A 55968-nucleotide genomic window follows, 5' to 3' on the forward strand; every position below is an offset into this window, starting at 1 on the left:
AGCTACCAAGCCGGACTCCACCTCCGTGCCTCCATGATCTGGATCAAGGACCTCGCGAGGTCCACTCATTGATCACGACTCAATACAGGCCCTAGGTCCGGGGTGGGCCGAGTTCAAGGGCTTCGGTCCGGGGAATGGTCATGACTGTGCCGTGGACACGCCGATGACGCCATGACGTCGGAGGTCATGTGCGGTCCGGTCGACACTGGTACGGCACGAGCTGATCCGCATGGCCCCGCGGTCGTCCCGGAGACCGGGCCGGCCACGGGCCGCGACAACGACAGGACGGATGGCATGCCTCTTCAGGGCGAGTACGAGCCCAGCCCCACGCAGTGGGTGCGCGATCAGGTGGAACTGTACGAGAGCTCCGGCGGCGCCGAGGGGACGACCCTGCAGGGCAGGCCGGTGGTGCTGCTGACCACGCGGGGAGCCAGGAGCGGCAAGCTGCGGAAGACCCCGGTGATGCGCATCGAGCACGAGGGGCGCTACGCGGTGGTGGCCTCGCTGGGCGGAGCACCCCGGCACCCGGTCTGGTACCACAATCTCAAGGCCGATCCTCAGGTGGAACTGCGGGACGAGCAGGTCCTGCGGGACATGACGGCCCGTGAGGTGACCGGGGAGGAGAAGGCCGAGTGGTGGGAGCGGGCCGTGGCGGCGTTCCCTCCGTACGCCGATTACCAGGAGAAGACGGACCGGGTGATCCCGGTCTTCGTGCTGGAGCCGCGCGGCTAGGGCCTCTCGTTTGGATCAGGCCGGGGAAGGGTCCGGAGAGATCCGGCCGAATTTTCTTCGGTTCGGGGTGCATGACGCCCCGGCCGGCGGGCACCCACGGCCCAGGCCCCGCCGCGTCCCCCCGTCGCGGTGGGGCTCGCCCCTGCCGCCACACCGTGGGGGGCTGCCCCGGTCGGGCCCGGTCGGGCCGTGCGGAAGGCGAAAAACGGGGAACGTGGGGCACAGGAACTTTTCGAACGCCTGCACCGACCTGGGAGATCCACGTGGCGAAGAAGAAGAGCAGGAAGAAGCTGCCCCTGGCGTACAAGCCCGTCGGGTTCGCGTTGGGCTGGACGAGTGGCACCGTGGCGGGGGTCGCGTTCCAGAAGACGTGGAAGCTGATCCGGCACGAGGACGACGCCCCCGACGCGCTGGACCGGGACCGCCGATGGGGCGAGATCCTGCTGGCCGCGGCGATCCAGGGCGCCATCTTCGCGGTGGTGCGCAGTGCCGTGAACCGCGCGGGCGCCAAGGCCATCGAACGCTCGACGGGCTCCTGGCCCGCCCCTGAGAAGGGGAGCACCTGACCGGCCCCTCCCCGCCGCATGAAGCCCCCGGCGCCTCTGCGCGCCGGGGCGCTGCCCTCGACAGCCCCGGCCGGCCCCGGTGGGCCCAACCGTTCGGCGGGCGTCAGCCCAGCTTCGGCGCCACCGGGATATCGCAGCGCAGGATGAAGGAGTGCCCGGCCGGGTCGGCGTAGCCACGTTCCTCCAGAGGGCCCGCGGCGTCCTTCGTCTCCACCGGGCGGCCGCCGAGACCCACGATCAGACGTTCCACGGCGTCCAGGTCGTCGACCACGAACTCCAGGTGCGCCTGGAGCGAGTTCTCGGGACGCGGCCAGCTCGGCGCGGTGGCGTTGGCGTCCCGGCGCAGCGCCAGCCGGAAGCCGTCGGCGGCCCGGATCTCCACCCGGTTGGCCTGGGCGTCCACCACCTCCGCCGCCAGCAGCTCGCGGTAGAACTCGGCGAGTTTCTCTGGTTCGGCGCAGTCGAGCACCACCACTCCCGCAGGCACGGTCGGCATGTCTCCTCCACAGGGTCCGGGGTCCGTCCACGGGCCGGGGCGGCTTCCCTGCCCGTACTGGGCACCTGTCCCGGTTCTGCGGATTCAATCAGTGGCAAGTCCATTGATTCCTGTGCTATTTGGGAGAACATGCACCTCAAGTGGCTTGTGCAGTAACGGATATCACGACGGGCACCCTGTGTAGATCATCTAGGATCTGGGCAGTCTCGTTCCGCTTACCAGTTCAACTTTCTTGCCGTGAAGCCGAGTTCGAGTGTGCGGGTCGTCTTTGCGACGGTCCGCTCGCAGGGCGGGGGACTCTGCGTTCCGTCTCCCGAAAGGAATCACATGTCTCAGGACGTCCGGTTCGACCTTCCCTTCAACACCCCGGTCAGCGAGCATCTGGAGTACGCGCGGGCGCGTCATCTGCGCTGGGTGTGGGACATGGGACTGGTACGCAGCCGGGCCGGGTTCGACGAGTACCGTTCCTGGGACCTGCCGCAGGCCGCTGCCCGCACCTATCCGTACGCCTCGGCCGAGGACATGGTCGTCCTGATGAACTGGTTCTCGCTGGCGTTCCTGTTCGACGACCAGTTCGATGCCGGGCGGCCGGACCGGGCGGACGTGATATCCGACGTGGCGCGGGAGCTCATCGTCACCCCGCTGCGGCCGGCGGGGAGCACACCCCGGGTGGTCTGCCCGATCACGGTGGCCTGGGCGCAGGTCTGGGAACGCCTCTCGGATGGCATGTCCCTGACCTGGCAGACCCGGTTCGCCGCGTCCTGGGGCCGGTTCCTGGTGGCCCACTGCGAGGAGGTCGACCTGGCGGCCCGCGGGCTGACCGGGACGCTCGGCCTCGACGAGTACGCCGTGTTCCGGCGCCGTACCGTCGGCATCCACCACAGTATCGACGCCGGTGAGCGCAGCCGCGGCTTCGAGGTACCGGCGCGGGCGATGGCCCATCCTCTGATGGAGCGGATGCGTGATCTGGCCGCGGACACCATCGGGTTCATGAACGACATCCACTCCTTCGAGCGGGAGCGGCGCCGCGGAGACGGCCACAACCTGATCGCCGTACTGCACCGGGAGCGCGGCTGCTCGTGGGAGGAGGCCGCGGCCGGGGCGTATCGCATGACGACCGCCTGCCTGGACGAGTACCTGGAGCTCGAGGCGCGGGTGCCCCGCATGTGCGACGAGCTCGCGCTCGACGCGGACGAGCGCGAGCGGGTGGACAAGGGCGTGCAGGCCATCCAGCACTGGATCGAGGGCAACTACGAGTGGGCCCTGACCAGCGGCCGGTACGCGGCGTCGAAGGAGGGCGAGGTGGCCACGGCCGAGCAGGCGGGCCGCGGCTCGGTCGACGATCTGCTGACCGTGTGAGCCGGTCGTGCTGCCCGGCCCCGTGGCGGGGCCGGGCAGCACGACCGGTCACGGTGTCCGGTCACAGCGGCCGTTGCGGTGTCGCCCGGTGTCAGATGCTGAACTCGACCGGCAGACGGTCCAGCCTGGTCTCCCAGGAGGAGGCGGTCGAGGACAGTTCGCCCGGCGGCACCGCCAGGCGCAGATCCCGCAGCCGGTGCAGCAGGACGTCCACGGCGATCTCGATGACGGCTTGGCCGATGTTCTGGCCGGGGCATTCGTGCGGGCCCCCGCTGAACGCCAGATGCGACTGGTTGCCCTGTACGGACACCCCGGCGTCCGGACGGATCTCCGGGTCCCGGTTGCCCGCCGCGAGGCCCAGGACCAGCAGATCGCCCTGGTGGACCCGGTGACCGCCGATCTCCAGGTCGCTGGTGGCGAACCGGCCGGGCAGCACCGCGAGCGGCGGGCTGTTCCACATGACCTCCTCGACGGCCGCGGAGACGTTCAGCCGGCCACTGATCAGCCCGGACAGCAGGGCGGTGTCGGTGAGGACCAGCTGGAGCACCCGGGCGAGCAGGTTACTGGTGGTGGTGTGGCCGGCGATCAGCACCAGACGCAGATGGCTGACCACCTCCTCCTCGTCGAGCCGGGCGGGGTGCGCCAGCAGGGCGGTGGCGAGGTCGCTGCCGGATTCGGACCGCTTGCGGACGACGAGCGCGCCGAGGATCTCCTGGATGCGGCTGTCGTGTGTGACCGCGTCCTCGCCGCCCTTGAGGACCTGGGCACACGACTCGACCAGGTCGCGTCCCTCGGCCTCGGGCATTCCCAGGACGCGGGTGATCACCAGCATCGGCAGATGCTCGGCGTAGTCGCTCACCAGGTCGGCACGGCCGGTGTCCGCGAAGCCGTCGATCTCCTTGTTCGCGAAGTGCGTGGCGTGCCGGCGGATGCCGCGTCCGGCCGCGGCCTGGAGTCCGTCGGTGACGGCTCCGCGCAGCCTTCGGTGCGGCTCGCCGTCCTGGGAGACGCAGTCGGGGCGCCAGCCGAGCATCGGGACCAGCGGCGAGGTGTCCGCGATGCGCCCGTCGCGCTGGTCGCGCCAGATCCGGGCGTCCCGGGTGAACTGGCGGGGGTTGTCGAGCACCCGCCGGATGTCCCGGTAGCCCAGCACCAGCCAGGCCGGTACGTCGCCCTCCAGGAGTACCGGCGCCACCGACCCGTGTTCCTTGCGCAGCCGTTCCTGGACTCCCGCCGGGTCGGTGGCCAGGGCCGGCCCGTACAACCGGGCGGGGTCCGCGCCGGGATGGGCGACGGGGCAGCCGCGGGCGGCGCCGGGGGCGTTCCCGGCCGGGTCGCTCATCGGGACTCCACGGCCGTGGCCGAGCGGTCCCGCAGGTGATGGATGAGGGTGATGAGCACGTCGCGGCTGGCGGACCGGTCGCGGGCGTCGAAGGCGACGACCGGGATGTGCGCGGGGATGTCCAGAGCGTCCCGGATCTCGTCCACCGGGTAGTCCTTGGAGTCGGGGAAGACGTTGAGGGCGATGACGAAGGGCACGTGCTGCCGTTCCATCTCCTCGATCGCCCGGAAACTGGAGGCCAGCCGGCGGGTGTCGACCAGGACGACCGCGCCGAGCGCCCCCTTGAACAGCCCGTTCCACAGGAACCAGAACCGCTCCTGGCCGGGCGTGCCGAACAGGTACAGCACCAGGCTGTCGTTGAGGCCGATCTTGCCGAAGTCCAGGCTGACGGTGGTCTCCGTCTTGTCGGCGACGCCGATGAGCCGGTCCACGTCGGCGCTGGCCTGGGTGAGGGTCTCCTCGGTGGTGAGCGGCTTGATGTCGCTGACCGACCGGACCATCGTGGTCTTTCCGGTACCGAAGCCGCCGGCGATCATCACCTTCACCGAGCGGGTGTCCCCGGCCGTATGCCGGCCGGCCTGGTCAAAGCCTTTCAAGTCCACTGAGTACCTCCTCAAGGAGCGCGAGGTCGGGCCCGCGGCCGGCGTCGTGGGCCGGAATGGGGTCACGGGCTTCGACGCGGCCTGTGTCCAGCAGGTCCGACAGCAGTACGGCGAGAATGTTGAACGGCAGCCCGAGGTGGGCACCGAGTTCGGCCGCGGAGAGCGGTTCACGGCAGCGCCGGATGATCTCCTCGTGCTCGTGCTGCATCCCCGGGACGGGGTCCGAGCGGGAGACGACAAGGGTCGCCACGTCGAGACTCGACGCCGAACCGCCCGGTCCGCTGCGCCCTCCCGTGAGGACGTAGTAGCGCTCGAGACCGGACGGGTCCGACGGCCGGCGGGGAGCACTCATCCAGAGTGCTCCTCCTGGCGCACAGTGGTGCCGAGCAGCTCACCCATCCTGCGGGCGAGGTCCCTCATCTGGTGTCCGAGCAGACCCTGGTCCAGGCCCTCGCGGGCGAGGACACCGAGGTAGGTCTCCACGCCCGCCCGGACCACGAAGAGGTGGCCGCCGTCGACCTCGATCATCGCCAGCCGCAGTTGCCCCGCGTAGGCGGGGAACTGTTCGGCGACCGGCTGGGCCAGTGCCTGCAGGCCGGCGACCACGGCCGCGAAGCGGTCCACGTCGTCGGGGTCCTCCGCCCCGAAGGAGGTGATGGCCTTGCCGTCGCTGGAGGCCACAAGGGCGAAGCGGATCTCCTGGATGCTCTCGACGAGATCGCGGAGCGCCCAGCTCACGTCGTTTCCCTGGTGTGTCATGGGGTGTGGTCGCTCTCCTCGGTGCGGTGCTTCGTGTACTCACGTCCTGCGGGGGTGTCACCGGCGGTCGCCCCGGGCGCCGCGCCGGTGTCGCGTTCTGCGGATTCGCGTCCGCCCGCGTCGCGCCCCGCGATGTCGCGCCCGGCGGTGGCGAAGGCGGCGAGTCCGGTGAAGGACGCGTCCGGTGGTACGGCGGTGACGGAGCTCCGTTCGCCGCGCTCGGGTCGTCCGGTCCGCCGCGGCTCCGCCTCGGCCCGCCTGCTGCTGCGGCGCCGGGGCAGCCCGCCGGGCGTGGTGTCCACCGCCCCGGCGGACTCGGGAAACGTCTCGGAGCCGGGTGCCTCGGCGGAGTCGGCCGGCCAGAGGTCGGCCTCCCCGTCGTCGGTGACCGCGGTCCACGGCAGGACGGGCGTCGCGGCGGGTGCTGCCACGGCCTCGGTGACCGTGGGCAGCGGGCTGAAGTACTTGTGCGGTACGACGACCACCACCGAGGTACCCAGCCAGGGCGAGTCGGCGAAGGTGACGCGGATGCCGTAGCGGCGGGCCAGGACGCCGACGACCCGCAGGCCGATGTTCGCGTCCTCGGTGATGCCGCCGATGCCCGCGCCGGGCGCGGTGCCCGCGAGGGCGTGCTCGGCCTCGCGCTTCTTCTCCTCACTCAGGCCCTTGCCGGAGTCCTGGATCTCGATGCCGACGCCGTTCGGGACCTCCTTGCCGGAGACCACCACGGGCTCGGTGGGCGGTGAGTAGCGCGCCGCGTTGTCCAACAAGTGGGCGAAGATCAGCGTGAGGTGGTCCACCAGGCCGCCGTCGACGCCGAGTTCGGGCAGCCGGCGCAGCTGGACGCGGTGGAAGTCCTTGATCCGGCCGATACCGCCGCGCATCACACTCAGCAGCCGCTGCGGCTCCTGCCACTGCCTGCCCGGCCGGTCCGAGCCGCCGAGGACGCCGATGCTGGCGGCGAGACAGTCGGCGGGGCCGATCTCCTGGTCGAGCTCCATCAGGCCCCGGGCGACGGCCGGGATGCGGCCGTGCTCCCCTTGCATCTCGTGCAGCCGGCCACGGAGTTTGCTGGTCAGCACGTGGATGCGGTTGCCGATACTGATGACGGCCTGTTCGGCGGAGGTGGAGCGGTCGAACTCCTCCTCGAGCGCCATCAGGGAGGTCCGCAGTATCTTGCGCAGTTCGGCCTGGAGTTCGGCGCCGGTCTCGGTGCCCCGGTGGACGCTCGGCAGCAGGTCGTCGATGGCGTCACCGGCGCGCAGGCACTCGATCGCCTCGGGCAGTCGCTCGTCGGCGAGCCGGGCCACCGCGGCGAGCTGATGCGCCAGCCGCTCCTCCATGGCTTCGGCCTGCTCGGCGATCCGGGCTTCGTGTTCCCCGGCCTGCTCGGCGAGTTGTGCGTCGTGGTGCTCGGTCCACTCGGCGATCCGGGCCTCGTGGCGCTCGGTCAGTCCGGCCAGCCGTGCTTCGAAGTCCTGTGTCTGTTCGGCGAACCGCTTCTCCTGGTCGGTGCGCTCGGCGGCGAAGTCCCGTTCCAGGCCCGCCGCCCGCTCCCGCCATTGCAATGACTTCTGCGACTGCTCGGCCTGTGCGGCACGGAGGGTCTCCTCGGCCCGGAGCAGCCGGGTACGGGTGCGGAGCAGCAGTCGTACGCACAACGCGCCGGCCGCGGTGGCGGCGGCGCCGGCGACGGCGGCCGTTATTCGCTCCGAGCTCATGAACGTGGCGGCGATCGTCCCGCCGCCCAGGCCCAGCGGCATCAGCCACCAGCTGTACCAGGCGGCAGGGGGCCGCGCCGCCGGTGGCGAAGTGGCGAGTTCCATCTGCATCCTTCGAAGCAACACGATCAGACATGGGGGGTGTGCAAGGGGACCGCACTCATGGGTGCGTATCGCGAACTGGCGCGGCGCGATCGCTCCAACTCGCAGCGCTGACAAGGAGCTTATCGGTTCCGACCGTAAAAGGATCACGTTCGGGAGGTGGCGGAAGTGAGGGTTCCGTCACGCCCGCGAGGAGGGGTGGCGAGAACAAGTGGCTTGACGTGTCAGGTCAGTTGAGCTTCCAGGCGGGCCCTGGGTCGCCTGCGACCGCGCCGCACGGCACCCGACTGGCCAGATTCGTAAGAACTCGATCGCAATTCGAAGACATATGACGATCAAACATGCCCACATCCATGTGCTCGGGGGTAACTTGCAGTGCGGGGACCGGCGTTGGGGACCGATCCGTGCACGAAGCAGGCTGGAGGCGATGGCGTGGTGCGGCACCAACCTGCACCGCCGACCCGGTTTCTCCGCGTCCGTCAGGAGCGGGGGCACACGGTGCTGGATTTCCGCGGCGAGATCGACATCGTCGCGGAGGTGGAGGTCGTCCCGCACCTGGACGCGGCCACCTCGGACCCGAAGTGCCGCGTCGTGATCGATCTGACCCGGGTCGAGTTCCTGGACGCCTCCGGTCTGCGCCTGCTCTACCGCGCCCGGCAGCGGGTCCTGGAGCAGCACGGCAGTCTGCACCTGGTGTGCACCGACGCGCTGACCCTGCGGGTGCTGCGGATCACCGGCCTGGCCCGGCTGCTGCCTCCGCGGCCGACCCTGGACGCGGTCCTGGACCAGCCCGAGGCCACACCGGGCCCGCTGTGAGGAGCGAGTGCTCTTCGGTCGGTGGCGCGTCGAACAGGGCGCTCACGGACTCACCGTTGTGAATGCGCCGTACCGCCTCGGCGAGCGCCGGGCGATGGAGCAGGACCCGCAGCTTGTCCGTTGGCCGACGGGCACCGAGAAGAAGCCGTGCACCCGCGGTGCGTGCGGGGTCATCGCCAGGACGGGGTTGAGCGGCACACCGAGCGTGCGGACCTCCGCCGCCGGTTCCGGATGGGCGCTGCCGCTGAACACGGCGATGTCCCGCACGGGCCGGCTCCTCGAATGACCATGTCGACCGGAAGGCTCATGCCACCGGCCCCGGACCTTTGGGCCGCCGCCGTCCGGTCACCGCGGGGCGCCATCCGGTGACCCCTTCGGCCATCGCTTCGGCGACTCCTCCAGGACTCCCGGCACGCCGTGCGCCCCCGCATGCTTCCAGCGGTGCCCTTCAGACCTCAACTCCCGTGCCTGTTCCGTGAAGTGAGGGGCATCCGGTCAGTAGGAAGGAGGACTGTCACCATGACGACTCCCATCAGGCGCCTCCCCGGGCGCGTGCCGGGCTGGGCGAAGGTACTCACCGCGGTGGTGGTGGTGCTCGCCGTGCTCTTCGCCGGGATCCGGCTGAGTGTCCTGCCGGGCCTGAAGGACCTGTTCGGTACGGAGACCCATGACCGCTCCGGTCCCGCGCTGCTGGAATCCATCCAGGACATCAGCCGGTACGACGCGGCGACCGGCAACTTCCAGGTCGTGGTGGACCTGGAGAAGGACACCAGGTTCCTGCCCGACGCTATCCGCGGCAGCCGCACCCTGTACGTGGGGGCGGGCACCGTCGACGCCTACGTCGACCTCGGAAAGCTCGGCAAGGACGACGTACAGGTCGACGAGGACCGTACGTCCGCGACCCTGCGCCTGCCGCACGCCCGTCTCGGCACTCCGGCACTCGACCCCGAGCGTTCCTACGCCGTCTCCAAGGAGCGCGGGCTGCTCGACCGGTTCGGGGACCTCTTCTCGGACAACCCCAACAGCGAACAGGCCGTGCAGAAACTCGCGGTGCGGCACATCGGCGCCGCGGCGAAGGAGAGCGAACTGACCACCCGGGCCGAGAGCAACACCACAGGGATGCTCGAAGGTCTGCTGCGCTCCCTGGGGTTCACGAAGGTGGACGTCGCCTACGGCGACTGAGCGGCAGCGGTGTCCGCCCCCGGCCCGGCGTCACGACGGCGCCCCGAGCGGCCGGCCCATCCCATCCATGACAGCAGTTGACGGTCGGAGGAAGGAATGACCCGTACAGCCTCACGCCCGCGCTTCGCGTGGCGCCGGAAGCCGGACAGCGATCCACCCGGACGTGACACCGGGGGCCGCGGGAACGAGCGGCGTCCGCTCCCGCTGCCGGTCCGGCTGCTCGTGATGCTCTGCGCCTTCGCGTTCATGGTCGTTTTCGCGGTGGCGCTGGCCCGGATCACGCTGCAGCCCTCCCCCGCCTCCGAGGCCCTGATCCACACCAATCTGCATCCCGGCCGTTCCCTGCAGGCCTATCTGGACCAGCCCGCGCTGCGCGACGCCGTCCGTCAGGTCGGCGGCAACCTCCTGCTGGGCGTGCCCTTCGGCGTCCTCGCGCCGGTGCTGGCGCCGCGCACCCGCGGATTCGTACAGGTGCTGCTGCTGACCGGAATCGTGATGCTGATGGTGGAGTTCGCTCAGGGCGCCCTGATCACCGGCCGTGCCTTCGACATCGACGACGTCATCCTGAACACCAGCGGGGCGCTGATCGGATACCTCCTGCTGGGGCGCCGGCTCAGCCGGGCCGTGCACGCACGCAGGCCGAGGGCCGGGTCCGCGTCGAAAACCAGGACCAAGGCCAAGCCTGCCGCCAAGGCGAAGAGCGCGCCGAAGGGCACGGCACGGGGGGGCCTGCTGCGGAGCAGGGCGAAGGGCAGGGGCCGGGCCGGGGCGGGAGTCGAGGCGGAGTCCGGGAGGAAGACCAGGGCGGAGACATGACCCGCGGCGGACACCGGGCCTGCCCGGTGTCCGCCGCGGCGCCTACCGGCGCAGGGTCCAGGTGTGCTTGTCCCCGCCGACCCAGCGGACCACGTCCGGGTCGTCGAGATCATGGACGGTGATCCCGAACGCGGCGGCGGCCAGCAGCACGTCGGTGATGGCCTTGGCCTCGCCGATCACTTCTCCGTCGATCTCCACGATCCGGAACGGCGGTGTACCGGGCTGTACGCCGAGCACCATGATCCGTGGATGGGCCGTGTACGGGCCCGCGCTTTCGGTCATGCATACGAGCGTAGAGCGCAAACCGGACGAGCGCGGGTCGCGTGCCGGCGGCAGGAGGAAACTCGAGCGGGCGCCGGGGCCCGTGGGGGCCTTCGGCCGCTGTCCTGGTCCGTCCGTCGCGCGGCCGCCTGTGCCCTGGGGCACCTTGGAGCGCGGGGCACCCTCATGGCGCCCGTCGAGGCGCTGGAACGGATCGCCTTTCCGCCGGCTCGGTCCCTGGCACCGGCGTACCGCGTCCGTGCCTTCCGTACCGCCGCCCGAGGGCTGACCGGGCGGCGGCCGGGCCGGGTGCGGGCGAGGCGCGTTGACAAGCGGCGGCCGGGGCGCTGGAGTCGTGGGAGCCACCTCAGGGCATCGGCCCGAAGACCGCGCAGGTGGCACGGAAGGCGCCGGCCGGTGAGGCGCCCGGCTCCGCGCACCCTCGAGGAGGAGTCCGCCGGCACTACGCCGGCACGGGGCGGGCAGGAGTGACGCACATCACCGCAAAGTCGGAGCATTCGACCGGAACACCTGGAACACACCGGGACCGTCCTCCGTTGAAGAGAACGTGGGTGCGTAAGGAACAGTGCCCCCGGGCCACACCTTCCGCCCACAGGGACGATCGTTCGGCTGAAGCCCTGTGGAGCCCTTGCCGAGAGGCGACCGCCTCCCGTACCCACCACCGAGCCGCCCCGACCGTGATTCCCCCGTCGCGGTCGGGGCTTCCTCTTTCCGTCCGCGGGCGGGGGCGAGCAGGAACTCCCCCGTTGCGCGGGCACGCTCCGTCGTACAGGTCCTTGATGCGCTACGCGGAGGACTCGTCCGGTACCGGCTGCTCCGGGTCGGCGGAGGCCGAGTGCGGCGCGCCCCGCCGACCGGTCCCGGCCTCGTCCGTGTCGGGGACGTCGGGCTGCCGCTCCGCGGCCGCATCCGCGTCGGACTCCTCGGCGGCCACACCCTCGTCGACGCCCTGGGCGACCTCCCAGGGGTCCTCGCCCTCGCCCGCCTGCTGGTCGGGCAGATCACGGGGGATGCCCCGGCCGTTCTCACCCGGTCCTTCGTGGCGGTGGTCGGTCACGGCACGCTCCCTTCTTCCGTAAGCGGTTCCGCTCTTCCGTGCGCGTGCCGCGCGGGTACCGCCGCGGCACGCGGCGAAACGCTCAGTGCGGCGTCCGTTCCCGCAGAGCTCTGCGCCAGGCGGGCGGCGGGGATTCCGGGTCCGGGTCGGGGCGTCGTCCGCCGCGGGCGAAGAAGTCGGCGAGCGGCAGGATCGCGGCGCCGACCGTGACGGCGTCGGGGCCGAGGCTGCCCAGCTCGATCGTCACGTTCTCAGCGGGATGGCGCAGCGCGTACGACAGGGCGTGCCTGCGGACGGCGGGCAGGAAACGGGCGCCGAGCTGGAGGCCGGCCCAGCCGCCCACGAGGATGCGTTCCGGCTGGAAGAGGTTGATCAGGTCGGACAGGCCGGCGCCCAGGTACTCGGCGGTCTCCTCCAGCACGGCGAGCGCGACCGGGTCGGCGGCGACGGTGCCGGAGGGGTAGGCGGCGGCAAGCATCGCGGTCAGCGCCGTCTCCTCGTCGACGCCTCGGGGAACCCGGCCACCCTCCTCCCCCCACCGGGCGAGCAGCGACTCTGCGCCCGCGTAGGCCTCCAGGCAGCCGAGCGCACCGCAACGGCAGCGGCGTCCCCGGACCCTTACGGTCAGGTGCCCCCATTCGACCGCGCGGCCGTGCTCCGCCTCCGGGGTGACTAGGCAGGCACCGACGCCGGAGCCGAAGAGCACGACGAGGGCGTTGCGCGCGCCGCGTCCCGCCCCGAACCACATCTCGGCCTGGCCGAGGGTCCTGGCCCCGTTGTCGATGAAGCAGGGCACGCCGTCGGGCAGCGGTGAGCCGTTGCGCAGCAGGGACTCCAGCTCGATGGCGTCCCACCCGATGGTCTGTCCGTGTACGACGGCACCCCGGTCGGGCGTGTGCTCGACGATGCCGGGGACGCCGATGCCGACACCGAGCAGCCGCTCGGGAGCGAGGCCGGCGGCGGCGAGCACCTCGGTGATTCCGGCGTGTATGTGGTCGACGATGACGTCGACCTCGTAGCGCTGCTGCTCCAGCGGACGCTCGGCTCGGGCGAGCTCGGTGAGCGTCAGGTCGAACAGTTCGACGCGGACCCGGGTCTCGCCGACGTCCACGCCGATCATGTGGCCGCTGTCCGGTGTCACCCGGAGCAGGGTGCGCGGACGGCCTCCGTCGGAGTCGACACTGCCCGCCTCCTCCACCAGGCCGTCACCGATCAGGTCGGCGACGACATTGCTCACCGAGCCGGAACTGAGCCCGGTCACCGGGCCGAGTTCGAAGCGGCTGAGCGGTCCGTCGAAGTAGAGCCGCTGCAGCACGGCCCCGCGGTTGGCCCGCCTGAGGTCGCGTACCGTGCGCCCGCTCCGTCCCACCATATGGCTGCTCCTCCCGAACCCCTGCCCGACCTGCAACATACCGCCGGGAACCGCCTCGGCGCGACTTTTCCGCACCCTTATTTAATGTGGTGAACTAAAGCTGTCCGCTCACACCGTCCGGGCACACCCCGGAAAACCGTTGGATCGGACTCCTTCGGGATCCTTACCGTGGGGCGGAAACCCGGGTCTCCCTGGTTTCGACAGGCCGTAGCAGGAGAACACCGGAGGACCCCATGAGATCACTCACCGACCAGGACATACGCGGTTCCTTCGTCAATTGCTCGAAGGGTGAGGCCAAGCGTCTGTTCGTGCCGCGCGACCTCGGGGAGCGGGTCTGGGAGGATCTGGACTTCCTGGGCTGGCGGGATCCGGGCGCGCCCGACCGCACCTACCTGGTCACCGAGCGGGCGGACCAGGACCGTCCGGTCGGGGTGGCGCTGCGGTTCCAGCCCGCGCGACGAGGCTTTCTGCACCGCAGCATGTGCTCGTTGTGCCTGACGACGCACCCGCGCGGGGGCGTCTCCCTGATGACCGCGCGCCGGGCGGGCGCGGCGGGACGCGAGGGCAATTCGGTGGGTGCCTACATGTGCACCGACCTCGAGTGCTCCCTCTATCTGCGGGGCAGGAAGGTACCGAAGTCGGGGATGCGGATCGAGGAGACCCTCACGCTCGACGAGCAGATCGCCCGCACCCTGAGGAATCTGTACGCCTTCCTCGACAAGGTGTGACGTCCCGAGAGCTCCGGTGGGCCATCGGTCCGCGAGCGTCCCCCGGGGGTCTCCTGAGCATCGCCGTGTCCCCCGCACGACTGTGGAACCTCCCGAAGACGTTCGACGCTTCCGATGAGGGGGAAGCGTCGAAGGATGCGAGTGGTACGTGAGTGGACCGCGCCGGCCAGAGGGTTCGTCAAGCGGCACCGTGATCCGGAGATCGTGCAGATGCTCCGCTCGACGGCCGCGGCGACGGTCTCGTACGTCATCGCGCTGCGGCTCAGCCCGGGGTCCGCCCCGCTCACCGCGCCGCTGACGGCGCTGCTCGTCGTCCAGGTCACCCTGTACTCCACGCTCACCACCGGCGTGCGCCGGGTGAACGCCGTGGTGGCCGGGGTGGTCGTCGCCATCCTCTTCAGCCTTCTGGTGGGCCTGACCTGGTGGAGTCTGGGTCTGCTGATCCTGGCGTCGCTGTTCGTCGGACGCTTCGTACGCGTGCACGAATTCGTGCCCGAGGTGGCGATCAGCGCGATGCTGGTGCTCGGCGTGACCTCGGTCGGGGACGTGGCGTGGGTGCGCATCCTGGAGACGCTGATCGGCGCCGTGGTCGGACTCTCGTTCAATCTGCTCCTGGCCCCGCCGGTGTGGGTGGAGGAGGCCGGTGAGTCGATCGAGGGGCTGGCCCGGCGGGTGCGGCAGCTGACGCTCCGCCTGGGCGAGCAGGCCGCCGGGCATCCGGCCCACCACGAGGCGGCGGCGCGGCTGCACGAGGCGCGACGGCTCGATCACGACATCTCCGAGGTGGACGCGGACCTCCGGCAGGCCGAGGACAGCCTGCGGCTCAACCCGCGCGTGCGCGAGGGCCTGCTGCACCGGGTCGTGCTGCGCACCGGGCTGGACACCCTGGAGATCTGCACCGTCGTCCTTCGGGTGCTGGCGCGCACCTTCACCGACCTCGCGAAGGAACGCGAGCCTGGCCCCCTGTTCTCGCCGGCGGAGGGCGCCCTCGTCGAGCGGCTGCTGTCCGAGATCTCCGACGCGGTGGTCAGCTTCGCGGTACTGGTCACCGCGAGTGTCAGTGAGAGCGCGGAGTCCGCGGAGGACCGGCTCACCGCCGAACTGCGGCAGGCCGCCACCACGCGCGACCGGCTGGGCCGGCTGCTGCTGGAGACGGTGCGCGCGGACGCCCGGCAGTGGCAGCTGTACGGCGCGCTGCTGACCGAGGCCGACCGCATCCTGGACGAGATGGACACCGAGCACCGGTCGCACCGGCTGCTGGAGGAGCTGGACCGGCACACCCGTGAGCAGCGGGAGCGCATGCCCCGGATCACCCGGACGCGGGACCGGCTGCACATTCCCGGCCGGCTGCGCCGGAACCGCCGGGGTATCGCCGGGCGTTCTCGGTGAGGGAAGCCGGCGGCGGGCGGGTACGGCGCCGGCCACGAGCACACCACACGAAGGGGGGCGCGCGGATGGCCGACACCGGCGTGCGGATCGACGGGAACACCCTGCGGCTGCCGGGCGGGGCGGCGGTGCGGTTCATCCGCACGCTACGGCTGCCGGAGACGGGCACGCACGCCCTGCCCCCGGGCCTGGGCGAGTTCCCGGTGCGGCGGGTCGCGGACTACGCGGACTCGGTGTCCGGGGCCTGGCGGGCGCGCGGCGGGGTGATGCTGCCGGTGTATCTGCGGGAGGCCCTGTGGCTGAGCTTCGCGGGTACGAAGGAGCCGGCCGCCTTGCAGGTGGGGGTCGGCAAGGTGTGCGCGGTCTCGGGCCGCCCGTGGAGCGACCGGCTCGCCCGCTCGCCGCAGAACTACGTGGTGCTGCCCCGGCAGCGCTGGCTGGACGGCATCAACTCCGGCAAGGGCACGGTCCGCCAGTTCGTGGCCGTGCCGCTGGGCCTGGGCGCGACGGTGGAGGGCCAGGTCACCGGCGAGGAGGTGTGGGGCGGCGTCCAACTGCAGTCCTTCCCGCTCGGCGAGGACGCGCTGGCCCGGTGGCGCCGGGCGGAGCAGGAGCGGCTGGAGCGGCAGCGGGCGGAACTGGCCGCCCGGCCGCCGGCCCACACCGAGGGGTACGGCGCCGCACGCGCCATGGCCGCGCCGCCCGCGCCGGGCGCGGCCCCCACGGGGCCCCGCGACGCGCCCCGGCCCGCCGCGGCGATGGGTCTCGGTGTCGGCGGTTCCATGCGGCAGGAGGTCTACCAGGACGACCGGCCGCCGACGGACTGGGCCGAACAGCCCTCGGGGCGGGTGTTCGTCCACCTGGTGACGCCTCCCGAGTGGCGGCGCATCACGGGCGAGGCGCCGCCTCCCTCCCCGGTGGACCGGGCCGCCTACACCCGGGCGGGGCTGCCCTGGTTCGACTACTACGACCAGGACGCGCAGGACCTCGGCCCGGCCGGCCCGCTCCCGTCGGTGAAGCCGGTCGGCGACTGGCTCGGGGACGACCACGAGCCCTGGCAGCCGCCGTCGCCACACCAGGTGAAGCGGCTCGGTGACGCGCCGGGCAAGCCGGTGGAGGACGGTGACTGGTAGCTGCCGGGCGTCGAGGGCATGGACAGGGGCCGCTCGTGTGCGCGGTGTCCGGTCAGCCGTCGCCGTCGGCGCGTTGTCGTTGCAGCGGACGGGGGCAGGTGACCGCGCTCGCCTGGGAGAGGAGTACGTGCATACGTTCGGTGAGCTGACCGAGGTCGTCGGCGGGCCGGTGGAAGGGCAGCCGTACGTCACCGCCCGCGCGGACGCGTTCGATGCGCAGGGTGAGTCCGTGCCGGTCGACGGCGAGCGGCTGGACGCGGACCACGCCGTGCAGGCTGTCCGGTTCGACCAGACGGGTCAGCCGCTCGACCGCGTCGCCGTGGCAGTCGGCGAGGTGGGTCAGCAGCCGGGCCTCGGCGGTGGCCAGCGGGTCGGGCCGCGCCGCGGCGAACTCGTCCGGGTCGACGACGACGGCTCCGGACTCCTGCCGCAGCACCACCCGTGTGGGACGGAAGGCGAGGTGGTCGTCCTCGGTGGTGAACCAGCCGGCGAGCCACAGCCGGGCGCGGATCCTCTTCCGCACCGGGACGGGTGCGACGTCGGCGAACTCCAGTACGGCGGACGGTTCGCCGCGGGGCGCGCAGATCGCGGCGGTGAGCAGCGCGCTGTCCTCGGGCACGTGCAGCAGGATGCGGCCGTCGTCGGTCACGTCGTGCGCGCCGACGAACTCCTCGCGCGAGCCCTCCGCGGTCACCGCGCAGGACCATGCGGTGGCGAGCACGGAGCGGGCCCGCTCCGCCGCGCCGGGCTCGGCCGTCCAGCCGTGCGTGTCGTCACCCATCCTCGAACCTCCTATTAGGTAAGCCTTGCCTAACCTAACGAAGATCGTGGCGTACGCCAAGCGGATCGCATGACCTTTGCGCGACCGCTCAGGGCGTGAGGACGCCGAGCAGGGCGCGTGCGCACAGGTCGCGCACCTGCTCCCGGCTCAGCTCGGAGCCGCGCAGCCACTCCAGGCACACCGCGGTGGTGAAGGCCAGCCAGCCGCGCACGGCGAGGCGCGCGTCCGGCCGCCGCCCGAGCACCGGGCCGAACTCGGGGTCCCCGGCCAGTACCTCCAGGATCTGCCGCTCCTGCGCGGCCAGAGCCCGGTGGTAGACCCGGCGCACCGTCAGATCCCCTGCCGCCTCGGCACGGTGGAAGGCGCGGTAGCCGTGCGCATGTGCCGCCACGTACCCCAGGTACGCGTCGAGCCCCGACGCCAACTGCTCCCGGACGGGGGCTCCGGGAACCGCCGCGGTCATACGCAGCATCCGGTCGCTCTCGCGCTGCACCACCGCCGCGAAGAAGTCCCGTTTGGTGGGGAAATAGTGGTACAGCAGGCCTCGCGAGACCCCGGCGATCCCGGCCACCCGCTCGATCCACACGTCGTCGTACGGACTCTCCGAGAACAGCCGCGCGCCGACCGACAGGAGCTGCTCGCGACGCTCCTCGGTGCTGAGCCGGCGCCGCGTGCGCCCGCCCTCGTCCACGGCCATTCCCGCACCTTACTTGACGCCGGTTCAGCAACCGGACCAGACTGGAAAGGCGTATTGAACCCGCGTACAACACGGGTTCCGCGGGCACACACCGCGTCGCAGTCGCTTGCCGGACCGAAGGGGATCGCATGGCGGAGACGACGACAACGACCGTGCCGCCGAGGGGATTTCGCGGCGCGGAGCAGGGCTGGCCCGCACTGCACCGCATCCCGCGTCCTCCCCACCGGGTCCCGTTCGTCGGTGACGTCATCGGCTCGAGCAGAAGCACCCCGGTGCAGGACTCGATGCGACTCGCCCGCCGGCTGGGACCGATCTTCCGGCGGAACGCCTTCGGCAAGGAGTTCGTGCTGGTGTCGGGTGCGGAACTGGCGGCCGATCTGGCCGACGAGGCGCGCTTCGCCAAGCATGTGGGGCTGGGCGTGGCCAATCTGCGGCCGCTCGCGGGCGACGGCCTGTTCACCGCATACAACCACGAGCCCAACTGGCAGCTCGCCCACGACGTACTCGCCCCCGGCTTCAACCGTGAGGCCATGGCGGGCTACCACACGATGATGCTGGCCGTGGCGGAGCGGCTGACCGAGCGCTGGGACGGCGCGGCCGGTGTGGGCCGGACGGTGGACGTGCCCGGTGACATGACCAAGCTGACGCTGGAGACGATCGCGCGCACCGGGTTCGGGCACGACTTCGGGTCGTTCGAACGGCCCCGGCCGCACCCCTTCATCACCGCGATGGTCGGCACGCTCGGCTACGCGCAGCGTCTCAACGCGGTGCCCGCGCCCCTGGCCCCGCTCCTGCTGCGCAGCGCGAGCCGGCGCAACGCCGCCGACATCGACCGCCTCAACCGGATCGTCGACGAGGTGGTCCGGATCCGGCGAGCGGACGGCGGCGGGCAGGGCGATCTGCTCGACCGGATGCTGGACACCGCGCACCCCGAGTCCGGTGAGCGGCTGTCGTCCGAGAACGTCCGCCGTCAGGTCATCACCTTCCTGGTCGCGGGTCACGAGACCACCTCGGGCGCGCTCTCCTTCGCCCTGCACTTCCTCTCCCTGCACCCTGACGTCGCGGACCGTGCCCGCGCCGAGGTGGACCGCGTCTGGGGCGGTTCGGTCACGCCGGGCTACGAGCAGGTGGCCAAGCTGCGGTACGTGCGCCGGGTGCTCGACGAGTCGCTGCGGCTGTGGCCGACCGCGCCCGCCTTCGCCCGGGAGGCCCGTGCGGACACGGTGCTGGCCGGGGAGCATCCGATGCGGCGGGGAGCGTGGACGATGGTGCTGACGCCGATGCTGCACCGGGACCCCGCGGTGTGGGGCCCGGACTCCGAGCGGTTCGACCCGGACCGTTTCGACGCACCGGCCGTACGGTCCCGTCCCCCGCACACCTTCAAGCCGTTCGGCACGGGGGCCCGGGCCTGCATCGGGCGGCAGTTCGCGCTGCACGAGGCGACGCTGGTGCTCGGGCTCCTGCTGCGCCGCTACGAGTTGCGGCCCGATCCCGGCTACCGGCTGCGGGTGACCGAGCGGCTGACGCTGATGCCGGACGGGCTGCGGCTCCGCCCGGAACGGCGGAAAGCGTTGGCGCCGACGCCGCTCGGGCCCACCGCGGACTAGGCCTGGGGGCGGCCGGCTGAGGGCGGGCGGGCTGGTGTCCCGGTCAACGCGAGGGCGTCCGGGGCGTCCGACGGCCTCTCACAGGCCGTGGCCTGGGGTGAGGCGGTTGTCAACGAGCTCGCTCAATGCGCGAGTGGCTCTCGTCCGGCTACGGCTCTTCGTCGGCGACTCGCGCCACCGCCTTCACCATCCGTGGGATGCGGCCCGTTCGGCGACGACGAGCGTCCTGTTCGGCGGTGGCCGGGACGGATGGGACGTCCCGGCCCGGTGTCAGGCTCCCGCCGTCCAGTGGGCGGGGCGGATGAGTGTTCCCGGCAGGGTGGTGCCGGCGCTTCCCCGGGCCGCGTTCAGCTGTGGCTGGGTGAGGAAGAACGCCCCGGTGAGATCGGCGTCCGTGAGGTCGGTGTCGCGCAGGTCGGCGCCGATCAGGTCCGCGCCCCGCAGGTCGGCGCCGGTGAGGTCGGCGGCGATGAGGTAGGCGCCGCGCAGACTCACTCCGCGCAGGTCGGCCCCCTTGAGGCGGGCGCCCATGAGATCGGCGCCCCGGCGGTCCTTCCGGCGCCCGCGCACCCCGGACCGGGCCAGCTCGCTGGCCTTGAGCAGCAGCGTGTTGACGTCCTGCCGGTGCGCGCCCACGTCCAGCTCCCCCAGCTCCTGCGGGGTCCCCCGGGTGAGCTGCTCCGTCGTCTCCAGCGCACGACGCAGGTCCGCGTGCACGGGGCGGGCCGCGGGCAGGGTGAGCGCCTCGGTCAGGTACCACAGCAGCTCGTGCAACTGCCGGACGACCGGGAAGACGTCGAACATGCGGCGGGCCCGCTCCGGCGGCCCGGTGCGCCAGTCCTCTCCGCCGAAGGTGACCTGCGAGACCTTCTGCCCGGCGCCGAAGCAGTCGTACACCGTGCAGCCGCTGAATCCCTCCTGCCTCAGCCGCGCGTGGATACCGCAGCGGTGGTCCTCACGCAGGTTGCGGCAGGGCCGGCCGGCCTGCTTGTCCACCGCGAAAGCGGCGGAGGCGGTGAACGGCAGGGCGACGCAGCACAGCCCGAAACACTGTGCGCAGTCACCGCGCAGTTCGGGGCGGCCGGTCTTCGGTTCCGACATGCCGTTCAGCATACGGAACACGGGACGACGGAACGCGGGGCGGGTGCCGGACCGTACCGCCGTCGGCCGGACTCATCCGGTGAGACCGGGCGCCTCCAGACGGTCGAGCCGCTCGGGGTCGGCAAGGATGTACACGCCGGTGATGCGGCCGTCGGCGACGGTTCCGCGTGCTCCGCTCCCACCGCGCCGTTCCCGCCCGCCTCGTCCGTGCCGTCATCCGTCATCCGTCATCCGTCATCCGTCACCGGGAGAACAGCTCGAAGGAGACCGCGGGCCGGTCGCCGAACCGCTTGCCCGTCTCCCGGGCGTCCCCCGTCAGGAAGCCGCGCACGTACTCCTCGGGATCCTGGTCGGTCAGCGCCTCGATGTAGGCGCGGTGTTCCAGCAGCGAGCGCACCGCCCTGTCCAGGCCGTCCGTCGCGTCCACGGCGTGGGTGGGGGTGCTGGAGCCCGCCACCGCGACCCAGCGGACCCCGCTCCAGGGTTCGAGGCCCTGTTCGGTCAGTTCCGGGAAGATCCACCGGTTGCCGGCGTCACCGGCCGCGTCGAGCACCGCGCGTCCGACGGCCACATGGTCCGGGGTGTTCCAGAAGGTGCCGCCCCAGGTGTCGCGGTGGTTGAGGGTGATGACCAGCTCGGGACGGTGGCGGCGGACCGCGGCGGCGATGTCCCGGCGCAGGGCGGTGCCGTACTCGATGACGCCGTCCCGGTGGTCCAGGAACTCCACCGTCGACACGCCGACCACGGCCGCGCTCGCCCGTTGTTCCCGCTCCCGGAGCGGACCGCACTCGGCGGGGGTCAGGGTGTCGATGCCCGCCTCACCGCGGGTCGCCAGCACATAGGTGACCTCGCGGCCGGCATCGGTCCAGGACGCGACCGCCGCCGAGCAGCCGTACTCCAGGTCGTCGGGGTGTGCGACGACGGCCAGCGCGCGCTGCCAGTCGTCGGGCATGGGTTCGAGTTGAGCGGGTGCCACCTCGGTCATGCCCGCAGACTAACCGCCGCCACCGACAACGCCCCGGGACGCGACACGGCACACACGCCGCACACGGCGCGCGGCGTGCGGGTTCACACCTCGTCGCGGGCCATCGCCAGCAGCCGGTCCAGTACGCGGGGGCCGCCCGCGCGGATGCCGTCGTGCTCGAACTCGTCGGTGACCCAGGTGCGCAGGCCGCGAATCGCCCGCGCGGTGCGCAGCGAGTGGGCCGTGTCGACGTACATGTCGTCGTGGTAGACGGCCGCCACGGCCGGGACCTCGTTGGCGGCGAGGCGGGCCGGGTCGTACAGGGGGGCCCAGTCGGTGCGGGCGGCGAGCAGTTCGGCGGTCTCGCGCAGCGGGCGCAGCGCGGGGTCGCAGTCGAACATCCAGGGGTGCACGGACTCCCCGGTGAACAGCAGGGGCCCGTCGCCCGCGAGGGCCTTCGCCGCGTCGAACCGCGGGAACTCGGCCCGGACCCGTTCGGCGGACCAGGCGGTGGGCCGGGGGGCCTGGCCGTAGATCGGCTCGTGGATGAGTGCGTACAGGGGGTGGCCCGCGTACGAGAGCAGGCCCTGTGCCTGCTCCTGGAACGCGTCGGAGAGCGCCGGGCCCGCCGGGGTGGGGACGAAGGCGTCCTCCAGGAGGTGGTGCAGCTGGTGGCTGCCGTCGCCGCTGCCCAGTACGCGGCCCAGGGACTGGAACGCCTCGACGGTGAGCCGGTAGCCGTTCGGGAGGACGACCTCGTGGCCGAGGAGGTGCTCGGCGATGCGGCGGGCGCGTTCGACGTCCTGCGGGTAGCGGGCGTAGTGGGCGGCGACCTTGCGCTCGATGCGCGGGTAGGCGGCCCGGTAGACGTCGTCGGCGTGGGCGTCCAGGGAGGGGAGGCCGCCTGTGATCACGGCGGTGTCGAGGCCCTCGGGCGCCGTGGAGAGGTAGGCGACGGTGCAGAATCCGCCGAAGCTCTGGCCGAGGACGGTCCAGGGGGCGCCGCCGGTGACCTGCGGGCGGATCGCCTCGCAGTCGCGGACGATCGAGTCGGAGCGGAAGCGGGCGAGGTAGTCGGCCTGCTCGGCGGGGCCGCCGCGCAGCGGAAGCGTCTGCCGGTTGGCGGGGGTGGAGCTACCGGTGCCGCGCTGGTCGAGCAGCAGGACGCGGTACTCCTTCAGGGCCCGGCCGAGCCAGGACGGCTTCCCGACGAATCGGTTCGCCCCGAATCCGGGGCCGCCCTGGAGGTACAGCAGCCACGGCAGGTCCTGGCCCGCCCGGTCGCCGGCGACGACCTCCCGTGCGTACAGCTCGATCGTCTCGCCCGAGGGCATGTCGTGGTCGAGGGGGACGGTGAAGCGGCGGTCGGTGAGGACGACACCGGGCTGGCGGTAACTGACGGTCAACGGGGCTCCCGGGACGAACGGACGGTTGGTCGGACGGACGGACCGCGACCCAGTTCAGCACACGGCCGTCCGGCCGTCGGACCCGGGATCCCGGCATGCGTACAGGACTGGCTGGTCAGCGGGCCGACAGACTGGAGCGCCGGACGACGAGTTCCGGGCGCAGCACGACCCTGCGGTGTTCGTGGGGCGCGGCCGCGGTCTCCGTCTCCTCGAGCAGCAGTTCCGCCGCCAGTGCGCCCATCGTGACGGCGGGCTGGCGTACGGAGGTGAGGGGGACGGCCGCGGCGGCGGCGAACTCGATGTCGTCGTAGCCCACGATGGCCAGGTCGTCCGGGACGCCGACCCCGGCCGCGTACATCGCCTGGAGCACTCCGAGGGCGAGCAGGTCGTTGGCGCAGAAGACGGCGGTGGGGCGGTCGGCGAGCCCGAGCAGCCGCGCGCCCGCGTCCCGTCCGGCGGCGACGTCGAGCCTCTCGGTGGGCAGTTCGCGCAGGGCTTGGGGGCCGAGTCCGGCCTCGGCGAGGGCGTTCAGCGCGCCGGTGCGCCGGTCCCTGACCTGGTTCAGGCCGGGCGGCCCGCTGACGTAGGCGAGGGACCGGTGCCCCGCGTCGACGAGGTGCCGCACGGCCAGGGCGCCGCCGGCGACGTCGTCCACGGAGACCGAGCACTCGGTGGTGCCCTCCGCGACCCGGTCGACCAGGACGAAGGGGATGCCGTGCCGGCGGAAGGCCTCGATGTTGCGGCCGGTGGCGTCGGCCGGGGTGAGCAGCACGCCCCGTACCCGCTGCTCCGCGAAGAGGGAGAGGTAGTCGGCCTCCTCGCTCGCGTTCTGTGCGCTGTTGCAGACCATCACGCCGAGGCCGGCCGCTCGCGCGGCGCGTTCGGCACCGCGCGCCACGTCGACGAAGAACGGGTTGCCCATGTCGAGGACGAGCAGTCCCATGATCCGGCTGCGGCCCGCGCGCAGCTGCCGTGCGGACTCGCTGCGGACGTAGCCGAGCCGGTCGATGGCGGACAGCACCCTGGCCCGGGTCTCGGCGGCGACCGTGTCCGGGCGATTGATCACATTGGAGACCGTGCCGACGGAAACTCCGGCGACGCGGGCGACATCCTTGATACCCACCGACTGGGCCATCGGGCAGGGACCTCCGAGGAGACGAGGGGCGGAAGGCGAGGGGCGGCCGGTGGTCGTTCACATTACCGGCCCGGCCGCCTCGCGGTCGGCGGCGGTCGGATCGGGCGGAACCGGTCGGCGGGGCGGCCGGGAACCGCCCGGGGTCGGACGGGTGGGGCCGGACGGGTGGGGGGTCAGGTGGGCAGTCGGAAGTCGGCGACGTGCAGTGCCGACGGGGTGGTGCCGGTGGACCGCTCCTGGTACATGACCGACAGCACGCCGTCCTGGGCCGGCCGGGTCTCGTCGATCAGGACCTCGCCGAAGGCGTTCAGGCCGGCACCGTCGTACAGCAGGTTCCAGTCGGTGTGGTCCGAGGCCGCGGAGGCGCCGGCGATCCGGCCGTAGGGGAGGACCGCGTAGGCGTTGTCGTACCGGTCGAGAAGCAGCCGGGTGCGCTGGCTGGAGTTCAGGGGGACCGGGATCTCGGTCTTGCGCCAGGTGCCGGAGGCGGTGCGGCGGACGTGGAAGGCGCGGCCGTTCGCGGTGCGGTCGGCGACGTAGTCGGTGGTGCACTGGCCGAAGCGGCCGGGGACGTAGCTGATGATCGCGTGCGGCCGGCCGGCGGAGTCGGTGGACTGGCTCTCCTGGTTCATCAGGGAGTGGTCCGGGTTGAGCGGGTCGACGACCAGGCCGGGGTCGGTGACGGAGACCCGGTCGGCGGTGCCGGTGGTGGCGACGGGGGTGCCCGCGTCGTTGCGCCAGATACGGCCCCGGTCGTCGGAGTAGACGTAGCCGGTGTCGTGGTTGGTGATTCCGCCGGGGCTGCACATGACGGCGCCGTTCTGCTCCCGCCAGGTGAAGAAGGCGTGCAGGCGGCCGCTTCGGTCGTAGTCGATGCCGTGCAGGTACATGTTGCGGGCGGTGGAGGAGCCGTGCTCGCCGCGGTAGGTGCCGGTGGAGGCGGTCCATTCCCCCAGCGCCGTCCAGCGGGTGCCGTCGTACTCGGCCAGCGCGTTGCGGCCGTTGCCCGAGACGCCGGCGCGGTAGCTGAGCTGGAGCCGGCCCTCGGGAGTGGAGACGAACTGCGGGTAGGTGAACTGCGAGGTGAGGGCGAGGCCGTCGAGCGTGGACTGCGGGGCGCCGAAACGGCTCGCGGTCCAGGTCAGCCCGGACGGGTTGTCCATGAGCCCGACGGCGGACTTGATGTAGGTGAAGCCGTCGCTGTGGGAGTCCATGTGGAGGTGCAGGCGGCCGTCGGTCTTCGAGACGCCCATGGAGATGACGTTGTGAGAGTCGTTGTAGCGGAGTGTGTGGCCGACCTTGACGGTCTGCCAGGTGCTCGCGCCTAGGGTGCGGCGGCCTACGACGGCGTTGCGGTCGGCGGTGTACCAGACGGCGTACTGGTGCCCCTTGTGAGTCAGCAGGCCGTTCTTCTGGAAGGAGTTGTTGTTGACCAGGCCGTCGTAGGACACGAAGTAGACGGCCCGGTCGTCGAGGGTGGTGCGGCCGGCCGGGGTGACCGACGGGCCGGGGGTGGCGGCGCCCTCGGCGGGCCCGCCGAGGGCGGGTCCGGCCACGGCGGCGAGTACTGCTCCGGCCAGCAGGGTGCGTCGTCTCATCTCGGGGCTCCTCGGGTGGGGTCCGTGGTCAGGCGAGGTGGAAGACTTCGGTGAGCGGTTTCATCGCCTCGTCCGGGCGGGCGCCGTCGAGGGTCTCGAAGAGGGGGGCCATCTCCGCCTGCCAGCGGGCGTTGACGTCGGTGGCCTCCATGGCGGAGCGGGCGGCCTCGAAGTCCGGGGTCTCGAGGTAGCCGACGAGGAGGCCGTCGTCGCGCAGGAAGAGGGAGTAGTTGTGCCAGCCGGTGGCCGAGAGCGCCTCGCACATCTCGGGCCACACGGCGGCGTGACGTTCGCGGTACTCGGCGATCCGGTCCCGGCGGACCTTGAGCAGGAAACAGACGCGCTGCATGAAGTACCGCTCCTTCGGCGTTTCTTCGGTGGACGTCGACGGGATGCCGGGTCCAGTCGTGCCTCGTACGGCTGGACCGGCGGGCCCGGCTCAGAAGTCGAAGTCGTCGATGTTCTTCGCGTCGAAGACGGTGGGCTTGCCCAGATTGATCACGCCGTCCTTGCCAATGGTGTACTCGCCCATCGCTCCGGCCTCGAAGGTCTCGCCCTCCTTGCCGGTGATCTGGCCGGAGGACAGGGCGACCGCGGTGCGCGCGGCGAGTTCGCCGAGCTTGGCCGGGTCCCACAGCTCGAACGCCTCGACGGTGCCGTTCTTGACGTACTTGCGCATGTCGTTGGGGGTGCCGAGGCCGGTCAGCTTGACCTTGCCCTTGTACTTGGAGCCGGACAGGTACTGGGCGGCGGCCTTGATGCCGACGGTGGTCGGGGAGATGATTCCCTTCAGGTTCGGGTACTCCTGGAGCAGGCCCTGGGTCTGCTGGAAGGACTGCTGGGCGTCGTCGTTGCCGTAGGCGACCTTGACCAACTTGATGTCCTTGTACTTGGGGTCCTTCAGTTCGTCCTTCATGAACTCGATCCAGGCGTTCTGGTTCGTCGCGGTCTGCGCGGCGGACAGGATCGCGATCTCACCCTTGTGGTCGATCTGTTCGGCGAGCAGTTGGACCTCGGTCCGGCCCAGGTCCTCGCCGCTGGCCTGCGAGACGAAGGCGTTGCGGCAGTCGGCTGTGGTGTCGGAGTCGTAGGTGACGACCTTGATGCCGTTCTTCATGGCCTGCTTGAGCGCGGTGCACAGTGCGCCGGGGTCCTGCGCGGAGACGGCCATGGCGTCGACCTGCTGCTGGGTGAGCGTGTTGACGTAGGAGACCTGGCCGGCGGTGTCGGTGGCGCTGGAGGGGCCGACCTCCTTGTAGCTGGAGCCCAGTTCCTTCAGGGCCTTCTCGCCGCCCTTGTCGGCGCTGGTGAAGTAGGGGTTGTTGACCTGCTTGGGCAGGAAGCCGACGGTCAGGCCCTTCTTGGTGGGCGCGTCGGGGTCGGCCTTTCCGGCTGTGGCCGCCGAGCCGCCGCCGCCCTCGTTCTTGACGTCGTCCTTGGTGGTGCCGCCGCAGGCGGTGGCGGCCAGGGCGAGGGAGGTGACGGCGGCGAGGGCCGCACAGGTCCGGCGGAGGGAGGACTTGCGCATGGTGGGTTCCTTACGGGCGAGAAGGACGGGCGGCGTGGACGGGCGAGGAGGACTCACGGGGCCGGGGTGGATGCCTTGGACACCGGTGGTGGAGAGGCGGACGCCGGTGGCGGTGCGGCCCGGCGTCCGGCACGTGCGGCGGAGATCTGCCGTGCGACGCGTGGGCCGAGCACGGAGACGACGAGCAGGACGCCGGTGACGACGATCTGCGACTGGGCGGAGACGTTGACGAGGCTCATGACGTTCTGCAGCGCGCCGAGCAGGAAGACGCCCGCGATCGCGCCGCCGAGGGTGCCCTTGCCGCCGTCGAAGTCGATGCCGCCGAGCAGCACGGCGGCGACGACGGAGAGTTCGAGGCCGGTGGCGTTGTCGTAGCGGGCGCTGGCGTAGTGCAGGGCCCAGAAGACTCCGGTGAGGGAGGCCATCAGGCCGGTCAGCGTGAACAGGATCAGCTTCTGCCGCCTGACCCTGATGCCGGCGAAGCGGGCGGCCTCCTCGCTGGCCCCGATGGCGAAGAGCGACCGCCCGAACGGGGTGGCGTGCAGGGCGACGACGGCGATCGCGAGCAGGACCAGGAACGGCAGCAGCGCGTACGGGACGAAGGTGTCGCCGATGCGTCCGGCGGCGAAGTCCAGGTACTGCGCGGGGAAGTCGGTCACCGCGTCGGAGCCGAGCACGATCTGTGCGATGCCGCGGTAGGCGGCGAGGGTGCCGATGGTGACGGCGAGGGAGGGCAGTCCGAGCCGGGTGACGAGCAGGCCGTTGACCAGACCGCAGACCACACCGATGAGCAGGCAGATGGGGATGATCGCCTCGATGGCCATGCCCTGGTTCCACAGGGCGCCCATGACCGCGCCGGACAGGCCGGCGGTGGAGGCGACGGAGAGGTCGATCTCGCCGGAGACCACGAGCAGCGTCATGGGCAGGGCGATCAGCGCGATCGGCAGGGTGTTGCCGATCAGGAAGGACAGGTTGAGCGCGTTGCCGAAGCCGTCGACGGTGGTGAAGGACAGCAGCAGGACGACGACGAGCAGGGCGCCCACGACCGTGTCCCAGCGCACGGAGGGGGACCGGCCGACGGCGCGCGCGAGAGCGGAGTCAGCCATGGCGGGCGTTCCTCTTCTTCAGGGCGGTGGCCACGCGCAGGGCGACGATCCGGTCGACCGCGATGGCGAGGATGAGCAGGGTGCCGTTGATGGCGAGCACCCATACGGAGCTGACGCCGAGGGCGGGCAGGACGCTGTTGACGGAGGTCAGCAGCAGCGCGCCGAGGGCGGCGCCGTAGACGCTGCCGGAGCCGCCGGTGAAGACCACCCCGCCGACCACGACGGCGCTGACGACGGTGAGTTCGTAGCCGGTGCCGGTGCCGGAGTCGACGTTGCCGAACCGGGCGAGGTACAGCGCGCCCGCGAGGCCGGCGAGGGCGCCGCAGAAGGTGTAGGCGGCGAGGATCCGCTTGCGCACGGGGATGCCGGCGAGTCGGGCGGCCTCGGGATTGGAGCCGAGGGCGTACAGCTCGCGGCCGCTGACGAAGTGCTTCATGTAGTACGCCGTGGCCACGAGGACCGCGATCGCGATCAGGGCCAGGTAGGGCACGGCCGAGATGCCGCCGGAGCCGAAGTCGACGAATCCGGCGGGGAGATCGGCGGCGGTGATCTGGCGGGAGCCGACCCAGATGGAGTCGATGCCGCGGATGATGTAGAGGGTGCCGAGGGTGACGACGAGCGCGGGCACCTGGCCGAGGCTGACGAGCAGTCCGTTGAGCAGTCCGAAGCCGATGCCGAGCAGCACCGCCAGCGCGACGGCGACGACCGGGTTCCCACCGCCCTGGAGATGGATTCCGGCGGCGAAGGCACAGATGCCGAGCGTGGAGCCGACGGACAGGTCGACGTTGCGGGTGATGACCACCAGGGCCTGGCCGGTGGCGACCAAAACCAGGATGGTCGCGTTCAGCAGCAGGTCCTTGATTCCCTGCTCGGACAGGAACTCGCTGTTGCCGGCCTGGGTGACGGCGATCATCACCAGGAAGACCAGCAGGATGGCGAGTTCGCGCACCTTGAACACGCGGTCGACCAGCCGGGTGCCGCTGGACTTCGCCGCCTCGGCGACGGGGGTGGGGTCGGGGCTGACGACCGTCATGCGGCCCTCCCCGTGGCTGCGGCCATCACGGTTTCCTCGGTGGCGTCGGTGCGGGGGATCTCGGCGGTGATCCGGCCCTCGTGCATCACCAGCACACGGTCGGCCATGCCGAGGATCTCGGGCAGGTCGGAGGAGATCATCAGCACGGCGACACCGTCGGCGGCGAGCTGGGAGAGCAGCCGGTGCACCTCGGCCTTGGTGCCGACGTCGATGCCCCGGGTCGGCTCGTCCACGATGAGCACCTTGGGGCCGGTGGCGAGCCACTTGGCGAGGACGACCTTCTGCTGGTTGCCGCCCGAGAGTGTGTTGACGGTGTCGGCGATCCGGGCGTACTTGACGTGCAGTTTGACCGCCCAGTCCAGGGAGCGGCTGCGTTCGGCGCCCCGGTCCATCAGGCCGGCGCGGACGGTCGTACGCAGTCCGGTCAGGCCGATGTTGCGCTCGATGGACATGTCCATCACCAGGCCCTGGGCGCGCCGGTCCTCGGGGACCAGGGCGAGGCCGGCGGCCATGGCGGTGGACGGGGCGCCGTTGGTCAGCGCGCGTCCGTCGATCTCGACCTCGCCGGCGTCCCGGCGGTCGATGCCGAACACGGCGCGGGCCACCTCGGTGCGCCCGGCGCCCACGAGCCCGGCGAGGCCGACGATCTCGCCACGGCGCACGTCGAAGGAGACGTCGGTGAAGACGCCCTCGCGGGTCAGCCGGCGCACGCTCAGGGCGATCTCGCCGGGGCGCACCTCCTGCTTGGGGTAGAGCTCCTCGAGGTCGCGGCCGACCATGCGGCGCACCAGGTCGTCCTCGGTCATGCCGTCCAGCGGTTCACTGGCGATCCGGGCGCCGTCGCGCAGGGTGGTGACCCGCCCGCAGATCTCGAAGATCTCCTCCAGGCGGTGGGAGATGAACAGCACCGCCGCCCCCTGTTCGCGCAGGGTGCGCACGACGCCGAAGAGGCGGGCGACCTCGCTGCCGGTGAGGGCGGCGGTCGGCTCGTCCATGATCAGGACGCGGGCGTCGAAGGAGAGCGCCTTGGCGATCTCGACGATCTGCTGGTCGGCGATGGACAGGCCGCGGGCCGGGCGGTCGGGGTCGAGTGCGACGCCGAGCCGCCGCATCAGGGCGGCGGTCGCGGTGCGGGTGGCCTTGTGGTCGATGCGGCCGAGAGCACGCCTGGGCTGCCGGCCCATGTAGATGTTCTCGGCGATCGACAGGTCGGGGAAGAGCGTGGGTTCCTGGTAGATCACGGCGATCCCGGCGTCGCGGGCGTCGCCGGGTCCGTGGAAGAGGACGGGCGCGCCGTCGAGCAGCACCTGGCCGGCGTCCGGCCGGTGCACTCCGGCGAGCGTCTTGATGAGGGTCGACTTGCCGGCTCCGTTCTCGCCGGCGAGGGCGTGCACCTCGCCGGGGAACAGGTCCAGGGAGACGTCCCGCAGGGCGCGGACCGCGCCGAAGGACTTGGAGACGTCCCTCAGTGCGAGAACCGGGGCGGCCGGACCCGTGTCGGACGGGTGGGTCATGAGGGCTCCTCGACGACGTCCGGCGGGGCGGCCCTCGCGGCGTCGTGAAAGGTTTCAACTGGGTTGCCGGGACGTTAGGCGCGCGGCGCATGTCACGTCAATGGGTCCCGGTCGAAAAAGTTTCGACATCTTCGGATCACACCCTGGTCACGAAGGGCGGTCTTGGACGGAGGGGTTGACACCTCTCCGGGGGCGCCATAACTTCCCGTACTGAATCGTTTCACTCCGTGGTCGATTAGGACCCGATGTCACAGGAGCCCTGACGTGACCGAGCTCGCCGCGGCGAAGGCCGCTCTCAAGACACAGGCCGTCGAGACGCCGTCGTGGGCGTACGCCAACTCGGGGACCCGTTTCAAGGTGTTCGCGCAGCAGGGTGTCCCCCGCACCCCGCAGGAGAAGCTGGACGACGCGGCCAAGGTGCACGAGTTCACGGGAGTGGCGCCCTCGGTGGCGCTGCACATCCCGTGGGACAAGGTCGACGACTACACCGCGCTGGCCGAGCACGCCGAGGACCGCGGTGTGCGGCTCGGCACGATCAACTCCAACACCTTCCAGGACGACGCCTACCGGCTCGGCAGTGTCTGCCACCCGGACGCGGCGGTCCGCCGCAAGGCCGTGGACCATCTCCTCGAGTGCGTCGGCATCATGGACGCGACCGGTTCGGCGGACCTGAAGCTGTGGTTCGCCGACGGTACGAACTATCCCGGCCAGGACGACATCCGTGCCCGGCAGGACCGGCTCGCCGAAGCTCTCGCGGAGGTGTACGAGCGGCTCGGCGAGGGACAGCGGATGCTGCTGGAGTACAAGCTGTTCGAGCCGGCGTTCTACACCACGGACGTCCCGGACTGGGGCACCGCGTACGCGCACTGCCTGAAGCTCGGACCGCGCGCCCAGGTCGTCGTCGACACGGGCCACCACGCGCCGGGCACCAACATCGAGTTCATCGTCGCGACGCTGCTGCGTGAGGAACGGCTGGGCGGGTTCGACTTCAACTCGCGCTTCTACGCCGACGACGACCTGATGGTGGGCTCCGCCGACCCGTTCCAGCTGTTCCGGATCATGCACGAGGTGGTGCGCGCGGGCGGGTTCACGTCCGGGACCACGTTCATGCTCGACCAGTGTCACAACATCGAGGCGAAGATCCCGGCGATCATCCGGTCGGTGATGAACGTGCAGGAGGCCACGGCGAAGGCGCTGCTCGTCGATGCGGGGGCGCTGGCCGCCGCGCAGGCCTCCGGCGATGTGCTGGGTGCCAACGCCGTGCTGATGGACGCGTACAACACGGATGTGCGGCCGTTGTTGCGGGAGGTGCGCGAGGAGATGGGGTTGGACCCCGACCCCATCGAGGCGTACCGGCGGTCCGGGTGGGCCGAGAGGATTGTGGCGGAGCGGGTGGGTGGGGAGCAGGCGGGGTGGGGGGCGTAGGCCTCTGCCGGGTTCTGCCGGTTCCGGGCTACGGGCCGTATGCGGCTGATCGCGCCCGCGCGGCGGCAGCCGCACAGTGACACTGCCCCGCGCCCCTGAAGGGGCGCGCTTCCCCTACGTCTCTTGGACAAGGACTGACGTTCATGCCGAACCACCCCGCAGCCGACGCCCTCCTCGCCCGGTCCCACCGGCTCGGTGCCGACCCCCGCAACACCAACTACGCCGGCGGGAACACCTCCGCCAAGGGCACCGCGACCGATCCCGTCACCGGGGGTGATGTGGAGCTGATGTGGGTCAAGGGGTCCGGTGGGGATCTCGGGACGCTGACCGGAACGGGGCTCGCCGTGCTGCGGCTGGACCGGCTGCGGGCGCTGACCGACGTCTACCCCGGGGTCGACCGCGAGGACGAGATGGTCGCCGCGTTCGACTACTGCCTGCACGGCAAGGGCGGTGCGGCGCCCTCGATCGACACGGCGATGCACGGGCTGGTCGAAGCCCCGCACGTGGACCATCTGCACCCCGACTCCGGCATCGCGCTCGCCTGCGCGGCCGACGGGGAGAAGCTGACCGCCGAGTGTTTCGGCGACACCGTCGTATGGGTGCCGTGGCGGCGGCCCGGTTTCCAGCTCGGCCTGGACATCGCCGCGGTGAAGGAGGCCAACCCGCAGGCCGTCGGGTGCATCCTGGGCGGGCACGGGATCACGGCCTGGGGTGACACGTCCGAGGAGTGCGAACGCAATTCGCTGCACATCATCCGCACCGCCGAGCGGTTCCTCGCCGAGCGGGGCAGGCCGGAGCCGTTCGGGCCGGTGCTCGACGGGTACGAGCCGCTGCCCGGGGCCGGGCGCCGGGAGCGGGCCGCGGCTCTCGCGCCGTACGTGCGGGCCGTCGCCTCGCAGGACCGGCCGCAGGTCGGGCACTTCGACGACTCCGAGGCCGTCCTGGACTTCCTGGCCCGTGCCGAGCACCCCAGGCTGGCCGCGCTCGGCACCTCCTGCCCGGACCACTTCCTGCGCACCAAGGTCCGGCCGCTCGTCCTCGACCTGCCGCCGTCGGTCCCGACCGACGAGGCCGTGGCCCGGCTGAAGGAGTTGCACGCCGCCTACCGCGAGGAGTACGCCGCCTACTACACGGCCCACGCCACGCCCGACTCCCCCGCCATGCGCGGCGCCGACCCGGCGATCGTGCTGATCCCCGGTGTGGGCATGTTCAGCTTCGGCAAGGACAAGCAGACCGCCAGGGTCGCCGGCGAGTTCTACCTCAACGCGGTCAACGTGATGCGCGGTGCCGAGGCGGTCTCGGCGTACGCGCCGATCGAGGAGTCGGAGAAGTTCCGCATCGAGTACTGGGCCCTGGAGGAGGCGAAGCTCCGGCGGATGCCGGAGCCGAAGCCGCTCGCCACCCGGGTGGCGCTGGTGACCGGGGCCGGAAGCGGGATCGGGAAGGCGATCGCGCGGCGGCTGGCGGCCGAGGGCGCCTGTGTCGTCGTGGCGGACCTGAACGGGGACAACGCGGCCGCGGTCGCCGAGGAACTGGGCGGACCCGACAAGGCCGTCGCCGTGACCGTCGACGTCACGTCGGAGGAGCAGATCGCCGAGGCATTCCGGGCCGCGGTGCTCGCGTTCGGCGGGGTCGACCTGGTGGTGAACAACGCCGGGATCTCCATCTCCAAGCCGCTCCTGGAGACGTCCGCGAAGGACTGGGACCTCCAGCACGACATCATGGCCCGCGGTTCCTTCCTCGTCTCCCGCGAGGCGGCCCGCGTGATGATCGCGCAGCGACTGGGCGGCGACATCGTCTACATCGCGTCCAAGAACGCGGTGTTCGCCGGTCCGAACAACATCGCCTACTCGGCCACCAAGGCCGACCAGGCCCACCAAGTGCGGCTCCTTGCAGCTGAGTTGGGTGAGCATGGCATCCGGGTCAACGGCGTCAATCCGGACGGCGTGGTGCGCGGCTCGGGCATCTTCGCCGGCGGGTGGGGTGCGCAGCGGGCGGCGGTGTACGGGGTGCCGGAGGAGAAGCTGGGCGAGTTCTACGCGCAACGCACGCTGCTGAAGCGGGAGGTGCTGCCCGAACATGTCGCGGCCGCCGTCTTCGCGCTGGCCGGCGGTGACCTCACCCACACCACCGGCCTGCACGTCCCGGTCGACGCCGGCGTCGCCGCCGCGTTCCTGCGATGAACGCCGGTGTGCGGCCGTACGCGGCGGTCGACCTCGGCGCGTCCAGCGGACGCGTCATGGTCGGCCGCGTGGGCCCCGACAGCCTGGAGCTGACCGAGGTCCACCGCTTCGCGAACCGGCCGGTGCGGGTGCCCGAGGGGCTGCGCTGGGACGCGCTCGGACTGTACGCCGGAGTGCTGGAGGGACTGCGGAAGGCGGGCGACGGGCTCGCGTCCGTCGGCGTCGACAGCTGGGCCGTGGACTACGGCCTGCTGGACGCGGACGGGGCGCTGCTGGGCAACCCGGTGCACTACCGTGACCGCCGTACGGAGGGGGTCGCGGAGAAGGTGTGGGCGAGCGTCCCCGCCGGGGAGCTGTACGCGGCGACCGGTCTGCAGTACGCGCCGTTCAACACGCTGTACCAGTTGACGGCGGCCCGCTCCACCGTCCAACTCTCCCAGGCCAGAAGGCTGTTGCTGATACCGGACCTGCTGACGTACTGGCTCACCGGTGAGCAGGGCACGGAGCTGACCAACGCCTCGACCACGCAGCTGATCGACCCGCGCACCCGCGACTGGTCCCACGGGGTCGCACAGCGGCTGGGCATCGACCTTTCCTTGTTCGCGCCGCTGCGACAACCCGGGGACCCGGCCGGGGAGTTGCGGCCCGAGGTGCTGGAGGAGACCGGTCTGACCGGGCCCGTGGCGGTGACGGCGGTCGGCTCGCACGACACGGCGTCCGCGGTGGCCGCCGTCCCCGCCACCGGCGAGCGGTTCGCCTACATCTGCACCGGCACCTGGTCCCTGGCCGGCCTCGAACTGGACGCCCCGGTCCTGACCGAGGAGAGCCGCGCCGCCAACTTCACCAACGAGCTGGGGCTGGACGGCACGGTCCGCTACCTGCGCAACATCATGGGCCTGTGGCTGCTCCAGGAGTGCGTACGGGCCTGGGGCGAACCGGATGCTCTGGGGACGCTGCTGCTGGAGGCGGCGAAGGTGCCCGCGCTGCGGTCGGTGGTGGACGCCGGGGACGCGGCGTTCCTGGCGCCGGGGCGGATGCCGGAGCGGATCGCCGAGGCCTGCCGGGTCTCGGGCCAGCCGGTGCCCGGCTCCCCCGCCGAGATCACCCGCTGCATCCTCGACTCGCTCGCGCTCGCGCACCGCAGGGCCGTCGAGGACGCCCAGCGTCTCGCCGGGCGGTCGGTCGACGCCGTGCACATCGTGGGCGGCGGCACCCGCAACGCCCTGCTGTGCCAGCTGACCGCGGACGCCTGCGGATTGCCGGTGGTGGCCGGCCCGACCGAGGCGGCCGCGCTGGGCAACGTCCTCGTGCAGGCCCGTGCGCACGGGCCGGCCGGTGACCTGGCCGGGATGCGGCGCCTGCTCACCCGTACCCAGCTGCTGACCCGGTACGAACCACGCGGCGGCACACGGCGGTGGGAGGCCGCACAGGCCCGGCTCGCATAGGGCCTGCCCCCGGCAGACCCCACGGATCTGCCGGACGGGCCACGGCCCTGTCGTGGGTCTCCCCCGCGCGTGCGACCGCGCACTACCCTGCACTCACCCGATGATCGACCCACAAGGAGCCGCGATGCGTGTCGCCCTGTTCCTGACCTGCGTCAACGACACGCTCTATCCCGACACCGGGCGCGCGGTGGTGAAGCTGCTGACCCGGCTCGGCGTCGAGGTCGACTTCCCCATGGCGCAGACCTGCTGCGGGCAGGCGCACTACAACACCGGGTACCGGCACGAGGCCGAGCCGCTCGCCCGGCACTTCTCCGAGGTCTTCGGGGACTACGACGCGATCGTGACGCCGTCGGGGTCGTGCGGGGCGATGGTGCGGGAGCTGTATCCCCGGATGGGCGAGCGGGCCCGCGCGGAGGGGCGCGGGGGCGGCCTCGCGGCCACGCTGGCGCCGGTGGTGCCGAAGACGTACGAACTCACCGAGTTCCTGGTGGACGTGCTGGGAGTGACGGACGTCGGCGCGTACTACCCGCACACGGTGACCTACCACCCCACCTGTCACGGGCTGCGCTCCCTCGGGCTCGGCGACCGGCCGCGGCGGCTCCTGGAGGCCGTGAAGGGGCTGGAGCTGGTCGAGTTGCCGGGGGCCGACGAGTGCTGCGGCTTCGGCGGCACGTTCGCGCTGAAGAACCCCGACGTCTCCGCGGCGATGGGCGCCGACAAGGTGCGCAACGCCGAGTCGACGGGCGCCGAGGTGCTGTGCGCGGCGGACAACTCGTGCCTGATGCACATCGGGGGGACGATGACCAGACTGCGGGCCGGGATGCGGCCGGTGCACATCGCGGAGATCCTGGCGCGCACGGAAGAGGAGGCGGCGGCCGTATGAGCGGAACGTTCGTCGGAATGCCGGCCTTTCCGAAGGCCGCGCGGGAGGCGGTGCGCGACACCACCCTGCGCGGCAATCTCCGGCATGCCACGCACACCATCCGGGCCAAGCGGGCGAAGGCCGTCGCCGAGGTGTCGGACTGGGCACAGCTGCGGGAGGCCGGCAAGCGGATCAAGGACCATACGCTCCATCACCTGGACGAGTATCTGGTGCAGTTGGAGGATTCGGTGACGGCCGCGGGCGGCACGGTCCACTGGGCCGCCGACGCCGCCGAGGCCAACCGGATCGTGACCGGACTCGTCAGGGAGACGGGCGAGTCGGAGGTCGTCAAGGTCAAGTCGATGGCCACGCAGGAGATCGAGCTCAACGAGGCCCTCGAGGCGGCGGGCATCCGCGCCTACGAGACCGATCTGGCCGAGCTGATCGTGCAGTTGGGCAAGGACCGGCCCTCGCACATCCTCGTCCCCGCGATCCACCGCAACCGCGGGGAGATCCGGGACATCTTCGCCCGCGAGATGAGCAACTGGGGCCGCCCGGCGCCCGAGGGCCTCACCGACACGCCCGCCGAACTCGCCGAAGCCGCACGGTTGCACCTGCGGGAGAAGTTCCTGCGTGCCAAGGTCGGAATCTCCGGGGCCAACTTCATGGTCGCCGAGACCGGCACGCTGGTGGTGGTGGAGTCCGAGGGCAACGGGCGGATGTGCCTGACCCTGCCGGAGACGCTGATCTCGGTCGTCGGCATCGAGAAGATCGTCCCGACCTGGCAGGACCTGGAGGTCTTCCTGCAGACCCTCCCGCGCTCCTCGACCGCCGAGCGCATGAACCCGTACACGTCCACCTGGACCGGCACCACCGACGCGGACGGCCCGCGCGCCTTCCACCTGGTACTGCTGGACAACGGCCGCACCGACACCCTCGCCGACGAGGTCGGCCGGCAGGCATTGCGCTGCATCCGCTGCTCGGCGTGCCTGAACGTCTGCCCGGTCTACGAGCGGGCCGGCGGCCACGCCTACGGCTCCGTCTACCCGGGCCCGATCGGCGCCATCCTCAGCCCGCAACTGCGGGGCACGGCAAGCGAGATCGACGCCTCCCTGCCGTACGCCTCGTCGCTGTGCGGGGCCTGCTACGAGGTGTGCCCGGTCGCCATCGACATCCCCGAGGTGCTGGTTCATCTGCGGGAACGGGTCGTGGAGGGCGGCCAGATCGTCCGGGGCGGCAACAAGGTCGTGCTCCAGCCCGCGAAGGGGCACGCAGCCGAGCGCGCCGCGATGCGCGCGGCCCGCTGGGCGTTCTCGCACCCGGGCGCGCTGCGCACCGGCCAGCGCCTCGCCTCCCGCACCCGGCGCCTGCACCCGCGCACCCTGCCGGGCCCCGGCCGGGCGTGGAGCGGCACCCGGGATCTTCCGGCGGTGCCCGCGGAGCCCTTCCGCGACTGGTGGCAGCGCACACACGGCAAGGGCGGCTCCGCCGCAGCGAATACGACGACCGGTGCCGGAACGACGGCGAAGGACAAGGCCGAAAACAAGGACAAGGACAAGGATGGTGACCGGTGAGCAGCAGGGAACGGATCCTGGGCCGGGTGCGGCGCGCCCTCGCCGACGTCCCGCGGGACGTCGGGGCCCCGTACGAGCGGGCCGTCGCCCGCGACTACCTGCGCGAGCACGGTGACCGTACCCCCGCGCAGACGCTGGACCTCCTCGCCGAGAACCTCGCCGACTACCGGGCGATCGTCCACCGCACCGACGCCGGCCATCTGGCCGAGGTCGTCGCCGGACTCCTGGTCTCGCGCGGCTCCTCGTCGGTCCTCGTCCCGCCGGGGCTGGACGAGAGCTGGCTCGCGGGGAGCGATGTGAGGCGGGTCGCGGACCGGGCGGAGAGCACCCCGCACGAACTGGACCGGGTCGACAGCGTGGTCACCGCCTGCGCGGTCGCCGTCGCCGAGACCGGCACGATCGTCCTCGACGGCTCCCCCGACCAGGGCCGCCGCCGGATCACCCTCGTCCCGGACCACCACATCTGTGTCGTCCGCGCCGCGCAGGTCGTCCCCTCCGTCCCGTACGCCCTCGAGCGCCTCGATCCGGCGCGTCCCCTGACCTGGATCTCCGGTCCCTCGGCGACGAGCGACATCGAACTCGACCGGGTGGAGGGCGTCCACGGCCCGCGCGTCCTGGAGGTCGTTCTGGTCGGCTGATGCTCTGCCCGTGTCCGCGTCCGCTGCTGACGGCCATCCGCGGGGACGATCCCAAGGTGCTGCTGATCGACGAGACCGACAAGGCGGACGTCGAGGTGGAGGGGCTGCTGGAGGTGCTCGAGGCCACGGTCACCGGCCGGCACGGCAGCAGCGACTACGGCGCCGCCCTGGGCGAGTTCACGAACGGCACGCAGAGACCGTGGGCTCACGCACCACCGTGTTCGTCCTGGGCGACGCCCGCAACAACATGGGTGACCCGGATCTCCCGGCCGCCGGCGAACTGGGCCGGCGTGCCCACCGCGTCCACCGGTTGAACCCCGATCCTCGCTCCCGTCGGGGCACCGGCGACTCGGCGGCCCTCGAGTACGCCGGGTCGGTCGGATGCACGAGTGCCGCACCGTACGCCAGTTGAGCGACCTGATCGGACGGCTGCTGCCGGTGTGACGTCCGCGGACGCGGCCCGGGTTCAGGCAGGCGAGCGGTGCGCGGTGTACAGCAGGTATTTCCAGTTCATGACCGGGCGGCCCTCCCCGGTTCCCCGGTCGTGGCGGCGGGCGAGTCCGGCCAGGTCGGTGTCGAGGGCGGCGACGCGTTCGGGCTCGTCCGCAAGGGACTTGTAGACGCTGATGACCGGGCCGTAGCGCTGCTTGAAGTAGTCCCGGAACTCCTCCGGCGTCGCGAACCGCTCGATGGCGACCGTGCGTTGCCCGGCGGTCTCGTCGGTGACGCGGTCCCCGAACAGCGCACGGACGTGCTCCGGGTCGCCCCACAGCGGGGGCGGCTGCGCCCCGGGCGGGGGCGGCGGGGCGTACGGCTTGACCGTGGCCGGCATCCGGCCGACGAATCCGCCGGGCGTCCAGCTCAGCAGGCCGATGGTGCCTCCCGGCCGGCAGACGTGGAGCAGTTCGCCGCCGGCCGCCTCGTGGTGCGGAGCGAACATGACCCCGACGCAGGAGATCACGGTGTCGAAGGCGCCGTCGTCGAAGGGCAGCGCCTCGGCGTCCGCCTCCTGCCGGCGCAGCCGTGCACCCCGTTCCTCCGCCGACCGCCGCCCGGTCTCCAGCAGTTCGGGCGCGAGATCGGCCGCGATCACGTCGGCCCCGGCCGGTGCCGCCGGGATCGCCGCGTTCCCGGTCCCCGCCGCCACATCGAGCACCCGGTCCCGGGCCCCACCCCGGCCGCCTCGACCAGCTCCTTCCCCAGCCCCGGAATGATCTCGGCGGCCACGGACGGGTAATCGCCCTGGGCCCACATCGCCCGGGCGAGCCGGAGCTGGGTGTGAGCGACGATCAGGATCCAGGTCCAGCGGTCCGCCGCCTCGGGCGTACGGAGTTTCGGGGTGGTCCAGCCGAGGGTTCGCTTCGCGAAGCGGAAGGTGTGCTCCAGATCGAAGCGGCGGAGAAATGCCTGCCAGAAACGGTTCACGTCGTCCGGGGTGGCGCCGCTCGGCTCGAGGACGATCTTCAGCCGCTCGGAGGCGAACCGCATGGCGTCCCTGATCTCGTCGTCGCCGACAAGGACGATCCCGTCCAGGAGCCGCTGGTTGACGGAGAACGTCAGTTCACCCGGGGTGTGCAGCGCCTGGCCGTCGGCAATGGTGCGCGGGACCGGGACGCTCACGCGGTGTCCCGCCTCCAGGGACCGCTTGGTGTCGTCGCCCGCCTCGGGCTCGACGCCGATCACCCGTGTCCCGGGGTGCAGGCCCTTGACCGCGGTGGCGCTTCCGGCGATCAGCCCGCCGCCGCCGACCGGTGCGACGAGCATGCCCGGCTCTCCGGCTTCTTCGAGGAGTTCGAGGGCCGCCGTACCCTGTCCTGCGATGACGTGCGGATGTTCGTAGGGCGGGATGAGCGCCAGGCCGCGCTCTGCGGCCAGGGCTTCGGCGACGGCGACCCGGTCGCCGGTGTACCGGTCGTACGTGACGATCTGAGCGCCGTACGCCTCGGTGGCCGCCCGCTTCGACGGCGGGGCGTCGTCGGGCATGACGATGACGGCCGTGGTGCCGAGTTCCCGCGCGGCCAGGGCGACGGCCTGGGCGTGGTTGCCGGAGGAGTAGGCGGCGATGCCCCGGGACAACTGCTCGGGGGTGAGCCGGGAGGCCGCGTTGTAGGCGCCCCGGAACTTGAAGGCGCCCACGCGTTGGAAGTTCTCGCACTTCAGGTGAACCTCGGCGCCGGCCCGCGCGTCCAGGGTGCGGGAGCGCAGGACCGGGGTGCGACGGGCGACGCCGTCGAGCCGTTCGGCGGCGGCACGGACGTCGTCGAGGGTGACCGGCGGGGTGGTGGTCGTCACGCGTTGCCTCCGGGGAGTCGTCGGCCACTGGACCAACGGTCCAGACCACTGCCCGGTCTTCCTCCGGCCGGGTACTGTGCCGCCGCCCGGCCGGAGGAAGGCCTTCACGTGTCGTCGGCCTCGCCCAGCCACTGCATCAGCGAGACGCGGGCGCGGGCGACCCGCGAGCGCACCGTGCCGATCGGGCAGCCGACGATGAGGGCGGCCTCCGCGTAAGGGAGGCCGAGCATCTGCGTGAGGACGAACGCCTCCCGCCGGTCGTCGGGGAGCGCGTCCAGCAGTTCCGCGAGGACGACGCCGTCGTCGAAGCCCGGCAGATCACGCGGCTGGTTGCGTTCGACGAGCGCCTCCCAGTCCGCCGCGTCCGACAGGCGGGGGCGGACGGAGTTGTGGCGGATGCCGTCGATCACGGCTCGGCGGGCGATCGTCAGCAGCCAGGTACGGGCCGACGAACGGCCCTCGAACCGGTGCAGGCTGCTCAGGGCCCGCAGGAACGTGTCCTGAGCCAGGTCGTCGGCGCTCTGCGGGTCGGCGCCGAGGAACGTCACGTAGCGGCGGACGTCCGGGTGCAGAGCACGTACGAAACGCTCCTCGGCCTCGGCGTCTCCACCGCGGGCGGCGAGCGCCCAGGCGGTGATCGACTCCTCTTTCGGCTGTTTCCGTGGGGGAAGCAGGGCAACAGTGCTCACCTGCGACTGTCCTTCCGGGAGTTCCGGCACCGGCGGCCGAATCCGCGTCGGCGCGTCGCGCCATCGGCGTACGCGGGCAGCGGTACGGCGTGGCCGTATCCGCGTGACACCGCGGGCGCGACCGGCTCGGCGGGTCCGACGGCCCGAGGGCCGACGGGCGCGGCACGACGGTGCCGGTGAGGGGGTGGGGTGGCGGCCGGGCACGGAAGTGCGCGGCCGGTGCCCGAGGCGGGAACACCGACGTCCGACGGCTCGACCGTGACGTCGATCCGTCGGTCCGCCGGGTTCCGGGAGGCCTCGGGGAACCGGCTGTCGTCAGACGACAGCGGCCACGGCGGGCGGACCCCGAGTGGTGATCGTGTGGGTGAGGAGGAGCCGGCGCGGCATCCGGACCCGGCCGGCGTGGCGTGCGCGGACGCGTGGGCGGTCCGGCGGTGCGGGCCATCGCAGCAGCAGTCCACGCAGCGGCACGAACAGCCGGCCGGCGACGGCGCGCAGGATGCGGAACGCGGCACGTTCGCCACGCGCGAGCCAGAGGGCGCACACCAGCGCGGCCAGTAGGTGGGCGGCGAGCATCCCGGTCGACGACATGCCGTCCGCGGCCATGGAGTGCGCGGCGTGGTCGGCATGGGCGGAGTACACGGAATGCGGGGTGCCCGCCGCCTCACCCCCCGTACCGTCACCCATGCCGTGCCCCATGCCGTCGCCCGGGGAGAGGGGTGCGGCGTGCTGACGCATCAGCAGGTTGCCCAGCCCGCGATCGAGCAGCGAACCTCCGTCCGAGGGGCCCGGGTGGACAAGCGCCTGGGCGAAGGCGAACAAGGTGTGCAGGGCGGCCTGTGCGGCCACCGCGACGGAGCCGACCAGCCACGGCCCCCGTTCCCGGCCGGCCAGGAGCCAGGTGGTGACGCCGGTCGCCGCCGCCCCCGCCGCCAGGGCCCACCCGGGCACCGCGGTCTGTGACATCAGGACGTGGCCGAGGGCGGCGAGCAGCACACAGACAGCCGCGAACACCGCGGCCCGTACCGTGCGAGAACACCACCCACTGGTCATGGCGGCCTCATCCTCGCATCCGGATCTCGAGCGTCACGTGAGGGTACGGACATTGTCCTGGTGCCCGACTCAATCGGGGTGGCATGATGCACGTCACATCTCCCTGTGGACCAGGACCGTCACCCGGCCGGGACCGTCGCACCCACCCGAACAGGACTGGCGAGCACACGGCGGTGAATGCGCACCAGGTCGAGACGAACTCCAGCCGCCACAGGGCCCAGCAGACGAGTGCGCCCGCACCGGCCAGGGCGCCGAGGACCCGCGGGCCACGGTCGCTGGAGAGCAGCAGGGACCCGATGGTGGCCACCAGGCAGCCCACGACCGGCAGCGGGGCGTACGGCAGGTCCACGACGTAACCGATGGTACGGCCGCGGATCTCCGCCCGCGCGGGACGTGTGGCGAGGACGTGTCCGAGGGCCGCCGCCGTCATGGCCCCGACGACGAGGGGCAGCATCAGCCTGTGCAGCGTGTCCCGTCGCGCGCCCTTCGGCTCGGCGCACAGCACGCCCACCGGCACCCAGAGCGCCGGCAGTGGCAGGGCGACGACCGCCCACAGCAGCACGGTCGGGCCCGTCCCTCCGCCGGAAGCCCAGACCGCCGCCTCGATCATCTGGTGCACGCCGAGCAGCAGCGGCAACGCGGCGAGCGGAAGGTCACCGCTGTGGCCCGCCCGCACCGCGCGGGCCACACAGGCCACCCCGACCGCCGCGATCCCGACGCCCGCCACGAGGTCGGCCTCCGCACTCCAGCACATCGTTCCGCCCTCGGATCACCGGCAGGAAAGCCCCATCCTCGCGAAACCGGAGCAACCGGACGGCAGCGACACGACAGCGCGCTCCCCCGTCCCCGCACCGCCTGCCTACCCGGTGCGCTCCCAGCCCCGGCGGGGCGTGCGGGTGCCGAGGGCGGTGTCGCGGCTGCGGTAGACGATGTACGGGCGGGTGAGGTACCCGAGGGGCGCGGTGAGCATGTGGACGAGGCGGGTGAAGGGCCAGGCCGCGAAGAGCAGCAGGGCACTGAGGGCGTGGAGCTGGAACAGCACCGGGGCGCCGGTCATCAGGGCCGGGTCGGGCTGGAGGTAGAAGATGGAGCGGAACCAGGGGGAGATGGTCGCGCGGTAGTCGTAGCCGCCGCCGACGATGTTCGCGGCCACGGTGGCGGCCAGGCCCAGCACGATGGTCGCAGTGAGGGAGACGTACATGGCCTTGTCGTTGCGGGTGGTGGCGGAGAAGACCGGGCCCACTGTGCGCCTGCGGTAGATCAGGATGGCGATCCCGCCGAGGGTGGCGGCGCCGGCGATGGTGCCGAGCACGACCGCGCCGATGTGGTACATGTGCTCGCTCACCCCTACGGCCTCGGTCCAGCTCTTGGGGATGAGCAGGCCGCCGATGTGGCCGAGCAGCACGACCAGGATGCCGAAGTGGAACAGCGGGCTGCCGATGCGCAGCAGCCGCCGCTCGTAGAGCTGCGAGGAGCGGGTGGTCCAGCCGAACTTGTCGTAGCGGTAGCGCCAGATGTGGCCGAGGACGAACACCGCGAGGCAGACGTAGGGCAGGGCCACCCAGAGCAGGATGCCGCCGGTTCCTGCCGCCGCCGCCAGGGTGGCGGTCTGCGCGGGCGCGGTCATCGGGGACCTCCTACGACGGGGTCGGGCAGGAACACGGGGGACGACGCGTACGGGTCGAGCCCGACCTGCTCCTCGGGCGGGCCCTGGGCGGCGAGCCGCATGACGGCTTCGCGGTCGTCGCCGGCGAGGGCGGGCAGGGTGGCGGAGAGGGAGTCCAGGACGTGCGCCCAGGGCGAGTCGTCGTCGTTCAGGGCCAGCCGCAGCAGTTCGAGGCCGGCCCGGTGTTCGGTGAGGAGGCGTGCTCCCTCGGCGGGGTCGGCGGCGGCGAATTCGAGGACGACGGCGAGGTGGTCGGGCAGTTCGTCGTCGGCGAGCCGCCAGCCGGCCGCGGCGTAGGTCTGTTTCAGCTTCAGCAGGCCCATGCCGCGCTTGCGGGTGTCGCCGTACGCGTAGTACGTCAGGTACGGGCAGAAGCGTTTGCGGTGGTCGAAGGTGGCGACGTAGGCGGCGGTCAGGTCGGCGGGGGCGGTCTGCTCGGCGTGTGCGGCGAAGCGGAGCAGGGGGCGGGCCACGGCCGGGTCGGGGAGGGTGTCGGCGACCCGGCGGGCCAGGGCCAGGTGGTCGCCGAACGTGTCGTCGGGGTAGGCGAGCAGCAGGGACTGAACCTGCCAGGCGGAGGGCTGCCAGGGCTGGGAGCGTGCGGTCCCCGTGGTCTTACTCGTCTTCCTCGTCTTCCTCTGCATCTTCATGGTTTCGGCTCGACCTCCCCGTCTCGGTCCGGGCCGGCGCTGTCGTCGCGGGACGGTGTGTCCGGGAACAGGCCGGGTGGGGAGCCCTTGCCGTCCCAGTTGAGGAGGTTCACGCGGGTGGCCTTGTCGGTGGGGGTGGCCGGGGTGTCGGAGGTCTGGCGGTCGCGCAGGGCGTGGAAGTTCTCCACGGCGATGGGGGCGGCGCCGCCGGACGTCTCGCCGAAGGGGCCCGAGCCTCCCATGCCGGGTCCGCCCTCGTAGTCGAGGCTGCACTCGGTGGCCAGTTCCTCGAGCTGGTGGGCCTGTTCGGCATGGGCGGGCGGGATGACGTACCGCTCGTCGTACTTCGCGAGGGCCAGCAGCCGGTACATGTCGTACATCTGCTCGCCGGTCATGCCGACGGCCTCGGGGATGGCGTCGTTCGGTTCACGGCCCAGGTTGATGTCGCGCATGTAGGCGCGCATGGCGGCCAGACGGTGCAGGACCGCGTCGACGGGGACGGGGTCGCCCGCGGTGAACAGCTGGGCCAGGTAGTCGACCGGGATGCGCAGGGCGTCGACGGCCGCGAAGAGGTTCTGGTGGTCCTCGGCGTCCCGGCCGGTGTCGCGGACGGCGTCGACCACCGGGGACAGCGGCGGGATGTACCAGACCATGGGCATGGTCCGGTACTCCGGGTGCAGCGGCAGGGCGACCTTGTAGGTGTTGATCAGGGAGTGGACCGGGGAGCGCTGCGCGGCCTCGATCCAGTCCCGTGGGACGCCGGCCCGTTCGGCCGCCGCGACGACCCGCGGATCGTCCGGGTCGAGGAAGACCTGCCGCTGTGCCTCGTACAGGCCGGTGTCGTCGGGAGTGGAGGCGGCTTCCAGGACGCGGTCGGCGTCGTAGAGGACGAGGCCGATGTAGCGCAGCCGGCCGACGCAGGTCTCGGAGCAGACGGTGGGCAGTCCGACCTCGATGCGCGGGAAGCAGAACGTGCACTTCTCGGCCTTGCCGGTGCGGTGGTTGAAGTACACCTTCTTGTACGGGCATCCGGTGACACACATCCGCCAGCCCCGGCAACGGTCCTGGTCGACGAGGACGATGCCGTCCTCCTCGCGCTTGTAGATCGCGCCGGAGGGGCAGGAGGCGGCGCAGGACGGGTTGAGGCAGTGCTCGCAGATGCGTGGCAGGTAGAACATGAAGGTCTGCTCGAACTCGAACTTGATCTTCTCGGAGACCTGGTTGAGCAGTACGTCCTTGTCGCCGTGGTCGATCGAGCCGCCGAGGTTGTCGTCCCAGTTCGCGGACCAGGCGATCTTCATGTCCTTGCCGGTGATCAGGGACTTGGGGCGGGCGACCGGGGTGTGCTCCTGGAGCGGGGCATTGGTCAGGGTCTCGTAGTCGTACGTCCAGGGCTCGTAGTAGTCGTCCAGCGACGGCAGTTTCGGGTTGGAGAAGATCTGGATCAGCTTCTTGAACCGGCCGCCCGCCTTCAGCCCCAGTCTGCCGCGCTTGTTGAGTTCCCAGCCGCCCTGCCAGGTGTCCTGGTCCTCGTAACGGCGGGGGTAGCCCTGGCCGGGGCGGGTCTCGACGTTGTTGAACCAGACGTACTCGACGCCGGAGCGGTTGGTCCACGCCTGTTTGCAGGTGACCGAACAGGTGTGGCAGCCGATGCACTTGTCGAGGTTCATCACCATCGCCATCTGCGCCATGACCCGCCCGATGGGAACGGGCCCGGCGGGGGCGGACCCGACGGGGGATTCGTCGACGGCGGCCATCAGTACGTCACCTCCTGGTTCGAGCGGCGGCGGACGACGGTGACCTCGTCGCGCTGATTGCCGGTGGGACCGAGGTAGTTGAAGGCGTACGACAGCTGGGCGTAGCCGCCGATGAGGTGGCTGGGCTTGATCAGCAGCCGGGTCAGGGAGTTGTGGATGCCGCCGCGCCGGCCGGTGGTCTCGGTGCGGGGCACGTCGATGAGCCGGTCCTGGGCGTGGTGCATGTAGACGGTCCCCTCCGGCATGCGGTGCGAGACGATCGCGCGGGCGGCGACGACCCCGTTGCGGTTGACCGCCTCGACCCAGTCGTTGTCGTGGACGCCGATCTTCTCCGCGTCCTCCTTGCTCATCCAGATCGTCGGGCCGCCCCGGGAGAGGGACAGCATGAACAGGTTGTCCTGGTACTCGGAGTGGATGGACCACTTGTTGTGCGGGGTCAGGTAGCGCACGGTCACGCCCAGTTCCCCGACGTCGCCGATGCGTGGCTCGCCGAACAGGGCGTCCATGTTCAACGGCGGCCGGTAGACGGGCAGTCCCTCGCCGAGCGCGGACATCCAGTCGTGGTCGAGGTAGAAGTGCTGGCGGCCGGTGAGGGTGTGCCAGGGTTTGAGGCGCTCGACGTTGACGGTGAACGGCGAGTAGCGGCGCCCGCCGGTCTCCGATCCGGACCACTCCGGTGAGGTGATGACCGGGACCGGCGCGGCCTGGGTGTCGGCGAAGGTGATCTGCTTGCCCTGGTGTTCGGCCGCCAGGTCCGCGAGCCGGGTGCCGGTGCGCGCCTCCAGGCTGTGGAAGCCCTGGGTGGCGAGGTGGCCGTTGGTGGTGCCGGAGAGGGCGAGGATCGCCTCGCAGGCGTGGGTGTCGCGCGCGAGCGACGGACGGCCGTCGGCCGTACCGCCGCGCACGGTGCCGTTCTTGTGCCGCAGGTACTCCAGTTCGCGGTCGACCTTGAAGGTGATGCCCTTGGTGGTGGCGCCGAGCGTGTCGAGCAGCGGGCCGAGGGCGGCCATCTTGTCGGCGACGGCCGCGTAGTCGCGTTCGACGGTGAGGAGTTTCGGCATGGTGCGGCCGGGCACCGGTTCGCACTCCCCCGCCTTCCAGTCGCGGACCCGGCCGTGCGGGTTCGCCATCTCGTCCGGGGTGTCGTGCAGCAGCGGCGCCGCGACGACGTCCGTCCGCACGCCCAGATGTCGGGCAGCCTGCCGGCTGAACTCCTTCGCGATGGTGTGGAAGGCGTCCCAGTCGCTGCGGGTCTGCCAGGGTGGAGGGATCGCCGGATTGAAGGCGTGCACGAAGGGGTGCATGTCCGTACTGGACAGGTCGTACTTCTCGTACCAGGTGGCGGCCGGCAGGACGACGTCGGAGAAGACCGTGGTACTGGTCATCCGGAAGTCCATGGTCAGCAGCAGGTCGAGTTTTCCCTCCGGGGCCTCCTCCCGCCACACCACGTCCCGCGGGCGGGCGTCCGGCGGTGCCTCGGTGGCCCGCACGGAGGAATCGGTGCCGAGCAGGTGCTTGAGGAAGTACTCGTTGCCCTTGGCGGAGGAGCCCAGCAGGTTCGCCCGCCAGATGGTCAGCACCCGGGGGAAGTTCTCCGGGGCGTCCGGGTCCTCACCGGCGAACTTCAGCCGTCCCGCCTTGAGTTCGTCCACCACGTGGTCGGCGACCGGCCGGCCCGCGGCCGCGGCGTCGTCCGCCAGGTCCAGCGGGTTGCGGTCGAAGGTCGGATACGACGGCATCCAGCCCATCCGCGCCGACTGCGCGATGACGTCCGCCGTGCTCTTCCCGGCGAACGGGCCGCCCCGGCCAGGACCGGCCGCCGCGAGGGTGTCCGCGGAGAACGGGTCGTAGCGGAACTGGTCGGCGTGCAGGTACCAGTAGGCGGTCTGGATCATCGTCCGGGCGGGCCGGTTCCAGTCGGCGGCCGTCGCGATCGCCGAGTAGCCGGTGATCGGACGGACCTTCTCCTGCCCGACGTAGTGTGCCCAGCCGCCGCCGTTGACACCCTGGCAGCCGGTGAGCGTGGTCAGGGTCAGGAAGGACCGGTAGATGGTGTCGGAGTGGAACCAGTGGTTGGTCCCCGCCCCCATGATGATCATCGAGCGGCCGCCGGACTCCTCGGCGTTGGTGGCGAACTCACGGGCGATACGGGCCGCCCGGTCCGCGTCCACTCCGGTGATCGCGGCCTGCCAGGCCGGGGTGCAGGGCTCGTCCGCGTCCTCGTACGACGTCGGCCACCGGCCGGGCAGTCCCTCCCGGGCCACCCCGTACTGGGCCAGCAGCAGGTCGTACACCGTGGTCACCAGACGGCCGGCGATCCGGCGCACCGGCACCCCGCGCCGCAGCCCGCCCGCCGCGCCGTTCGGGGCGTCGAACCGCGGCAGCAGAACGGTGACCGGCGCCTCGGCGGCACCGTCGGCGGACAGCGACGGATCGGTGTCGCCCAGGTCGAGGTTCCATTTGCCGGCCCCGGACTCGCCGAACCGGTCACCCAGTGTGCCGTTCGGCACCACCGGCTCCCCGGTGGCCGTGTCCAGCAGCACGGTACGGAACTCCGCGTGCTCGGCCTCGGCGGCCTCGCCACCGAGGTCGGCGGCGGTCAGGAACTTGCCCGGTACGTATGTGCCCGGCTCGGCGCCGCCCCCGGCCCCGGTCTCGGCCCCGGCCTCGTCGAGAGTGACCAGGAAGGGCAGGTCGGTGTACCTCTTCACGTACTGGTTGAAGTACTCCGTCTCCCGGTCGACGAAGAACTCCTTGAGGATCACATGGCCCATGGCCATCGCCAGGGCGCCGTCGGTGCCCGGCTGGGCCGGCAGCCACTCGTCGGCGAACTTCACGTTGTCCGCGTAGTCCGGGGAGACCGCGATCACCTTCTGGCCCCGGTAGCGGGCCTCGGCCATCCAGTGCGCGTCCGGGGTACGGGTGACGGGGACGTTGGAGCCCCACATGATCAGATAGCCGGCGTCCCACCAGTCCCCCGACTCCGGTACGTCGGTCTGGTCGCCGAAGACCTGTGGCGAGGCCACCGGCAGGTCCGCGTACCAGTCGTAGAACGACAGCATCGCGCCGCCGAGCAGGGAGTAGAAGCGGGCGCCGGCCGCGTGCGAGACCATCGACATGGCCGGGATCGGCGAAAATCCGGCCAGCCGGTCCGGGCCGTACTCCTTGATGGTGTGCACGTGCGCGGCGGCCACCATCTCCGTCGCCTCCACCCAACTGGCCCGCACCAGACCGCCCTTGCCGCGCGCCCGCTTGTAGCGGCGGGAGCGCTCGGGGTCGGAGACGATGTCGGCCCAGGCCGCCACCGGATCGCCGAGCCGGGCCTTGGCCTCCCGGTACATCTCCAGCAGCACGCCCCGCACGTACGGGTAGCGCACCCGGGTCGGCGAGTAGGTGTACCAGGAGAAGGCCGCTCCCCGGGGGCAGCCGCGCGGTTCGTACTCGGGGCTGTCGGGACCCACCGACGGGTAGTCGGTCTGCTGGGCCTCCCAGGTGATGATGCCGTCCTTGACGTACACCTTCCACGAGCACGAGCCGGTGCAGTTCACCCCGTGGGTGGAGCGCACCACCTTGTCGTGCGACCACCGGTCCCGGTAGAACTCGTCGGCCTGGCGGCCGCCGCTCCTGTGCAGGGTGCGCAGGTCCTTCGAGACCTCCGCCCGGGTGAAGAACCGGCGGCTGCGCACCAGCGCCTCCGCCAGATCGCCGTCCATGCCCGTCCGTCCGGGGCCGCTCCGCATGCTCTCCGTGCTCACCGCGCCACTCCGCTCCGGGCGTCGGCGGCCCGTTCGAATCGTGATCGGTTTCGGCCGCCACGACTCTAAGCCCCCTCCCCTCCCCAAGGTCAACAACCACACCACGAACCGCAGGTGACACGGCGCAGTCCGTCCACATGCGAGACAGCGGGGCGGGGAGCGGTGAGCGCCAGGAGCCGCGGCGGGGTACGGGACGGCCGTGCCCCGCGGACGGCCGGGGGTCAGCCGGCGGGACGGGGCAGGGCGCCCGCCTCCTGGTCGCGCACCGCGTCGACCCCTTCCCACTGCTCGGTGCCGAGGGTCGCGAGCGCGGCCGGGAAGACGCCGTCCTGTTCCTTGAGGATGTGGTCGCGCAGCATTTCCATCGCCTCCATCAGCCGGTCCGGCCAGGCCGGATCGCCGGGCGTGAGCCCGTCGGCGGCCTGGGCCAATATCTCGTCGACGTGCCGGTGTTCCGCCTCCAGAGTGGCGATCTGCTCGGGGAAGTCCTCGGCCATGGCGGGGAACAGGCCGCGTTCCTCCACCCGGGTGTGCGGGCCGAGCACGGCCGCGATCTCCCGGGCCACCTTCGCCATCCGGGGCACGTCGCCGTCCTCGTGGGCGGGGCGCAGGTGGCTGATCAGCCGGACGACCTCGTCGTGCTCGCGGGTCAGCTCGTCGATCGCTGCCAGGCACTGGCAGCCGCAGTACTCGCACACGGGTCTTCTCCTCTGCTTCTTCCCCGGTCCTGACACGCCTTCGGCGGATCTGCGGGACCTACGACGGATCCACGGGCCTTCGAGGTCCGCTCGTTACACGACGGACCCGGCGTGGTGGTTCTCGGCGGGCAGCCGGTACCGGTCGCCTTCGGCCGCGGCGCGGACGCCGGTGAGGGTGTAGGCCAGCGCCGCGGCGGACACGATCGCGAGCAGCACCAGGCCGGCGGCGTATGTCCCGTACGCGCCGTACAGCGAGCCCATCACCAGCGGCGGCAGGAAACCTCCGAGGCCTCCCGCGGCGCCGACGATCCCGGTGACCGACCCGACCTGGCCCGCCGGGGTCAGCTGTGCCACCAGGGCGAAGGTCGCCCCGCTGCCCGCGCCGAGCGCGGCCGCCATGGCGAGGAAGGCGATGGTCCCGACCAGTGCGAGCGGCAGGGTGAACGACTGTACGAGCGCGCCGGCCACGACCACGGCGAGGGAGCCGGCCAGCACTCGGACCGGGCCCAGCCGGTCGGACAGCCAGCCGCCGATCGGACGCATCGCCACCGCGAGCAGCACGAACCCGGCCATGCGGTTGGCGGCGTCGGCCTGGGTGAGGCCGTAGCCGGTCTTGAGGTACGTCGGCAGGTAGACGGAGAAGGCGACGTAGCCGCCGAACGCGACCGCGTAGAGTGCGGACGCCTGCCAGGTGATGCCGAGCTTCACGGTGCCGGCCAGGCGGCGGGCCAGCGGCTCGCTCGGGACGGTGCGGCCCGGTGCGTCGCGCATGAACAGCAGGGCGGCCACGGCGTACACGGCCAGTCCCGCGGCGGTGATCAGGAACGGTGTCTTCATGCTGCTCGCGTCGACCAGCTTCACGGTGGTGAGGGCACTGACGGCGGTGCCGCCCATGCCGGCGCCGAAGACACCGATGGCCAGGCCGCGCCGCTCGGGCGGGAACCACGCGTTGACGAAGGGCACTCCGACGGCGAAGGTGGTACCGCCGATGCCGAGGAAGAACCCGCCGATCAGCAGGGCGGTGAGTGAGGAGTGCCCGGCCAGGCCCAGATGGAGGACCGGCACGATGGTGGCCGCCGAGACCATCGGGAACATCAGGCGTCCGCCGAACCGGTCGGTGAGCGCGCCGACCGGGATGCGTCCCAACGAGCCCACCACGACCGGCACCGCGACCAGCAGCGACTGCTCGAATGACGTCAGGTCCAGGCTGTCCTGGAAACGCGGGCCGAGCGGGCTGAGCAGAGCCCACGCCCAGAAGTTGACGGCGAAACCGACGGTGGCCAGAGCCAGCATCAGCCATGCCCGGCCGGACACCGGGGCACCCGACGGCGGGCTGCCGTTCTTCGACTTCGACGGCTGGACCATACTGTCCGTCCCTTCCCTCTCACAGTCCGTCCCTTCCCTCTCACAACGGTGCCTCGGCACCGGGGCCGCGCGAAAACCGCAGGCCCCTTGCCTGCGGGCCGGGGCCCCAGGACCACGGTCCGAGTCCGGGACCCCGCGCCCCCAGGGCCCATGGGTCCCTGCCGTCCGGCGGAGGGTCCCTCCGGTCGGGCCCGGCCTGGCCCGACCGTTCCGTCGTCCGGAGTCCCTGGATCGGTGCCCTTCCAGCGGTCCGTGAAACAACGGCTGTGACGCCGGTGTCCGGTGGTCCCAGGTGGGGCCCGGGCGGCGCGAACGCGGGGCCGGCACAGGGCCGAACGGCCCTGCCCGTACCGGTCAGTGGGCCCGCTCCTGGTCCCGGCCCTGACCTCGCCGCCGCTCCCCCACGTTGAGGCCGGACACGGGACGGGCTGACGCGCGCGGTGTGCGACCGCTGCCGGATCCGGAGCCGTAACCGAAGCGGATCAGCAGGTGCGGGCAGCAGCGTCGTCTCGTTCCCGCCATGGCCGCCCGCAGGTCCGGCCACTCCATCGCCTGGTGCAGCATCGAGGTACGCACCCCGTACCGGGTCGCCGTGAGCAGGACGCGTTCCAGGGCCTGCCCCGCCCTCAGCCAGTCCTCCGGCCGGTCGTGGGAGGTCCACAGCAGGGCCACCTGCGCATGGCGTTCGAACCGTACGGCCGGGAGTCTCGGTACGGGCAGTACTCCAGTGAAGTCCCGCACCGGCATCCGGCCGGACGCGTCCCGCGGGCCCAGGGCGGTCAGGGGGATGCCGTAGGGGGTGCGTTCGCCCGGAGGTGTGACCCAGGTGCGCATTTCGCCGATGCCGGCCGGGTCGGCGGCATTGCGGGTCTCGGCGGCCTCCGTCAGGTGCAGCAGGCGCCGGGTGCCCATGATGTCGGGGACGTCCAGGTGGGCTCCCTCGGTGCGGGCCGCGCCGATCATCTCGGTGACGATCGGGTCCGGCACCGGGCGGCCGGTGAACGGCATCCGGCTGGTGTGGCGGCGCTCGACCGCGTCGTACAGGCCGCTCAGGGACAACTGCCGGTCCACGGTGGGGCAGGACAATTGCACCGTGGCCAGCAGGTCCGGGTCGTCCGCGGCGGGGCGCAGCCGGACGACGGGAGCCCAGCCGAGGTGTTCCGCGGCCACCCGGAGGTTGAAGACGGCCGCACCGACCGACATGTGCTGGGCACGCCCCAGGGGATCCGCGGTCGACAACTGCCGCCTGCGGTCGGCCCTGACCTGGACCGTCCCGCTGTCCGGGTCCAGGCCGAACCGCCAGGGCTGCGTGTTGTGGATCGACGGGGCCGCCACTGCCGCGGCCAGCAGGGCATGCACGGCTGCGGCGTCGAGTTCGCGGGTCTGCATCACGGCAATCACGGCTCCTTCGCAACGGCTCCTCGGCAGAGTTCTCTCTGCTGCGTCAACCCTGCGCCGCGAAACCGCTCCGGGAGGAGGGTTGACCGGCCCCACGGCGCGGGCCATGTGGCCCGTTCGGGACCGTCAGTGGTCTCGTTCGGGGCCCTCCGTGGTCTCGTTCGGGACCGTCAGGTGGCCGGTAGGGCCGTGGCGAGCAGGACGACGCCGAGGGAGCCGACCAGGGCGACGACCGCCAGGGCACGGGCGGGCTCCGTGCGGCCCTTGGAGTGGGCGATCCCGTGTCCCGCCGCGGCGAGTATCACGGCGGCGAACAGGGCGAGTTCGGCCGCGAGGGTATGACCGTATCCGGGCTCGGCCAGGGAGGCCCAGGTGACGCCCTTGTGCCAGGCCATGGCCCATCCGGTACCCAGCTGCACGGGCAGGAAGAGGGCCCCGGTCAGCATCCCGAACCGGCGGCCGGCCGCGGCGGTGAAGCGGTCCCTGGCCTCCTCGGCGAGCAGCCGCCGGGCCAGCGGCAGGATCACCAGGGACAGGGCCAGCTGCCCGCCGACCCACAGGGCGGCGCCGGCCACGTGCGTGAACCGCACCAGGGACCACCATCCGACGGTGTCCACTACTCGACCACCTCCACGGTGCCGAGCGCGCCCGCTTCGGCGTGACGCATGTCGTGATCGACGAAGGCGTAGTGGCCGGCTTCCGGGAACGTCGTCTCCACGAAGCCGCCCTGCGCGGGAGCCAGGTCGAGGACCTGCGCGCCGCCCGGATCGTCCGGCCGGAGCAGGTGGACGCCCTCCTTGTACACGGTGTCGAAGACGGTGCCCACGATGTGGAAGGCGATGCCGTTCCGCGGCCCGGCGGCGACCACCCAGAACCGGACCCGTTCACCGGCCCGCACCTTCAGGGGCCGCTTGGCGTACTGGGCGGCGACCCCGTTGAACGCCCAGGCGTCCGGCTCGTTCCGACGCATCTTCGCCACCTGGGCGGTGCTGCCCGGCGTACCGAGGTAGAGCTCGGAGGAGACCAGCGCGTATGCGTGGTCGACCTTCTTCAGCCCCGGCGGATCGATGATCACGGCGCCGTACATGCCGTTGCCGATGTGCTGGAGCATGGGTGCGGTGCTGCAGTGGTACAGCCAGGCTCCGGCCTTCTCGGCACGGAAGCGGTAGAGCAGGCGCTCACCGGGCTCGATGGTGCGCATGGGCTTGTCGGGGGCGAGGGAGCCGGCGTGGAAGTCGATGCCGTGGCCCATGCTCGGGTCGTCGTTGATCAGGGTGATCTCGAAGACGTCACCGATCCTGCCGTGCAGGGTGGGGCCGGGTGCGGTGCCACCGAAGGTCCACATCTGCTGTGTCACGCCGGGAGCGACCTCGCTGTCGGTGCGGGCGGCGCGCAGTTCGGTTCTGTGCACCGTCCCGCCGGGCGCGGGGGCCAGGTCGGCGGAGCGGGGCCGCCAGGCGGTGGAGAAGTCGGCGGCGAGGTCGGGGCCGTCGTCCGTGCCGGTGCCGGAGGCCGACGCGTGTCCGTCGTGTCCCGTGTGGCCCGCTTCTTCGCCACTGCCCGCGCCGGTGCCGTCGTTGACGACGATGTCCAGGTT

General features: G+C 71.7%; 49 protein-coding genes and 4 pseudogenes (1 of these 53 only partly in view). 17 read left to right on the top strand and 36 right to left on the bottom strand.

Annotated elements, in window-relative coordinates; translation table 11 throughout:
• Nucleotides 1-294 precede the first annotated feature (294 nt).
• Together ACFYQA_RS24210 and ACFYQA_RS24215 are read left to right on the top strand one after the other, a co-directional pair.
• A complete protein-coding gene (locus ACFYQA_RS24210) occupies nucleotides 295-732 on the top strand; it encodes a nitroreductase family deazaflavin-dependent oxidoreductase (RefSeq protein WP_388921475.1) in 438 nt (145 codons plus the stop codon).
• 263 nt (nucleotides 733-995) lie between these two features.
• Nucleotides 996-1298 carry a DUF4235 domain-containing protein gene (locus ACFYQA_RS24215; protein ID WP_386394413.1) on the top strand — a complete coding sequence of 101 codons (303 nt, stop codon included), beginning with the start codon at nucleotides 996-998 and terminating at the stop codon, nucleotides 1296-1298.
• A 103-nt stretch (nucleotides 1299-1401) separates the two neighbouring features.
• On the opposite strand, the gene ACFYQA_RS24220 is transcribed toward ACFYQA_RS24215, so the two are convergent.
• Complete coding sequence (locus ACFYQA_RS24220) at nucleotides 1402-1794, bottom strand: VOC family protein (RefSeq protein WP_388921478.1); 393 nt, start codon at nucleotides 1792-1794, stop codon at nucleotides 1402-1404.
• Between the two features lie 327 nt (nucleotides 1795-2121).
• Between ACFYQA_RS24220 and ACFYQA_RS24225 the strand changes: the two genes are divergently transcribed.
• Nucleotides 2122-3153 (top strand): 7-epi-alpha-eudesmol synthase, encoded by a 1032-nt coding sequence (locus ACFYQA_RS24225; RefSeq protein WP_388921481.1) that lies wholly within the window; start codon nucleotides 2122-2124, stop codon nucleotides 3151-3153.
• Between the two features lie 91 nt (nucleotides 3154-3244).
• Here the strand turns inward: ACFYQA_RS24225 and ACFYQA_RS24230 are convergent, their stop codons facing one another.
• The 5 genes from ACFYQA_RS24230 to ACFYQA_RS24250 are packed head-to-tail and all read right to left on the bottom strand — an operon-like array spanning nucleotide 3245 to nucleotide 7682.
• On the bottom strand, nucleotides 3245-4495 hold the full coding sequence (locus ACFYQA_RS24230; RefSeq protein ID WP_388921484.1) for a cytochrome P450: 1251 nt from the start codon (nucleotides 4493-4495) through the stop codon (nucleotides 3245-3247).
• On the bottom strand, nucleotides 4492-5097 hold the full coding sequence (locus ACFYQA_RS24235; protein WP_388921487.1) for an ATP/GTP-binding protein: 606 nt from the start codon (nucleotides 5095-5097) through the stop codon (nucleotides 4492-4494). Before ACFYQA_RS24235 ends, ACFYQA_RS24230 begins: the two co-directional genes overlap by 4 nt.
• Complete coding sequence (locus ACFYQA_RS24240) at nucleotides 5078-5449, bottom strand: DUF742 domain-containing protein (protein ID WP_388921490.1); 372 nt, start codon at nucleotides 5447-5449, stop codon at nucleotides 5078-5080. Before ACFYQA_RS24240 ends, ACFYQA_RS24235 begins: the two co-directional genes overlap by 20 nt.
• Nucleotides 5446-5856, bottom strand: a complete 411-nt coding sequence (locus ACFYQA_RS24245; RefSeq protein WP_055594348.1) for a roadblock/LC7 domain-containing protein — start codon at nucleotides 5854-5856, stop codon at nucleotides 5446-5448. Before ACFYQA_RS24245 ends, ACFYQA_RS24240 begins: the two co-directional genes overlap by 4 nt.
• Nucleotides 5853-7682 (bottom strand): ATP-binding protein, encoded by a 1830-nt coding sequence (locus tag ACFYQA_RS24250; protein WP_388921493.1) that lies wholly within the window; start codon nucleotides 7680-7682, stop codon nucleotides 5853-5855. The genes ACFYQA_RS24245 and ACFYQA_RS24250 overlap by 4 nt, the downstream gene beginning before the upstream one ends.
• A gap of 495 nt (nucleotides 7683-8177) precedes the next feature.
• Here ACFYQA_RS24250 and ACFYQA_RS24255 point away from each other — a divergent pair, with 495 nt between their 5' ends.
• A complete protein-coding gene (locus tag ACFYQA_RS24255) occupies nucleotides 8178-8495 on the top strand; it encodes an anti-sigma factor antagonist (protein ID WP_388921496.1) in 318 nt (105 codons plus the stop codon).
• A gap of 13 nt (nucleotides 8496-8508) precedes the next feature.
• On the opposite strand, the pseudogene ACFYQA_RS24260 reads toward ACFYQA_RS24255, so the two are convergent.
• Nucleotides 8509-8616: pseudogene (locus ACFYQA_RS24260) on the bottom strand (ribose-phosphate pyrophosphokinase); the annotation flags it as partial.
• 398 nt (nucleotides 8617-9014) lie between these two features.
• Between ACFYQA_RS24260 and ACFYQA_RS24265 the strand changes: the two are divergent.
• Nucleotides 9015-9677: a DUF4230 domain-containing protein gene (locus ACFYQA_RS24265; RefSeq protein WP_388921499.1), complete on the top strand. Its 663-nt coding sequence runs from the start codon at nucleotides 9015-9017 to the stop codon at nucleotides 9675-9677.
• A 96-nt stretch (nucleotides 9678-9773) separates the two neighbouring features.
• Nucleotides 9774-10322 (top strand): annotated as a pseudogene (locus ACFYQA_RS24270) (VanZ family protein); the annotation flags it as partial.
• Nucleotides 10323-10535: 213 nt separating this feature from the next.
• Here the strand turns inward: ACFYQA_RS24270 and ACFYQA_RS24275 are convergent.
• The 3 genes from ACFYQA_RS24275 to ACFYQA_RS24285 form a co-directional block, all read right to left on the bottom strand.
• Entirely contained in the window at nucleotides 10536-10775 is a 240-nt protein-coding gene (locus ACFYQA_RS24275; protein WP_388921502.1) for a hypothetical protein, read from the bottom strand.
• 784 nt (nucleotides 10776-11559) lie between these two features.
• Nucleotides 11560-11832 carry a hypothetical protein gene (locus ACFYQA_RS24280; protein WP_388921504.1) on the bottom strand — a complete coding sequence of 91 codons (273 nt, stop codon included), beginning with the start codon at nucleotides 11830-11832 and terminating at the stop codon, nucleotides 11560-11562.
• Nucleotides 11833-11914: 82 nt separating this feature from the next.
• Nucleotides 11915-13204: an ROK family protein gene (locus tag ACFYQA_RS24285; RefSeq protein WP_388921507.1), complete on the bottom strand. Its 1290-nt coding sequence runs from the start codon at nucleotides 13202-13204 to the stop codon at nucleotides 11915-11917.
• Between the two features lie 233 nt (nucleotides 13205-13437).
• Between ACFYQA_RS24285 and ACFYQA_RS24290 the strand changes: the two genes are divergently transcribed.
• The 3 genes from ACFYQA_RS24290 (at nucleotide 13438) to ACFYQA_RS24300 (ending at nucleotide 16451) form a co-directional block, all read left to right on the top strand.
• Entirely contained in the window at nucleotides 13438-13932 is a 495-nt protein-coding gene (locus tag ACFYQA_RS24290; RefSeq protein ID WP_388921510.1) for an FBP domain-containing protein, read from the top strand.
• A gap of 135 nt (nucleotides 13933-14067) precedes the next feature.
• Entirely contained in the window at nucleotides 14068-15321 is a 1254-nt protein-coding gene (locus tag ACFYQA_RS24295) for an aromatic acid exporter family protein (RefSeq protein WP_388921513.1), read from the top strand.
• A 65-nt stretch (nucleotides 15322-15386) separates the two neighbouring features.
• Nucleotides 15387-16451 carry a hypothetical protein gene (locus ACFYQA_RS24300; protein ID WP_388921516.1) on the top strand — a complete coding sequence of 355 codons (1065 nt, stop codon included), beginning with the start codon at nucleotides 15387-15389 and terminating at the stop codon, nucleotides 16449-16451.
• A 52-nt stretch (nucleotides 16452-16503) separates the two neighbouring features.
• Here the strand turns inward: ACFYQA_RS24300 and ACFYQA_RS24305 are convergent, their stop codons facing one another.
• Together ACFYQA_RS24305 and ACFYQA_RS24310 are read right to left on the bottom strand one after the other, a co-directional pair.
• A complete protein-coding gene (locus tag ACFYQA_RS24305) occupies nucleotides 16504-17232 on the bottom strand; it encodes a DUF2470 domain-containing protein (RefSeq protein ID WP_388921519.1) in 729 nt (242 codons plus the stop codon).
• An 88-nt stretch (nucleotides 17233-17320) separates the two neighbouring features.
• On the bottom strand, nucleotides 17321-17929 hold the full coding sequence (locus ACFYQA_RS24310) for a TetR/AcrR family transcriptional regulator (protein ID WP_388921522.1): 609 nt from the start codon (nucleotides 17927-17929) through the stop codon (nucleotides 17321-17323).
• Between the two features lie 128 nt (nucleotides 17930-18057).
• Here ACFYQA_RS24310 and ACFYQA_RS24315 point away from each other — a divergent pair, with 128 nt between their 5' ends.
• Nucleotides 18058-19536, top strand: a complete 1479-nt coding sequence (locus ACFYQA_RS24315) for a cytochrome P450 (protein ID WP_388921525.1) — start codon at nucleotides 18058-18060, stop codon at nucleotides 19534-19536.
• A 270-nt stretch (nucleotides 19537-19806) separates the two neighbouring features.
• Here the strand turns inward: ACFYQA_RS24315 and ACFYQA_RS24320 are convergent, their stop codons facing one another.
• The 10 genes from ACFYQA_RS24320 to ACFYQA_RS24365 all read right to left on the bottom strand — a co-directional run bounded on the left by ACFYQA_RS24320 (nucleotide 19807) and on the right by ACFYQA_RS24365 (nucleotide 30921).
• Nucleotides 19807-20649, bottom strand: a complete 843-nt coding sequence (locus tag ACFYQA_RS24320; protein WP_388921668.1) for a pentapeptide repeat-containing protein — start codon at nucleotides 20647-20649, stop codon at nucleotides 19807-19809.
• A gap of 229 nt (nucleotides 20650-20878) precedes the next feature.
• Nucleotides 20879-21622: a PIG-L deacetylase family protein gene (locus ACFYQA_RS24325; protein WP_388921528.1), complete on the bottom strand. Its 744-nt coding sequence runs from the start codon at nucleotides 21620-21622 to the stop codon at nucleotides 20879-20881.
• Between the two features lie 83 nt (nucleotides 21623-21705).
• Nucleotides 21706-23007 (bottom strand): alpha/beta fold hydrolase, encoded by a 1302-nt coding sequence (locus ACFYQA_RS24330; RefSeq protein WP_388921531.1) that lies wholly within the window; start codon nucleotides 23005-23007, stop codon nucleotides 21706-21708.
• 115 nt (nucleotides 23008-23122) lie between these two features.
• Nucleotides 23123-24142, bottom strand: coding sequence for a LacI family DNA-binding transcriptional regulator (locus ACFYQA_RS24335; RefSeq protein WP_386394458.1), 1020 nt, complete (start codon nucleotides 24140-24142; stop codon nucleotides 23123-23125).
• A gap of 173 nt (nucleotides 24143-24315) precedes the next feature.
• Nucleotides 24316-25740, bottom strand: a complete 1425-nt coding sequence (locus ACFYQA_RS24340) for a BNR repeat-containing protein (protein ID WP_388921534.1) — start codon at nucleotides 25738-25740, stop codon at nucleotides 24316-24318.
• Between the two features lie 28 nt (nucleotides 25741-25768).
• A complete protein-coding gene (locus ACFYQA_RS24345) occupies nucleotides 25769-26089 on the bottom strand; it encodes an L-rhamnose mutarotase (protein WP_332432397.1) in 321 nt (106 codons plus the stop codon).
• A 90-nt stretch (nucleotides 26090-26179) separates the two neighbouring features.
• Nucleotides 26180-27268 carry a rhamnose ABC transporter substrate-binding protein gene (gene rhaS, locus ACFYQA_RS24350; RefSeq protein WP_388921537.1) on the bottom strand — a complete coding sequence of 363 codons (1089 nt, stop codon included), beginning with the start codon at nucleotides 27266-27268 and terminating at the stop codon, nucleotides 26180-26182.
• Nucleotides 27269-27321: 53 nt separating this feature from the next.
• Nucleotides 27322-28374 carry an ABC transporter permease gene (locus ACFYQA_RS24355; protein ID WP_388921540.1) on the bottom strand — a complete coding sequence of 351 codons (1053 nt, stop codon included), beginning with the start codon at nucleotides 28372-28374 and terminating at the stop codon, nucleotides 27322-27324.
• Nucleotides 28367-29407 carry an ABC transporter permease gene (locus ACFYQA_RS24360; protein WP_388921543.1) on the bottom strand — a complete coding sequence of 347 codons (1041 nt, stop codon included), beginning with the start codon at nucleotides 29405-29407 and terminating at the stop codon, nucleotides 28367-28369. The genes ACFYQA_RS24355 and ACFYQA_RS24360 overlap by 8 nt, the downstream gene beginning before the upstream one ends.
• Complete coding sequence (locus ACFYQA_RS24365; RefSeq protein WP_388921546.1) at nucleotides 29404-30921, bottom strand: sugar ABC transporter ATP-binding protein; 1518 nt, start codon at nucleotides 30919-30921, stop codon at nucleotides 29404-29406. Before ACFYQA_RS24365 ends, ACFYQA_RS24360 begins: the two co-directional genes overlap by 4 nt.
• 264 nt (nucleotides 30922-31185) lie before the next feature.
• Here ACFYQA_RS24365 and rhaI point away from each other — a divergent pair, with 264 nt between their 5' ends.
• From rhaI to ACFYQA_RS24400, 7 genes and pseudogenes are all read left to right on the top strand, one after another.
• Nucleotides 31186-32346, top strand: a complete 1161-nt coding sequence (gene rhaI / locus ACFYQA_RS24370) for an L-rhamnose isomerase (protein WP_388921549.1) — start codon at nucleotides 31186-31188, stop codon at nucleotides 32344-32346.
• A 143-nt stretch (nucleotides 32347-32489) separates the two neighbouring features.
• Entirely contained in the window at nucleotides 32490-34529 is a 2040-nt protein-coding gene (locus ACFYQA_RS24375) for a bifunctional aldolase/short-chain dehydrogenase (protein WP_388921552.1), read from the top strand.
• Nucleotides 34526-35974: a rhamnulokinase family protein gene (locus ACFYQA_RS24380; RefSeq protein WP_388921555.1), complete on the top strand. Its 1449-nt coding sequence runs from the start codon at nucleotides 34526-34528 to the stop codon at nucleotides 35972-35974. The genes ACFYQA_RS24375 and ACFYQA_RS24380 overlap by 4 nt, the downstream gene beginning before the upstream one ends.
• A gap of 124 nt (nucleotides 35975-36098) precedes the next feature.
• Nucleotides 36099-36857, top strand: coding sequence for a (Fe-S)-binding protein (locus ACFYQA_RS24385; protein WP_388921558.1), 759 nt, complete (start codon nucleotides 36099-36101; stop codon nucleotides 36855-36857).
• Nucleotides 36854-38410 carry a LutB/LldF family L-lactate oxidation iron-sulfur protein gene (locus tag ACFYQA_RS24390; protein WP_388921561.1) on the top strand — a complete coding sequence of 519 codons (1557 nt, stop codon included), beginning with the start codon at nucleotides 36854-36856 and terminating at the stop codon, nucleotides 38408-38410. The genes ACFYQA_RS24385 and ACFYQA_RS24390 overlap by 4 nt, the downstream gene beginning before the upstream one ends.
• Nucleotides 38407-39048: a lactate utilization protein C gene (locus ACFYQA_RS24395; protein WP_388921563.1), complete on the top strand. Its 642-nt coding sequence runs from the start codon at nucleotides 38407-38409 to the stop codon at nucleotides 39046-39048. The genes ACFYQA_RS24390 and ACFYQA_RS24395 overlap by 4 nt, the downstream gene beginning before the upstream one ends.
• Nucleotides 39049-39062: 14 nt before the next feature.
• Nucleotides 39063-39167, top strand: a pseudogene (locus ACFYQA_RS24400) (MoxR family ATPase); the annotation flags it as partial.
• Nucleotides 39168-39514: 347 nt separating this feature from the next.
• On the opposite strand, the gene ACFYQA_RS24405 reads toward ACFYQA_RS24400, so the two are convergent.
• The 14 genes and pseudogenes from ACFYQA_RS24405 to ACFYQA_RS24470 form a co-directional block, all read right to left on the bottom strand.
• A complete protein-coding gene (locus ACFYQA_RS24405; protein ID WP_388921566.1) occupies nucleotides 39515-40300 on the bottom strand; it encodes a class I SAM-dependent methyltransferase in 786 nt (261 codons plus the stop codon).
• 179 nt (nucleotides 40301-40479) lie between these two features.
• Nucleotides 40480-41340, bottom strand: a pseudogene (locus ACFYQA_RS24410) (pyridoxal-phosphate dependent enzyme); the annotation flags it as partial.
• A 104-nt stretch (nucleotides 41341-41444) separates the two neighbouring features.
• Nucleotides 41445-42029: a sigma-70 family RNA polymerase sigma factor gene (locus ACFYQA_RS24415; protein ID WP_388921569.1), complete on the bottom strand. Its 585-nt coding sequence runs from the start codon at nucleotides 42027-42029 to the stop codon at nucleotides 41445-41447.
• A 315-nt stretch (nucleotides 42030-42344) separates the two neighbouring features.
• Nucleotides 42345-43082 carry a hypothetical protein gene (locus ACFYQA_RS24420; RefSeq protein ID WP_388921572.1) on the bottom strand — a complete coding sequence of 246 codons (738 nt, stop codon included), beginning with the start codon at nucleotides 43080-43082 and terminating at the stop codon, nucleotides 42345-42347.
• Between the two features lie 7 nt (nucleotides 43083-43089).
• Nucleotides 43090-43836: a DUF6629 family protein gene (locus tag ACFYQA_RS24425; RefSeq protein WP_388921575.1), complete on the bottom strand. Its 747-nt coding sequence runs from the start codon at nucleotides 43834-43836 to the stop codon at nucleotides 43090-43092.
• A 105-nt stretch (nucleotides 43837-43941) separates the two neighbouring features.
• On the bottom strand, nucleotides 43942-44709 hold the full coding sequence (gene narI / locus ACFYQA_RS24430; RefSeq protein WP_388921578.1) for a respiratory nitrate reductase subunit gamma: 768 nt from the start codon (nucleotides 44707-44709) through the stop codon (nucleotides 43942-43944).
• The gene (gene narJ, locus ACFYQA_RS24435; RefSeq protein WP_388921581.1) at nucleotides 44706-45398 is read right to left on the bottom strand and encodes a nitrate reductase molybdenum cofactor assembly chaperone; all 693 of its coding nucleotides are present in this window, start codon (nucleotides 45396-45398) and stop codon (nucleotides 44706-44708) included. Before narJ ends, narI begins: the two co-directional genes overlap by 4 nt.
• On the bottom strand, nucleotides 45395-47155 hold the full coding sequence (narH, locus tag ACFYQA_RS24440; RefSeq protein ID WP_388921584.1) for a nitrate reductase subunit beta: 1761 nt from the start codon (nucleotides 47153-47155) through the stop codon (nucleotides 45395-45397). The genes narJ and narH overlap by 4 nt, the downstream gene beginning before the upstream one ends.
• A complete protein-coding gene (locus tag ACFYQA_RS24445; protein ID WP_388921671.1) occupies nucleotides 47155-50868 on the bottom strand; it encodes a nitrate reductase subunit alpha in 3714 nt (1237 codons plus the stop codon). Before ACFYQA_RS24445 ends, narH begins: the two co-directional genes overlap by 1 nt.
• 263 nt (nucleotides 50869-51131) lie before the next feature.
• Nucleotides 51132-51608, bottom strand: coding sequence for a hemerythrin domain-containing protein (locus ACFYQA_RS24450; RefSeq protein ID WP_388921587.1), 477 nt, complete (start codon nucleotides 51606-51608; stop codon nucleotides 51132-51134).
• Nucleotides 51609-51701: 93 nt separating this feature from the next.
• Nucleotides 51702-52973 carry a nitrate/nitrite transporter gene (locus tag ACFYQA_RS24455; protein WP_388921590.1) on the bottom strand — a complete coding sequence of 424 codons (1272 nt, stop codon included), beginning with the start codon at nucleotides 52971-52973 and terminating at the stop codon, nucleotides 51702-51704.
• A gap of 354 nt (nucleotides 52974-53327) precedes the next feature.
• Nucleotides 53328-54362, bottom strand: coding sequence for an Acg family FMN-binding oxidoreductase (locus tag ACFYQA_RS24460; protein WP_388921674.1), 1035 nt, complete (start codon nucleotides 54360-54362; stop codon nucleotides 53328-53330).
• Between the two features lie 179 nt (nucleotides 54363-54541).
• A complete protein-coding gene (locus ACFYQA_RS24465) occupies nucleotides 54542-54988 on the bottom strand; it encodes a hypothetical protein (protein WP_388921593.1) in 447 nt (148 codons plus the stop codon).
• Nucleotides 54988-55968 carry the final stretch of a multicopper oxidase domain-containing protein gene (locus tag ACFYQA_RS24470; protein ID WP_388921596.1) on the bottom strand. The gene runs 1449 nt beyond the window's last position, so the window shows 981 of its 2430 coding nt (coding positions 1450-2430); its start codon lies beyond the right edge, outside the window; its stop codon occupies nucleotides 54988-54990. Before ACFYQA_RS24470 ends, ACFYQA_RS24465 begins: the two co-directional genes overlap by 1 nt.

The organism is Streptomyces sp. NPDC005774 (assembly GCF_042871645.1).
Lineage (GTDB): Bacteria > Actinomycetota > Actinomycetes > Streptomycetales > Streptomycetaceae > Streptomyces > Streptomyces pratens.

What these genes read in the sequence shown, in the direction of transcription:
- narI (WP_388921578.1), bottom strand. Translation starts at nt 44,709, where the DNA reads ATGACCGCGCCCGCGCAGACCGCCACCCTGGCGGCGGCGGCAGGAACC.
- ACFYQA_RS24290 (WP_388921510.1), top strand. Translation starts at nt 13,438, where the DNA reads ATGAGATCACTCACCGACCAGGACATACGCGGTTCCTTCGTCAATTGC.
- ACFYQA_RS24305 (WP_388921519.1), bottom strand. Translation starts at nt 17,232, where the DNA reads ATGGGTGACGACACGCACGGCTGGACGGCCGAGCCCGGCGCGGCGGAG.
- ACFYQA_RS24445 (WP_388921671.1), bottom strand. Translation starts at nt 50,868, where the DNA reads ATGGACGGCGATCTGGCGGAGGCGCTGGTGCGCAGCCGCCGGTTCTTC.
- ACFYQA_RS24225 (WP_388921481.1), top strand. Translation starts at nt 2,122, where the DNA reads ATGTCTCAGGACGTCCGGTTCGACCTTCCCTTCAACACCCCGGTCAGC.
- ACFYQA_RS24360 (WP_388921543.1), bottom strand. Translation starts at nt 29,407, where the DNA reads ATGACGGTCGTCAGCCCCGACCCCACCCCCGTCGCCGAGGCGGCGAAG.
- ACFYQA_RS24355 (WP_388921540.1), bottom strand. Translation starts at nt 28,374, where the DNA reads ATGGCTGACTCCGCTCTCGCGCGCGCCGTCGGCCGGTCCCCCTCCGTG.
- ACFYQA_RS24320 (WP_388921668.1), bottom strand. Translation starts at nt 20,649, where the DNA reads ATGCTGAACGGCATGTCGGAACCGAAGACCGGCCGCCCCGAACTGCGC.
- ACFYQA_RS24220 (WP_388921478.1), bottom strand. Translation starts at nt 1,794, where the DNA reads ATGCCGACCGTGCCTGCGGGAGTGGTGGTGCTCGACTGCGCCGAACCA.
- rhaS (WP_388921537.1), bottom strand. Translation starts at nt 27,268, where the DNA reads ATGCGCAAGTCCTCCCTCCGCCGGACCTGTGCGGCCCTCGCCGCCGTC.
- ACFYQA_RS24345 (WP_332432397.1), bottom strand. Translation starts at nt 26,089, where the DNA reads ATGCAGCGCGTCTGTTTCCTGCTCAAGGTCCGCCGGGACCGGATCGCC.
- ACFYQA_RS24230 (WP_388921484.1), bottom strand. Translation starts at nt 4,495, where the DNA reads ATGAGCGACCCGGCCGGGAACGCCCCCGGCGCCGCCCGCGGCTGCCCC.
- ACFYQA_RS24310 (WP_388921522.1), bottom strand. Translation starts at nt 17,929, where the DNA reads ATGGCCGTGGACGAGGGCGGGCGCACGCGGCGCCGGCTCAGCACCGAG.
- ACFYQA_RS24365 (WP_388921546.1), bottom strand. Translation starts at nt 30,921, where the DNA reads ATGACCCACCCGTCCGACACGGGTCCGGCCGCCCCGGTTCTCGCACTG.
- ACFYQA_RS24340 (WP_388921534.1), bottom strand. Translation starts at nt 25,740, where the DNA reads ATGAGACGACGCACCCTGCTGGCCGGAGCAGTACTCGCCGCCGTGGCC.
- ACFYQA_RS24390 (WP_388921561.1), top strand. Translation starts at nt 36,854, where the DNA reads ATGAGCGGAACGTTCGTCGGAATGCCGGCCTTTCCGAAGGCCGCGCGG.
- ACFYQA_RS24325 (WP_388921528.1), bottom strand. Translation starts at nt 21,622, where the DNA reads ATGACCGAGGTGGCACCCGCTCAACTCGAACCCATGCCCGACGACTGG.
- ACFYQA_RS24275 (WP_388921502.1), bottom strand. Translation starts at nt 10,775, where the DNA reads ATGACCGAAAGCGCGGGCCCGTACACGGCCCATCCACGGATCATGGTG.
- ACFYQA_RS24240 (WP_388921490.1), bottom strand. Translation starts at nt 5,449, where the DNA reads ATGAGTGCTCCCCGCCGGCCGTCGGACCCGTCCGGTCTCGAGCGCTAC.
- ACFYQA_RS24375 (WP_388921552.1), top strand. Translation starts at nt 32,490, where the DNA reads ATGCCGAACCACCCCGCAGCCGACGCCCTCCTCGCCCGGTCCCACCGG.
- ACFYQA_RS24245 (WP_055594348.1), bottom strand. Translation starts at nt 5,856, where the DNA reads ATGACACACCAGGGAAACGACGTGAGCTGGGCGCTCCGCGATCTCGTC.
- ACFYQA_RS24380 (WP_388921555.1), top strand. Translation starts at nt 34,526, where the DNA reads ATGAACGCCGGTGTGCGGCCGTACGCGGCGGTCGACCTCGGCGCGTCC.
- ACFYQA_RS24315 (WP_388921525.1), top strand. Translation starts at nt 18,058, where the DNA reads ATGGCGGAGACGACGACAACGACCGTGCCGCCGAGGGGATTTCGCGGC.
- narH (WP_388921584.1), bottom strand. Translation starts at nt 47,155, where the DNA reads ATGGCCGCCGTCGACGAATCCCCCGTCGGGTCCGCCCCCGCCGGGCCC.
- ACFYQA_RS24250 (WP_388921493.1), bottom strand. Translation starts at nt 7,682, where the DNA reads ATGGAACTCGCCACTTCGCCACCGGCGGCGCGGCCCCCTGCCGCCTGG.
- ACFYQA_RS24335 (WP_386394458.1), bottom strand. Translation starts at nt 24,142, where the DNA reads ATGGCCCAGTCGGTGGGTATCAAGGATGTCGCCCGCGTCGCCGGAGTT.
- ACFYQA_RS24420 (WP_388921572.1), bottom strand. Translation starts at nt 43,082, where the DNA reads ATGACCAGTGGGTGGTGTTCTCGCACGGTACGGGCCGCGGTGTTCGCG.
- ACFYQA_RS24210 (WP_388921475.1), top strand. Translation starts at nt 295, where the DNA reads ATGCCTCTTCAGGGCGAGTACGAGCCCAGCCCCACGCAGTGGGTGCGC.
- narJ (WP_388921581.1), bottom strand. Translation starts at nt 45,398, where the DNA reads ATGAAGATGCAGAGGAAGACGAGGAAGACGAGTAAGACCACGGGGACC.
- ACFYQA_RS24425 (WP_388921575.1), bottom strand. Translation starts at nt 43,836, where the DNA reads ATGTGCTGGAGTGCGGAGGCCGACCTCGTGGCGGGCGTCGGGATCGCG.
- ACFYQA_RS24300 (WP_388921516.1), top strand. Translation starts at nt 15,387, where the DNA reads ATGGCCGACACCGGCGTGCGGATCGACGGGAACACCCTGCGGCTGCCG.
- ACFYQA_RS24460 (WP_388921674.1), bottom strand. Translation starts at nt 54,362, where the DNA reads ATGCAGACCCGCGAACTCGACGCCGCAGCCGTGCATGCCCTGCTGGCC.
- ACFYQA_RS24265 (WP_388921499.1), top strand. Translation starts at nt 9,015, where the DNA reads ATGACGACTCCCATCAGGCGCCTCCCCGGGCGCGTGCCGGGCTGGGCG.
- ACFYQA_RS24385 (WP_388921558.1), top strand. Translation starts at nt 36,099, where the DNA reads ATGCGTGTCGCCCTGTTCCTGACCTGCGTCAACGACACGCTCTATCCC.
- ACFYQA_RS24455 (WP_388921590.1), bottom strand. Translation starts at nt 52,973, where the DNA reads ATGGTCCAGCCGTCGAAGTCGAAGAACGGCAGCCCGCCGTCGGGTGCC.
- ACFYQA_RS24285 (WP_388921507.1), bottom strand. Translation starts at nt 13,204, where the DNA reads ATGGTGGGACGGAGCGGGCGCACGGTACGCGACCTCAGGCGGGCCAAC.
- ACFYQA_RS24295 (WP_388921513.1), top strand. Translation starts at nt 14,068, where the DNA reads ATGCGAGTGGTACGTGAGTGGACCGCGCCGGCCAGAGGGTTCGTCAAG.